The sequence below is a fragment of the Streptomyces sp. NPDC050738 genome, from assembly GCF_040654175.1.
Classification (GTDB): Bacteria; Actinomycetota; Actinomycetes; order Streptomycetales; family Streptomycetaceae; genus Streptomyces.
Map to the genome: position 1 here is coordinate 738,370 of NZ_JBFAHN010000002.1, position 57,671 is coordinate 796,040.

The 57,671-nt window shown below is 70.0% G+C and carries 46 protein-coding genes and 1 pseudogene (1 of these 47 running past the window's edge); 23 read left to right on the top strand and 24 right to left on the bottom strand.

Annotated features, from left to right (window positions below; all coding sequences use genetic code 11):
* Nucleotides 1–645 precede the first annotated feature (645 nt).
* The 5 genes and pseudogenes from AB0H78_RS07520 to AB0H78_RS07540 form a co-directional block, all read right to left on the bottom strand.
* Nucleotides 646–1,479: pseudogene (locus tag AB0H78_RS07520) on the bottom strand (aldehyde dehydrogenase family protein); the annotation flags it as partial.
* Between the two features lie 194 nt (nt 1,480–1,673).
* Nucleotides 1,674–2,975 (bottom strand): MFS transporter, encoded by a 1,302-nt coding sequence (locus AB0H78_RS07525; RefSeq protein ID WP_363233318.1) that lies wholly within the window; start codon nt 2,973–2,975, stop codon nt 1,674–1,676.
* Nucleotides 2,972–3,877, bottom strand: a complete 906-nt coding sequence (locus AB0H78_RS07530; RefSeq protein WP_363233319.1) for a TauD/TfdA family dioxygenase — start codon at nt 3,875–3,877, stop codon at nt 2,972–2,974. The genes AB0H78_RS07525 and AB0H78_RS07530 overlap by 4 nt, the downstream gene beginning before the upstream one ends.
* A gap of 193 nt (nt 3,878–4,070) precedes the next feature.
* Complete coding sequence (locus AB0H78_RS07535; protein ID WP_363233320.1) at nt 4,071–4,670, bottom strand: TetR/AcrR family transcriptional regulator; 600 nt, start codon at nt 4,668–4,670, stop codon at nt 4,071–4,073.
* Nucleotides 4,671–4,712: 42 nt separating this feature from the next.
* Nucleotides 4,713–6,233: an AMP-binding protein gene (locus AB0H78_RS07540; protein WP_363233321.1), complete on the bottom strand. Its 1,521-nt coding sequence runs from the start codon at nt 6,231–6,233 to the stop codon at nt 4,713–4,715.
* Nucleotides 6,234–6,313: 80 nt separating this feature from the next.
* On the opposite strand from AB0H78_RS07540, the gene AB0H78_RS07545 reads away from it, so the two are divergent.
* Entirely contained in the window at nt 6,314–6,922 is a 609-nt protein-coding gene (locus AB0H78_RS07545; protein WP_363233322.1) for a TetR/AcrR family transcriptional regulator, read from the top strand.
* 31 nt (nt 6,923–6,953) lie between these two features.
* Nucleotides 6,954–8,594, top strand: a complete 1,641-nt coding sequence (locus AB0H78_RS07550) for an acyl-CoA dehydrogenase family protein (protein ID WP_363233323.1) — start codon at nt 6,954–6,956, stop codon at nt 8,592–8,594.
* Between the two features lie 22 nt (nt 8,595–8,616).
* Here the strand turns inward: AB0H78_RS07550 and AB0H78_RS07555 are convergent, their stop codons facing one another.
* The gene (locus tag AB0H78_RS07555; RefSeq protein WP_363233324.1) at nt 8,617–9,627 is read right to left on the bottom strand and encodes a DUF389 domain-containing protein; all 1,011 of its coding nucleotides are present in this window, start codon (nt 9,625–9,627) and stop codon (nt 8,617–8,619) included.
* A 342-nt stretch (nt 9,628–9,969) separates the two neighbouring features.
* On the opposite strand from AB0H78_RS07555, the gene AB0H78_RS07560 reads away from it, so the two are divergent.
* Nucleotides 9,970–14,976 (top strand): DUF5979 domain-containing protein, encoded by a 5,007-nt coding sequence (locus tag AB0H78_RS07560; RefSeq protein ID WP_363233325.1) that lies wholly within the window; start codon nt 9,970–9,972, stop codon nt 14,974–14,976.
* Between the two features lie 75 nt (nt 14,977–15,051).
* Here the strand turns inward: AB0H78_RS07560 and AB0H78_RS07565 are convergent, their stop codons facing one another.
* Nucleotides 15,052–15,651 (bottom strand): TetR/AcrR family transcriptional regulator, encoded by a 600-nt coding sequence (locus AB0H78_RS07565; RefSeq protein ID WP_363233326.1) that lies wholly within the window; start codon nt 15,649–15,651, stop codon nt 15,052–15,054.
* An 86-nt stretch (nt 15,652–15,737) separates the two neighbouring features.
* Here AB0H78_RS07565 and AB0H78_RS07570 point away from each other — a divergent pair, with 86 nt between their 5' ends.
* The gene (locus tag AB0H78_RS07570; RefSeq protein ID WP_363233327.1) at nt 15,738–16,679 is read left to right on the top strand and encodes an aldo/keto reductase; all 942 of its coding nucleotides are present in this window, start codon (nt 15,738–15,740) and stop codon (nt 16,677–16,679) included.
* Nucleotides 16,680–16,751: 72 nt separating this feature from the next.
* Here AB0H78_RS07570 and AB0H78_RS07575 read toward each other — a convergent pair whose 3' ends face one another.
* The 6 genes from AB0H78_RS07575 to AB0H78_RS07600 form a co-directional block, all read right to left on the bottom strand.
* Nucleotides 16,752–18,329: a silent information regulator protein Sir2 gene (locus tag AB0H78_RS07575; protein ID WP_363233328.1), complete on the bottom strand. Its 1,578-nt coding sequence runs from the start codon at nt 18,327–18,329 to the stop codon at nt 16,752–16,754.
* A 214-nt stretch (nt 18,330–18,543) separates the two neighbouring features.
* On the bottom strand, nt 18,544–19,209 hold the full coding sequence (locus AB0H78_RS07580; protein WP_363233329.1) for a potassium-transporting ATPase subunit C: 666 nt from the start codon (nt 19,207–19,209) through the stop codon (nt 18,544–18,546).
* Between the two features lie 2 nt (nt 19,210–19,211).
* Nucleotides 19,212–21,314, bottom strand: coding sequence for a potassium-transporting ATPase subunit KdpB (gene kdpB / locus AB0H78_RS07585; RefSeq protein ID WP_363233330.1), 2,103 nt, complete (start codon nt 21,312–21,314; stop codon nt 19,212–19,214).
* Nucleotides 21,311–22,975 carry a potassium-transporting ATPase subunit KdpA gene (gene kdpA / locus AB0H78_RS07590; protein ID WP_363233331.1) on the bottom strand — a complete coding sequence of 555 codons (1,665 nt, stop codon included), beginning with the start codon at nt 22,973–22,975 and terminating at the stop codon, nt 21,311–21,313. The genes kdpB and kdpA overlap by 4 nt, the downstream gene beginning before the upstream one ends.
* Nucleotides 22,976–22,983: 8 nt before the next feature.
* Complete coding sequence (gene kdpF / locus AB0H78_RS07595) at nt 22,984–23,073, bottom strand: K(+)-transporting ATPase subunit F (RefSeq protein WP_175264873.1); 90 nt, start codon at nt 23,071–23,073, stop codon at nt 22,984–22,986.
* A gap of 262 nt (nt 23,074–23,335) precedes the next feature.
* Nucleotides 23,336–24,565: a serine hydrolase domain-containing protein gene (locus AB0H78_RS07600; RefSeq protein ID WP_363233442.1), complete on the bottom strand. Its 1,230-nt coding sequence runs from the start codon at nt 24,563–24,565 to the stop codon at nt 23,336–23,338.
* 189 nt (nt 24,566–24,754) lie between these two features.
* On the opposite strand from AB0H78_RS07600, the gene AB0H78_RS07605 reads away from it, so the two are divergent.
* Nucleotides 24,755–25,318: a hypothetical protein gene (locus AB0H78_RS07605; RefSeq protein ID WP_363233332.1), complete on the top strand. Its 564-nt coding sequence runs from the start codon at nt 24,755–24,757 to the stop codon at nt 25,316–25,318.
* Between the two features lie 106 nt (nt 25,319–25,424).
* Complete coding sequence (locus tag AB0H78_RS07610) at nt 25,425–25,676, top strand: hypothetical protein (RefSeq protein WP_363233333.1); 252 nt, start codon at nt 25,425–25,427, stop codon at nt 25,674–25,676.
* Here the strand turns inward: AB0H78_RS07610 and AB0H78_RS07615 are convergent.
* Nucleotides 25,612–26,427, bottom strand: coding sequence for a sirohydrochlorin chelatase (locus AB0H78_RS07615; RefSeq protein WP_363233334.1), 816 nt, complete (start codon nt 26,425–26,427; stop codon nt 25,612–25,614). The genes AB0H78_RS07610 and AB0H78_RS07615 overlap by 65 nt on opposite strands.
* A 223-nt stretch (nt 26,428–26,650) precedes the next feature.
* Between AB0H78_RS07615 and nirB the strand changes: the two genes are divergently transcribed.
* The 6 genes from nirB to AB0H78_RS07645 all read left to right on the top strand — a co-directional run bounded on the left by nirB (nt 26,651) and on the right by AB0H78_RS07645 (nt 35,133).
* Nucleotides 26,651–29,416 carry a nitrite reductase large subunit NirB gene (gene nirB, locus AB0H78_RS07620; RefSeq protein ID WP_363233335.1) on the top strand — a complete coding sequence of 922 codons (2,766 nt, stop codon included), beginning with the start codon at nt 26,651–26,653 and terminating at the stop codon, nt 29,414–29,416.
* A 109-nt stretch (nt 29,417–29,525) separates the two neighbouring features.
* Nucleotides 29,526–30,944 (top strand): NarK family nitrate/nitrite MFS transporter, encoded by a 1,419-nt coding sequence (locus tag AB0H78_RS07625; RefSeq protein ID WP_363233336.1) that lies wholly within the window; start codon nt 29,526–29,528, stop codon nt 30,942–30,944.
* Between the two features lie 79 nt (nt 30,945–31,023).
* The gene (locus AB0H78_RS07630) at nt 31,024–31,623 is read left to right on the top strand and encodes a chemotaxis protein CheB (protein ID WP_363233337.1); all 600 of its coding nucleotides are present in this window, start codon (nt 31,024–31,026) and stop codon (nt 31,621–31,623) included.
* Nucleotides 31,623–33,488, top strand: a complete 1,866-nt coding sequence (locus AB0H78_RS07635) for a CheR family methyltransferase (protein WP_363233338.1) — start codon at nt 31,623–31,625, stop codon at nt 33,486–33,488. The genes AB0H78_RS07630 and AB0H78_RS07635 overlap by 1 nt, the downstream gene beginning before the upstream one ends.
* A 24-nt stretch (nt 33,489–33,512) precedes the next feature.
* The gene (locus AB0H78_RS07640; RefSeq protein WP_363233339.1) at nt 33,513–34,379 is read left to right on the top strand and encodes a GAF domain-containing protein; all 867 of its coding nucleotides are present in this window, start codon (nt 33,513–33,515) and stop codon (nt 34,377–34,379) included.
* 25 nt (nt 34,380–34,404) lie between these two features.
* Complete coding sequence (locus AB0H78_RS07645; protein ID WP_363233340.1) at nt 34,405–35,133, top strand: GAF and ANTAR domain-containing protein; 729 nt, start codon at nt 34,405–34,407, stop codon at nt 35,131–35,133.
* Here the strand turns inward: AB0H78_RS07645 and AB0H78_RS07650 are convergent.
* A complete protein-coding gene (locus tag AB0H78_RS07650; protein ID WP_363233341.1) occupies nt 35,130–37,433 on the bottom strand; it encodes a LuxR C-terminal-related transcriptional regulator in 2,304 nt (767 codons plus the stop codon). The genes AB0H78_RS07645 and AB0H78_RS07650 overlap by 4 nt on opposite strands.
* A 203-nt stretch (nt 37,434–37,636) precedes the next feature.
* On the opposite strand from AB0H78_RS07650, the gene AB0H78_RS07655 reads away from it, so the two are divergent.
* Complete coding sequence (locus AB0H78_RS07655; RefSeq protein WP_363233342.1) at nt 37,637–38,719, top strand: RNA ligase; 1,083 nt, start codon at nt 37,637–37,639, stop codon at nt 38,717–38,719.
* On the top strand, nt 38,719–39,624 hold the full coding sequence (locus tag AB0H78_RS07660) for an AAA family ATPase (RefSeq protein ID WP_363233343.1): 906 nt from the start codon (nt 38,719–38,721) through the stop codon (nt 39,622–39,624). Before AB0H78_RS07655 ends, AB0H78_RS07660 begins: the two co-directional genes overlap by 1 nt.
* On the opposite strand, the gene AB0H78_RS07665 is transcribed toward AB0H78_RS07660, so the two are convergent.
* Complete coding sequence (locus AB0H78_RS07665; RefSeq protein WP_363233344.1) at nt 39,600–40,451, bottom strand: methyltransferase domain-containing protein; 852 nt, start codon at nt 40,449–40,451, stop codon at nt 39,600–39,602. The genes AB0H78_RS07660 and AB0H78_RS07665 overlap by 25 nt on opposite strands.
* Before the next feature lie 86 nt (nt 40,452–40,537).
* Here AB0H78_RS07665 and AB0H78_RS07670 point away from each other — a divergent pair, with 86 nt between their 5' ends.
* From AB0H78_RS07670 to AB0H78_RS07680, 3 genes are read left to right on the top strand one after another with little or no spacing between them, the layout of a single operon-like run.
* The gene (locus tag AB0H78_RS07670) at nt 40,538–41,110 is read left to right on the top strand and encodes a dihydrofolate reductase family protein (RefSeq protein WP_363233345.1); all 573 of its coding nucleotides are present in this window, start codon (nt 40,538–40,540) and stop codon (nt 41,108–41,110) included.
* 17 nt (nt 41,111–41,127) lie between these two features.
* A complete protein-coding gene (locus AB0H78_RS07675) occupies nt 41,128–41,736 on the top strand; it encodes a hypothetical protein (protein ID WP_363233346.1) in 609 nt (202 codons plus the stop codon).
* Between the two features lie 2 nt (nt 41,737–41,738).
* Nucleotides 41,739–42,431 (top strand): class I SAM-dependent methyltransferase, encoded by a 693-nt coding sequence (locus AB0H78_RS07680; protein ID WP_363233347.1) that lies wholly within the window; start codon nt 41,739–41,741, stop codon nt 42,429–42,431.
* Here the strand turns inward: AB0H78_RS07680 and AB0H78_RS07685 are convergent.
* Complete coding sequence (locus AB0H78_RS07685; RefSeq protein WP_363233348.1) at nt 42,389–42,778, bottom strand: signal peptidase I; 390 nt, start codon at nt 42,776–42,778, stop codon at nt 42,389–42,391. The genes AB0H78_RS07680 and AB0H78_RS07685 overlap by 43 nt on opposite strands.
* Before the next feature lie 183 nt (nt 42,779–42,961).
* Here AB0H78_RS07685 and AB0H78_RS07690 point away from each other — a divergent pair, with 183 nt between their 5' ends.
* Complete coding sequence (locus AB0H78_RS07690) at nt 42,962–43,834, top strand: RNA-binding protein (RefSeq protein WP_363233349.1); 873 nt, start codon at nt 42,962–42,964, stop codon at nt 43,832–43,834.
* Entirely contained in the window at nt 43,807–43,980 is a 174-nt protein-coding gene (locus AB0H78_RS07695) for a S1 RNA-binding domain-containing protein (RefSeq protein ID WP_363233350.1), read from the top strand. Before AB0H78_RS07690 ends, AB0H78_RS07695 begins: the two co-directional genes overlap by 28 nt.
* A gap of 3 nt (nt 43,981–43,983) precedes the next feature.
* Here the strand turns inward: AB0H78_RS07695 and AB0H78_RS07700 are convergent, their stop codons facing one another.
* The 4 genes from AB0H78_RS07700 to AB0H78_RS07715 form a co-directional block, all read right to left on the bottom strand.
* Nucleotides 43,984–45,618, bottom strand: a complete 1,635-nt coding sequence (locus AB0H78_RS07700) for an extracellular solute-binding protein (RefSeq protein WP_363233351.1) — start codon at nt 45,616–45,618, stop codon at nt 43,984–43,986.
* A gap of 56 nt (nt 45,619–45,674) precedes the next feature.
* A complete protein-coding gene (locus AB0H78_RS07705; RefSeq protein ID WP_363233352.1) occupies nt 45,675–46,622 on the bottom strand; it encodes a carbohydrate ABC transporter permease in 948 nt (315 codons plus the stop codon).
* On the bottom strand, nt 46,619–47,533 hold the full coding sequence (locus AB0H78_RS07710; RefSeq protein ID WP_363233443.1) for an ABC transporter permease subunit: 915 nt from the start codon (nt 47,531–47,533) through the stop codon (nt 46,619–46,621). The genes AB0H78_RS07705 and AB0H78_RS07710 overlap by 4 nt, the downstream gene beginning before the upstream one ends.
* Nucleotides 47,534–47,749: 216 nt before the next feature.
* Nucleotides 47,750–48,889: an ROK family protein gene (locus AB0H78_RS07715; RefSeq protein WP_363233353.1), complete on the bottom strand. Its 1,140-nt coding sequence runs from the start codon at nt 48,887–48,889 to the stop codon at nt 47,750–47,752.
* Nucleotides 48,890–48,988: 99 nt separating this feature from the next.
* Between AB0H78_RS07715 and AB0H78_RS07720 the strand changes: the two genes are divergently transcribed.
* Complete coding sequence (locus tag AB0H78_RS07720; RefSeq protein ID WP_363233354.1) at nt 48,989–51,871, top strand: glycoside hydrolase domain-containing protein; 2,883 nt, start codon at nt 48,989–48,991, stop codon at nt 51,869–51,871.
* 9 nt (nt 51,872–51,880) lie between these two features.
* Here AB0H78_RS07720 and AB0H78_RS07725 read toward each other — a convergent pair whose 3' ends face one another.
* Nucleotides 51,881–52,534, bottom strand: coding sequence for a DUF4389 domain-containing protein (locus tag AB0H78_RS07725; protein ID WP_363233355.1), 654 nt, complete (start codon nt 52,532–52,534; stop codon nt 51,881–51,883).
* Nucleotides 52,535–52,589: 55 nt separating this feature from the next.
* Between AB0H78_RS07725 and AB0H78_RS07730 the strand changes: the two genes are divergently transcribed.
* Nucleotides 52,590–53,039 (top strand): VOC family protein, encoded by a 450-nt coding sequence (locus AB0H78_RS07730; protein ID WP_363233356.1) that lies wholly within the window; start codon nt 52,590–52,592, stop codon nt 53,037–53,039.
* Here AB0H78_RS07730 and AB0H78_RS07735 read toward each other — a convergent pair.
* Nucleotides 52,976–53,710: an AraC family transcriptional regulator gene (locus AB0H78_RS07735; RefSeq protein WP_363233357.1), complete on the bottom strand. Its 735-nt coding sequence runs from the start codon at nt 53,708–53,710 to the stop codon at nt 52,976–52,978. The two genes, AB0H78_RS07730 and AB0H78_RS07735, sit on opposite strands and share 64 nt — an antisense overlap.
* A gap of 32 nt (nt 53,711–53,742) precedes the next feature.
* Nucleotides 53,743–54,912: a YihY/virulence factor BrkB family protein gene (locus AB0H78_RS07740; RefSeq protein ID WP_363233358.1), complete on the bottom strand. Its 1,170-nt coding sequence runs from the start codon at nt 54,910–54,912 to the stop codon at nt 53,743–53,745.
* Between the two features lie 17 nt (nt 54,913–54,929).
* On the opposite strand from AB0H78_RS07740, the gene AB0H78_RS07745 reads away from it, so the two are divergent.
* Both AB0H78_RS07745 and AB0H78_RS07750 read left to right on the top strand, forming a co-directional pair.
* The gene (locus AB0H78_RS07745) at nt 54,930–56,570 is read left to right on the top strand and encodes an acyl-CoA dehydrogenase family protein (RefSeq protein ID WP_363233359.1); all 1,641 of its coding nucleotides are present in this window, start codon (nt 54,930–54,932) and stop codon (nt 56,568–56,570) included.
* A gap of 225 nt (nt 56,571–56,795) precedes the next feature.
* Nucleotides 56,796–57,671, top strand: the 5' portion of a protein-coding gene (locus AB0H78_RS07750; protein ID WP_363233360.1) for a GAF domain-containing protein. It continues 396 nt past the right edge of the window; only the first 876 of its 1,272 coding nucleotides appear in the window; the start codon lies at nt 56,796–56,798; its stop codon lies off the right edge, out of view.

The window sequence follows — 57,671 nt, forward strand, 5'->3', positions numbered from 1 at the left end:
GCGCGGGGCCCCCCGGTTGGTCGGCCCCCCCCCCCCCCGGGGGGGGGGGGCCCCCCCCCCCCCCCCCACCACGGTCTTTTCGACGTCCTCCAGCATGAAGGCATTGTGCACGAAGCCGATGCCGCTGCCGATCGACTGCCGGGTGTGGCCGGGGAACGCGCCCCACGGTGTGTAGCCGAGCAGGAAGCCGAAAGCGGACCAGCAGTTGACGCCGAGGGTGCCGTAGCGCAGTGCGGCGACCGCGCCTGCGACGGCGGCGCCGTGGGTCTTCTCCGTACGCGGGTGGACGAGCAGGGTGGCCCCGAGAGTGCCGGGCAGCCTGTCGTTCGCGAACTCCGTTGCGGCCGCGAGGAATTCGGCCGGGTCGGCGCCGGGCAGGCGCACCACGCCGAGGGTGCTGGCGAACACCTCGTCGGTGACCAGGATGTCGTCCAGGCCCACCACATCGGGGACGAGCACGCGGCACGAGTCGTCGCCGCCCAGCGCCTCGGCCCCCGGGTGGGCCTCGGTGACCTTGCCGATACGGCCCTCGGCTCCCGGGTAGTAGTCGGTGCGCGGCGGCAGTTCGCGCAGCACCCGGCGGACCTCGGCGAGGAGTTTCTCCGTACCGTCCCAGTCACGGGGCACGACCAGCAGTTGCGTGGCGACGCAGTTGTGCCCGGAGTTGTTCAGCTTGCTGGTGACGATGTGCTCGGCCTGGAAGCGGAAGTCCGCGGCGCTCCACGGTCCGGGCGTCACGATGCAGGGGCTGACGCCGCCCAGTTCGCTGGTGAAGGGCTTGTCGTTGAGCGGGGTGTCCTCGCTGCGGCGCTGCTCGGCCTGCTTGTCCGTACCCCACACGATGGCGTCGTGGGTGCGCTCGCTGCCGGTGACATGGATGGTGTCGATCGCCTCGTGGCCCGTGAGGTACGCGCCTTCGGCGGCGCCTCCGTCGACGAAGCGGACCCAGCCGCGCTCGACGAACTCGGCGAACACCTTCTCGAAGTGCGGGCGGAGATAGGCGTTGACGGGGTTCATCTTGGCGACGACGACCTCGCCCTGCGCGTACAGCTTGTGGAGGATGTCGAGCGGGGTGATCGCGGCGACGTTCCCCGCGCCGAGCACCAGCGACACGGCGGACTCACCGGCGCGGCCCCGGTATTCGCCCGCCGCCCGCGCCAGGACCTGCTCGCGGGTGGTGCCGGGCAGCGTCCAGACCTGCGCGGTGAAGCCGCTGAGCAGCAGACGGTCGGAGCCGGTGGCGGGGAAGACGTCGACGACGGTGCGGCCCTCGTGGCTGCGTACGGCCTTCGGCTCCAGTGGCTCGCGTCCGGCGGCCACGCGGCGCAGCACATGGAGGTACGCGCCGACCGTCTGGGCCAGCGCCCAGGGCGCGGTGATCCAGTCCTCGGCGGCCCAGGGCGAGGTCTCCGCGTACCCCTTGGCGCGGGCCGCGTCGGCGACCATCGCGGGGGCGCCCTGCGGTATCCGGGGCAGCATCCGCTCCAGGAGCGCGATCCGTTCGGGCAGGGGTGTCGCGGTCCAGGACGGGGCGTTCTCGTGCAGCTCGCGCACCGCCTCGTCCAGGGCGGTGGTGTCGAGTGCTGTGGGGGCGCTCACGGTGAACTCCTCGGGAACGTACGGATGTTGAGGGGCATGGGGGTAGATCCAAATTCTAGGGGCGGACCGTGCGCTCAGCGAGAGAGCCGCGCGATGTCCCGCTCCGGATCGATGAGGGCGAAGGCGGCGACGGCACCGATCGCGATCAGCACCCCGGACAGCAGGACGGCGTGCTGATAGCCGGCGTCGCCCTGGGCGTCGACGAGCGAGCCGACGACGACGGGGGCCAGCAGCCCGGCCACGGTGACGATCGCGTTCATCAGGCCGAGCGCGCCGCCGCTGCGGGCGGGCGGGGCGAGTTCGGCGACGGTGGTCGCGGCGATGGTGGCGTACGAGCCCGCGAAGCCGAACCCGAGGGCGATCAGCACGGTCTGTACGACGGTCGAGCCGGTCAGCGGAACCGCCAGGCAGCAGACTGCGCCGACCGCGAGCGTGCATCCGCCGACCCATCCGCGGGCACGCCTGCTGCTGACGCCGCGGCGCATCAGCCGGCCGGTGAGGGCGGCCTGGCCGAAGAGGACGACCGCGCCGACGGCCCAGGGCGCGACGACGACGGTGCCCGCGGTGCCGGACGCATAGCCGAGGGCGTTGCGCAGATAGGACGGCAGCCAGACCAGCATCAGGGCGACGGTCCAGTAGCTGGTGAAGTAGGCCAGCGTGGTGCCGATCCAGGTGCGGGTGGCGAAGATCCTGCGGTACGGAATCTGCGGCACACCCGCGCCCTCGGACGCGGCGTCGGCGGCACCGGTGCCACGAGGGCTGTCGGCGCCGAACACCGCCCACACAACGGCCCATACGGCGCCGATGGCGGCGACCACCCACAGGGCCGAGCGCCACCCGTGGTGCTGGATGACCCAGGACAGGCCGGGGGCGGAGACGATCACGCCGAGGGTGATCCCGACGGTGATCAGCGCCCCGGGCAGATTGCGCTTCTCGTTGGGGAACCAGGACAGGGTCGCCTGCTGGGCCACGGGGAAGGCCGGACCCTCCGCCGCGCCGAGGAAGACCCGCGAGCCGACGAGCACCGCGAGTCCGCCGCCGATCGCCGCGGGAACCTGCGCCACGGACCAGAGTGCGGCCATGACCAGGAGCAGCATCTTGGGCGACACCCGGTCGGCCGCCATGCCCACGACGATCGCAGCGACGGAGAAGAGCAGGAAGAACGCGCTGTTGGCGAGCCCGAACTGGGTGGCGCTCAGATGCAGGTCCGCGCGGATCTCGTCGGCTGCCAGGCCCAGGACGGACTTGTCGGCGAAGTTGACCATCATGAAGACGACGAGCAGCCCGGTGACCGTCCAGGCCCGGACTCTGCTGCTGCGGTCGTCCCGGTCGGCGGCCCCGACAGGGCGCTGGGGAACGGTCTGTGCCGTCGTCATGAGAGCGGGACACCCGCGATGGCGATGCGCTCCATCACGCGGCGGGCCGGGAAGTAGTCGTTGACCGCGTAGTGCTGGACGGCGATGTTGTCCCAGATCGCGATCGAGTCCGGCGCCCAGTTGAAGCGGATCTGGAACTCGGGGATGCGCGCCTGGAGCACCAGGATGTCGAGCAGTTCGCGGCTCTCCTGGTCGGAGACGCCCTTGATGAAGCGCGTGAAGGGCTCGTTGACGTAGAGAGTCCTACGGCCGCTGCGCGGGTGGCGTACGGCGACCGGGTGCTCGACCTGCGGCCAGTTCGCGCGGAACGCGGCCTTCTGCTCGTCGTTCATCAGCGCGCCCCAGCTGGCTTCCCAGTCGTGGACCGCGGTGAGGTTCTCGATGCGCTCCTTGAGGTCCTCGGGAAGGTTGTCGTAGGCGGCACCCATGTCCGCCCACATCGTGTCGCCGCCGGCGGCGGGCACCTCGATCGCCCGCAGGACCGCGCCGAGGGACGGGTTGACCATGAAGGAGTGGTCGCTGTGCCAGATGTTCTTGTTGCCCGCGGCCTTGGCGTCCTTGGCCAGCCGGGACAGGCCGACGGTCCCGGTCTTCGGGAAGAACGGGTTGGGCTCCGGCGGACCCCAGATGCCCGAGAGGGCGAGGTGGTGCTCGGCGTCGAAGCCTGTCTGCCCGCGGAAGAAGATCACCTTCCACTCCAGCAGCGCCTGGCGGAGTTCCTCGGCGAGTGCGCCGTTGATCGGCTGCGTGAGGTCGACGCCGCCGAGGACCGCACCGAAGTGCGGAGTGAGCGGGCTGACCTCGATCAGCTTGTACGCGGCCTGCTCGGCGCCGGGCGCGAGGCGCTCCAGGACGCGGGTCCCGTAGTGCATGAGGGGCTTGTCCAGGATGGGGTTGGGCATGGGGGTCCTCCCGACGGCGAACGCTATTACGTAACCGGCAGTATCGATATTGATTCACGGCGGGGCAAGGGGTTGGAGCAGATTGATTTCACCGATGCGCCCCGCGCCGCCGAACCGGCTTCCGGGCACGCCAAAGACCACCCTGACCTGCAACTTGGCCGGCATGAAAGGAATATGACCAGGCGTCAGCCCACTACAGGGAAGGGGCCCCGATCGCCCGGCCGATCAGATCGACCACCGACTCGACGAGTGCCTCGTCCGGCAGCCGCTGCTCGGCGACCATACGGAAGACCATCGCCGCGGCCACGAGCGTCGCCGCATCCGCCGCCTGGACGTCCGGCCGTACGTCACCGCGCACGACGCCGCGCTCCAGCACATGCCGCGTCTCGCTCATCACCCGCGCCGAGTACGCGCTGAACGCCTCGCGCACCGCGCCCACTTCCGCCGACGCACCGATCACCCCGGCCAGGAGCCGGTCGATGCCGGGCTGCCGGTACGCCTCCATGCGCGCCATCAGCACGGCGCGCAACTCCGCCCGGAAGTCCCCCATGTCGGGCACCTCCAGCGGCCCGATCCGCGACTCGGCAGCGGCGATGACCAGATCCTGTTTGGTGGACCAGCGCCGGTACATGGCCGGTTTGCTCACCCCGGCACGCGCCGCCACGGCGTCCATGGTCAGCGCGCCCATGCCGCTCTCCGCCACCAGGTCCACGACGGCGTCGAGCACGGCCCGGGTGACATGCTCCTGGCGCGGGCGCCCCGGCCCCCTGCGTTGCGCCTGCTCATCGGCCATGTGGCGACCCTACGCGGACCACCGCCGGATCCACCGCCGGGGTCAGCCGACCAGTTCGGCGCGGAGCACATGCTTGGTGATCTTCCCCAAAGGCGTACGCGGCAGCTCCCCCCGCAGGACCAGTTCGCGCGGAACCTTGTAGCGGGCGATGCGCGCCTCCATCCACGCGCGCACCTGCCCCTGGTCGAGCGCCGCACCCTCGCGCTGCACCACCACCGCCACCACGGTCTCGCCCCACTGCGGATGCGGGCGGCCCACGACGGCGACGTCGAGGACGTCCGGGTGGCCACGCAGCACGCCCTCCACCTCCTGCGAGGAGACGTTCTCGCCACCGGTGATGATCACGTCCTTCATCCGGTCCACGATCGTCACGAAGCCGTCCTCGTCGACCCGCCCCAGGTCGCCGCTGCGGTACCAGTCCCCCGCGAACACCTCGGCGGTGGCCGCCGGATCGTCGAGATAGCCGACCATCCGGGTGTCCGAACGCAGCCAGATCTCCCCGGTCTCCCCGCTACCGGCATCCTCACCGTCCGGGCGTACGACGCGCAGATCCACCCCGGGCATGCCACCGCGCCCGATCGCCCCGGCCTTCTCGACCTGCTCGGCCGGGGAGAGGGATGCGCCGACGGGCCCCATCTCGCTCATCCCGTACACCTGGTGGAATTCCTCCGAGCCGTACGCCTTCATCAGCCGGCGCGCGGTGTCCGCGTCCAGCGGCCCGGCGCCGTAGATCCAGGCGCGTACGGAGGCGAGGTCGAAGGAGGCGAAGTCCTCGACCGCCTGCACCGGCGCGATGAGCGCGATCGGCGCCCCGAACACGGCCGTGACGCGCTCCCGTTGGACGGTCTCCAGCATTCCGCGCGGGTCGTACTCGCGCTGCAGGACGACCGTCGCGCCCAGCAGGATCGTGCCCAGCGTCCAGTTGTTCAGCGGCGACGCGTGCCAGATCGGCATGCAGATCAGGAAGCGTTCGTCACGGCGGAGGGGGACGGAAGCCGCCGTGTACGCAGCCGTCAGCGCGATGCCGCGGTGCGTGTGGACACAGCCCTTGGGATCCCCCGACGTGCCGGAGGTGTACAGAATCTGCGCGATGTCGCTGTCCGGGCCTTCCTCCCCGGCCCACGGTTCGGCGCGATCGAGGAGCGACTCGAAGGCGTCGGCGGGGCGGTCGGCCGCGCCGGAGTCCGGGTGGCTGACCAGCCACGTCACATCCGCGTCGGCCGTGGTCGCGCGCTCGCCGATCTCCGCGTCGACGACCGCGAGCCGGGCGCCGCAGTGCCTCAACTGGCGCTCCACCTCGGCCGTCTGCAGCTTGTGGTTGACCGGCACGAGCGTGGCACCCGCGTACCAGGCGCCGAACGCGGCGAAGAGGAAGGCGGGGGTGTTGTACGTCATCACGGCCAGGCGGTCGCCCGGCCGCAGCCCGGCCTCCCGCAGCACGGTCGCCGCACGGCGGGACGCGTCGGCGAGCTCACGGTAGTTCCACCGCTGCTCACGGTAGACGACCGCGTCCTTGTCGCCGGCCGAGCGAACAGCGCTGTCCAGCAGGGCACTGAGGTGCATTCACGTTCTCCAAACGAGCCGGGCCGGTCCGCGACCGACCGACCATGGCGGGAAACTCTGAATGATGGTTCACTTCTTTTATGGCCTACCGCAAGACCCCAGCCGAAATCAGTCGTCTCGAAGCTGTCCGTGACCACCTCGTCACCTGCGCCACCGCGGTGGTCGCGGAAGTGGGCTGGTCACAGGCGTCCGTGACGGCTGTCGCCGACTCGGCGGGCATCGCGGCCGGCTCGGTCTACCAGCACTTCCCGTCCAAGGCGGCGCTCGCCGTCGAGGTGTTCCGGCGCGCCGCCGGACGCGAGGTGGAGGTCCTGGGCGAGGTACTGCACGGCCCCGGAGACCCCGTCGAAAGGCTCAGCCGCGGCGTGGACGTCTTCGCGCGCCGCGCCCTGGAGAACCGCGGCCTCGCGTACGCACTGCTCGCCGCCCCCGCCGAACCGGCGGTCGGCGCCGAGCGCCTCGACTTCCGCCGCCGCTACCGCGCCCTGTTCACCGAGGTGATCCACCAGGGGATCGCGGACGGCCGACTCCCCGCCCAGAACGGCGAGATCACCGCGGCCGCCCTCACCGGCGCGATCGGAGAAGTCCTCGTCGACCCGCTCGCGACCCACGACGACAAGGCCACCGGGGAGCTCCTCGCCGAACTCACCGCGCTGGCGCTGCGCTGCGCGGGCGCCCCGACCTCCTGACACCCACTCCCGCTCCCCCGGAGGAGACCCGATGCCCAGCAACCCCACCTCCACCACGCACGAAGTGACCAACCAGGCACCGCCGTTGACCGGTCACGACAGCGCCGAGGACCCGGTGCTCCTGGAGGGCGTACTCCGCGAGGGCGCCGAGTGGTACCTCGACGATCTGCACCGCATAGGCCGCCGTGCGGCGAGCGAAGAGGTGCAGCGCTGGGCCGACGAGGCCAACCGCTTCGAGCCGGAGCTGCGCACCCACGACCGCTACGGCAACCGCATCGACGAGGTCTCCTTCCACCCCTCGTACCACGCGCTGATGGACGTGGCCGTGAGCGAGGGTCTCGCGGGCAGCGCCTGGGCCGACGAGCGCCCGGGCGCCCATGTCGCGCGCGCGGCAGGGTTCATGGTGTGGAGCAGCACCGAGGCCGGGCACGGCTGCCCGATCTCCATGACGTACGCCGTGGTCCCGGCCCTGCGCCGCTCCCCCGACCTCGCCAAGATCTACGAGCCGCTGCTCACCAGCCGCGTGTACGAGCCCGGGCTGCGCACCCCCGCCGCCAAGGCCGGTCTGCTCGCCGGGATGGGCATGACGGAGAAGCAGGGCGGCACGGACGTCCGCGCCAACACCACCTCTGCCGCCGAACAGGCCGACGGCACTTGGCGGTTGCGCGGCCACAAGTGGTTCACCAGCGCCCCGATGAACGACCTCTTCCTCGTCCTGGCCCAGGCGCCCGGCGGCCTCTCCTGCTTCCTGGTCCCCCGTGTCCTGCCCGACGGCACCCGCAACACCTTCCGTATCCAGCGGCTCAAGGACAAGCTCGGCAACCGCTCCAACGCGAGCAGCGAGCCCGAGTTCGACGACACCGTGGCCTGGCTCGTCGGGGACGAGGGCAAGGGCGTACGGACCATCATCGACATGGTGACGATGACGCGCCTCGACTGCGTCCTCGGCTCCGCCGCGGGCACCCGTGCCGCGCTCGCCCAGGCCGCGCACCACGTCCGCCACCGCGTGGTGTTCGGCGCCAAGCTCATCGACCAGCCGCTGATGCGCAACGTCCTGGGCGACCTGGCCGTGGAGTCCGAGGCCGCGACCACGCTCGCGCTGCGCCTGGCCGGCGCCGCCGACCGGGCCCAGCGCGGCGACGACGGCGAGCGGGCCTTCCTCCGTCTGGCCACGGCCGTCTCCAAGTACTGGGTGTGCAAGCGCCAGCCCGCCGCCGTCGCCGAAGCCCTGGAATGCCTCGGCGGCAACGGATATGACGAGGCATCAGGGATGCCGCGCCTCTACCGGGACGCTCCGCTGAACGGCATCTGGGAGGGCTCGGGCAACGTCAACGCGCTCGACATGCTGCGGGCCCTGGCCCGCGAGCCCGAGTCCCTGGCCGCCTTCCGTACGGAGGTCGAGGCGGCAGCGGGCGCGGACCGGCGCCTCGACACGGCCTGGAAGGAGCTCCAGGGCGAGCTCGTACTGACCGAGGACGCTCCCCTGCGCGCCCGCCGCCTCATCGAACGCGCGGCGCTCGTGCTGCAGGGTTCGCTCCTCGTACGCCACGCACCGTCCGCCGTCGCCGACGCGTTCTGCGCGTCCCGGCTCGCCGGGGACAGGGGGCTCGCCTTCGGGACGCTCCCGCCGGGGACGGACTTCGCGGCTCTGCTGGAGCGGCTGCCCGTCTGACGGCGGCCGCGCAGGTCAGGGGTCAGGTGTTCTTCACGGTGCAGGTGTCCGTGTCCGCCGGGCACCAGTGCGTGCGGCCGCCCACCAGGTGGAGCTCCAGGTCGGCGTCGCGCATGCCGCCCCGGTCGAGCGCGGCGCGCAGCGCCGTGGGCGCGGGCTGGGGCGGCAGTCCCAGGACGCCGATGACGATGACGCCGCTCTGGGCTTCGACCGAGGCGATCTGCCACTTGCCGGTGGTCGCCCATTTCTCGGCGACCGGACGGGCGTCGGCGGCCAGCGCGCGATCCCGGGCGACGGAGATCGTGCCGGTGGCGAGGGGTACGGCGATCAGGAGCACGACCGCACCCACCGCCACCAGCGTACGGCCGTGGAACTGGCCGACGCTCAGGCCCGATTGCTGGGCTGCGGCCCGGATCCCGTAGATCAGAAAGACAGCGGTGCCGGTCGCGACGATGGCTGCCACGTTGGTCGCGAACAGCAGCGCGGACTCACTGGCGTCGTGATAGCGGCCGACCGTGATGAGCAGCCCTGTCACGGCGAGCGGCGGCACGAGAGAGATGGCGATCGCGACGCCGGGCAGGGTGTCGGAGATGTCGGCGCGTACGAGGGCGAACGCGCCGACCGTCCCCGTGGCGAACGCGGCGAGCAGGTCGATGAGGCGGGGACTGATGCGCGAGGAGACCTGGCTGTTGGAGGCGAAGGCGTCCGGCGGGGCGGCGATCCAGCCGAGCAGCATGCCGACCGCGACCACGGCCAGCGCACCGCCCAGGACCAGCAGCGCGCAGCGCACCACCTGAGAGCGGTCGGCCAGCACCAGGGCCAGCGCACTGCCGAGAATCGGCGTCATCAGCGGGGCGACGATCATCGCGCCGATCACGGTCGCGGTCGAGTCGCCCACCACGCCCGCGCTCGCGATGACGGCGGCCAGGATCAGCAGCCCCCAGAACCGGGTCGAGCTCGGGCTGCGCATGTCCCGCTCGATGAAGAGCGTGTCGGTCATCCGGCCGACAGTGGCCGCATCGACAGACGCCATGATCGTTCCCCTTCCGAGGCTGCCCGTCAGAGAGGCGGCACTTCGCGTCCAGCCTTCGCCCTGTGCCGGGGCACCGCCACCGGACGGCTCCGAACGGGCCCCGCGGTACGCCAGACGATCGAAATGTCTGACAGATCATCAGCTCTACGGCGCAGGCTGCCCGGTAGACGGGACCGGCCGCCCTAGGGTCGCGAAGGATGTGCCATATGTCCGGACCTGGTGTCCCCGGAGCCGGGCGGGGCCTTCGGCGTAACTCGACGAAGGAATTGGTTGATGCTCAGATCTCGGCGACCACGTGCCCGTTTCGCGGCGAGGATCACGACAGCGCTCACTCTGCTGTTCGTGTCCCAGGCCACGGCGATGCCTCTGACCGCAGCGGCGGACGACCCCAGAAGTGCGGTCGGCATCACCAAGACCAATGACACCGGAGGGACACCGCAGAAGCCGGGTGACGAGTTCGTCTACACCCTCAATGGCCAGTGCTCAGGCCTGACCGTGGACTGTGTGCACTTCACGGTGGTCGACACCCTGCCCGCGGGTCTTGAGGTGACCAGCCTGCCGAAGTCCACCACCTCCCGTGACGTCACCTACGACGAGGCCAGCCGGAAGCTGACGGTGGTCTACAAGGAGGACCTGCAGAACCCTGCGGGCGAGACCGGGCTGCGGGCGGGCCAGGCGGGCACGATCGAGGTCGGGATGCGGGTGCCCACCGACACCCCGCTGGAGGACGGCGCGACCGTCACCAACACCGCCGAGGTCAGCGCGGACAACGCGGACCCGAAGTCCTCCGACACCGACATCAGCATCGCGATCCCGCTGGTGGTCAAGCCGGTGGTGACCAAGGACTGGTCGGACGGTTCCGCCGTCGCACTCAGCGACGAAGAATCCACCGTCACGCTGAACGTACGCAACAACTCCTCCTCGTCGGCGGACGTCACCGAGCTGTCGGTGTCGGACGACACCGCGGACACCTTCGAGTACTTCAACTTCACCTCGGCCACCGTGACGGCGTTCCCCAAAGGTGCCGACGAGGCGCACCTGGTGGTGACCATGGCCGACGGCTCGACCCGCACCGGCGCCTCCATCTCCGCGCCCGGTGAGCTGCCGCTCCCCGCCGGGACCCTCCCGGCCAACGTGGTCGGCGTCGAGGTCGTCTTCAGCAACAGCAACGGCGACCCGCTCCCGTACGACGAGACGGGCGGGACGGTCGAGATCGGTCTGAAGCTGCGCGACACCAAGCGCTCGGACGGTTCGAAGCTGGAGCCCACCGACAAGATCACCGTCAACAACTGTGCGACTCCGACGGCCCAGGAGAAGACCTCCGGTGCGGTCGACGGGGCCGACGGCTGCGACACGTACGACATCCTGCCGGACATCCTGGTGCTCGACAGCAAGAAGACGTACTACCCGGACACGGACGGCGACTTCAGCGCGGAGACCGGCGAGCACGCGGTCGTCGGGGAGAACTCCCCGGTCAGCACCAACGTGGACGTCACCAACAAGTCGCCGTTCAAGGTGAAGAGCATCACGATCACCGAGCCGGACCCGGACGCCGCCAGTGAGTTCGCGAAGCTCGACGTCGACAAGGTGCGGCTGCGCTTCCCCGAAGGTGCGACCGAGGCGACGCTGACCATCAGCTACTCCGACGGCACCAGCACCACGAACACGTACACCGAGGACACCACGGTCGACACCGACCCCAGCAAGACGGTCACCAAGATCGAGGTGACCTACATGGGTGTCGACGCGGACGGCAACCCGACCATCGCCGAGGGCGCCGACGCGGGCCTCGACCTGCACGGCACCCTCACCAGCGCCGTCACCGACGACGACCTGCCCGGCGGGTCCAGCGCCGGCGTTTCCAACTGCGCCGGCTACAAGGGCGACGCGGGCCGTACCGACGGCAGCGGCACCGCCTCCGGCGACGCCTGCGCGGTCCTGCCCGTCGAGGCGCCGGACACCTCCGCCAGCGGCGTCAAGACCACCGACCAGACCGATGTGCCGCCCGGGCAGCCCATCCCGATGCACCTGACGCTCACCAACAACGGCAACAAGCCGCTGGTCAACCCGGTCCTGACCGACCCGGCGGCCAAGCCGGACGGCACCCCGAACGGGGTGAGCCCCTTCGACGTCATGCAGATCGACTCCGTGTCGTTCTCCCCGTCGAACGCGCCGATCACCATCGAGCTGTGGGACCCGACCGCCAACGCCTGGGTGCCGTACGACAGCGCCGACACCGCCCTGCTGCACCGGGCGACCGGTATCCGCGCCTCCTACGGCGGCAACATGCCGCCCCAGACCAGCGTCACCATCAACCTCGTCGTCGAGCGTCGTCCGGGCACCGCGGACGGCGTGACGGTCAACAACTGCTACTCGATCTCCGCGGGCGGCGACTTCAAGCCGGGCGGCAACGTCTGCTCCCCGGACATGGTGACCGGGGGCGCCAGCGACGCGGCGTCCCTCAACAAGACGATCAGCCCCGGTGAGCTGCCCGAGTACGTGCCGGGCCTGCCCCGCCAGCACGCGGACGCCACACTCACCGTGCTCAACACCGGCAACATGTCGGCCAAGACCCTGCAGATGACGGACAAGGACGACGACTTCTTCGACGCCGTGGACCTGGTGTCCATCAAGTCGAACCAGATGCCCGCCGGCGCCAACCAGGTCCAGATCGACGCCTATGTCAACGGAGGCTGGGTCGACGGCACCCCCGCCGGCTCCGCCGCGCTGCCGTCCGGAGTGAACGCCGCCGACGTCGTCGGCATCCGTGCCACCTACTCCTCCACCAGCAGCTTCAACGACGGCTACACGATCACCCCGTGCTCGGCCACCAGCTGCTCGGGCATCCTGGTGCTCGACGTCAGCCCCCGTCCGGCGCTGCGCAGTACCGGCGGACCGGTCCCCAGCCACCTTGAGGACACGGTCAGCGGTGAGTTCCTCACCAAACTGCAGGCCCCGGACAGCCCCAAGGCCATCGACCCCGTCAACGCCACCCTCGACCTGGTCAAGGGCAAGCCGGTGATCGCCGTCGACAAGACCCCGGACACCGACCTCGCGCCCGGCGAGGACGCCCCCTTCTATCTGAAGGTCACCAACACCGGTACGGCCAACGTCCCGAACCTGGTCGTCAAGGACGACCTGCCGAAGGGCATCCAGTTCCTCGACACCTTCAAGGGCGACGACGGACAGCCGTACAAGATCATCAATGAGGCGGTTCCCAGCGGGACCCCGGCGGTTCCGACGCCCGTCTTCACCAAGACCATCGACGGCGACCGTATCTCGGGTCTCACCTGGGACTTCTCGAAGGACGACGCAGGCAAAGCCTGGCAGTTCGCGCCGGGTGCGACCTTCACCATCGAGATCCACGTGACCCTGGAAGCGGGCATCAACGCCGACGAGGTCGTCACCAACACCATGGGGGCCACCTCGTCCGACCCCGACCTGGCCTGCGACGGCACCTCGCAGACCGGCGGCGGCTTCGGCAGCGGGCTGTACTGCGTGGACACCGCGACGCTGAAGGCCAAGTCCGGCGCTTCGTTCACCGCCCGCAAGTGGGTGTCCGGCAACGACAGCCTGGGCTGGTACAACGCCGACACGGTCAAGATCGTCCCCGTCGGCGACTCCTCGTGCCTGATGACGACCGACTCCACCGGCCGCAAGTACACCGCCAACCCGTGCATCGCCCTGGTCAACCCGGGCGACCAGTACCACTACCTGATGCGCATCCAGAATGCCGGTACGGAGCCCGGCATGAACATGCGCATCGTCGACCGCTTCCCCGTCCAGGGCGACAAGGGCGTCCTGATCGACCAGAGCCGTGGAACCGCCTGGGACAAGCGGCCCACCCTCGCCTCCCAGCCGCAGCTCGACGGCAGCAGCCCCGGCACCATGACCACCTCGTACGAGAACACCGAGCCGCTGTGCACCGACGACCTGAACATGGGCGGCGCCGGTTCCAGCGCGGCCCAGTGCGCTTCCGGCACCTGGGACGACGCGTTCAGCGACAAGGCGGCCGGCGCCAGGATGGATCTCACCTTCAGTCCGGAGCTGGCTCCGGGCGGCACGGTGAACATCACGTACGCGATGGACTCCCCGGTCGACGTCGCCCACAACGGTGACCCGACCATCGCCTGGAACTCCTACGCGCACAACGAGACCACCGACCGCGCGGGCTCCCCGCGCGTCCTGCAGGCGAACGAGCCGATCCAGGTCGGAGTCGCCCTCGCCTACGGCAAGCTGAAGCTCGTCAAGCGGATCGGCGACCACCCGGCCGGTCTGGACGGGGCGCTGGACAAGGTGCCGTTCCCGTACCACGTCACCTGCACGATCCACCCGCAGGGCGGCCTGCCCCGGGTGGTCCTCAACAAGGACTACAAGGTCACCGTCGACAAGCCCGTCACCGTCGAGGACCTGCCCGCGGGCGCGGAGTGCAGGATCTGGGAGACCGCGGCCCACGGTGGTTCTTCGAACCACCCCGCGAGCACCCCGGTGGTGGTCACCATCAAGCCCGGCAACGACACGACCACGGCGGACACCTCCCGCATCACCAACACCTTCGAGTTCGGCTCGCTTCAGCTGATCAAGGCGATCGACGGGGACGCGGCCCAGTACGCCGCCGACCGGGTGTTCAAGGTCGGCGTCACCTGCGCGCTGCCGGACGAGGCGGGCAAGCCCACCGACCGGATCCTGAACAAGACGTACGAGGTGAGCGCGGACAAGCCCGTCACCATCAAGCCGCTGCCCGTGAACACGCAGTGCTGGGCGACGGAGGTCGACACGGGCGGCGCCGCGAAGGCGGTCGTCGACCACGGTTCGGCCGGCAACCCGGCCGTCGTGACCAAGGACGGCGCGGGCGACCCGGTGTCCATCACCGTCACCAACACCTTCCCGGCCGCCGAGCTGACGATCACCAAGCACGTGGTCAACGGCGGTGAGGGTCCGTACGACTTCGCCCTCACCTGCACCACGGGCGAAGGCGACGTCGCACTCGCCGGTGACGACAGCTCCTTCGAGCTGAAGGACGGCGAGCAGCGGCAGATCACCGTCCCGGACGGTGCCCACTGCGTGGTGACCGAGCAGAACGTTCCCACCGGCGACACCGTCACCTACACCGCCTCCGACGACGGCAAGGACGGTGACGTCGTGGTCGACGGGTCCGCTTCGGTGAACGTCACCAACACCTTCGACGTCGTACCCCCGAACCCGTCCGGCGACGAGCCCGGCCACGACAAGGGCCACCTGGCCGACACCGGGGCCCGGGACTGGACGATCCTCGGGATCACGATCGCCCTGCTCGCTCTCGGAGGTGGAACGGCCGCCTGGATGATCGCCCGCAGGCGCGTCGGCTGATCCAGCCGGCACCGCACGTACAGCGGCCCCGGGCGAATTCCTTCGCCCGGGGCCGCTGTACGTCCATGAGACACGTCAGGAGCGCACCGCGTCGACGACCAGATCGAGGAGCCGGCCTGTCTTTTCCGGGGTGTTGATCGCGGTGGTGGAGAGGAAGACGCCGAGGAGCATGACGGTGACGTCCTCGGGGTCGATGTCCGCGCGAAGCGATCCGGCGCTCGCTCCCCGGCCGATGATCTCCGCGATGGCGGCGGTGATCCGCTCGCGCGTGGCGGGTGTCGCGATGCTGCCCGAGGCCCAGCCCGCGCGCAGGATGTCGCCCATGCCGCGCTTCGTCGCCTGGAATGCCGCGTAGCGGTCCATCCACGCCCGGAGCGCGGCCTCGGGCGGGAGTTGGTCAAGGAGCGTGGTCGCGCTGGCGACGACGTCGTCGAGCTCGGCGGCGTACACCGCTTCGACGAGTGCTTCGCGGGTCGGGAAGTGGCGGTACAGCGTGCCGATGCCCACGCCGGCCTCGCGGGCGATGGCGTCGAGGGTGACGGTGTCGCGTGCCGAGGCGAAGGCCGCACCCGCGACAGCGAGGAGCTTCTCGCGGTTGCGCTGTGCGTCGGCGCGGGCGGGCCGCCCGGCCGCGCCCTTGCCCGGGCCGGGGGTCGCGGAATCCGGCGTACTCAAAGCGGAGGCCCTCCGTTTAGTGCTACGGTCGAAGTAACGGAGTCCCTCCGTTTAACTCATCGTCTCACGATCGAGGACGGACTGTCATGCCCTCCACCACCCGGTCCCCCCAGCTCACAGCCACCGGCGCCCCCCGCGCCGGAGGCGCGGGCACGCTCGCGGGCCGCACCGTCTCCCGTATCGGCTTCGGCGCGATGCAGCTCCCGCGCCTGCGGGACGACCGCGCCGCCGCCGTCGCCGTCGTGCGCCGCGCCGTCGAGCTGGGTGTCGACCACATCGACACCGCCCAGTTCTACGGCGACGGCTTCTCCAACGAGGTGATCCGCGAAGCGGTCCGGCCGCAGGACGACGTCATCGTCGTCAGCAAGGTCGGAGCCACCCCGCACCACGGCGGCCGCTTCCCCCTGCGCGCCGCACAGCGCCCCGAAGAGCTGCGGTCCAGTGTCGAGGACAACCTCAAGAGCCTGGGGCTCGACCGGATCCCTCTGGTCAATCTGCGCCGCATGGACGCCGGTTCCGGCCTGGTCGCCGAGGGCGACCAGGTGGTGGACATCGACGACCAGCTCGCGGTGATGACCGCCCTGCGCGACGAGGGGAAGATCGGCGCGATCGGCCTGAGCACCGTGACGGCGGAGCAACTGCGCCACGCGCTCCCCGTAGGCATCGCGTGTGTGCAGAACCCCTACAGCCTGGTGGCCCGCGACGACGAGGACATGGTCGCCCTCTGCCAGGACGAGGGCATCGCCTGGGTGCCGTACTTCCCGCTCGGAAGCGCGTTCCCCGGTATGCCGAAGGTGACCGACGAGCCCGCCGTCATCGCCGCCGCTGACGCGCTGGGAAGCAGCCCCGCGCAGATCGGCCTGGCCTGGCTCCTCCACCACTCCCCCCACACGCTGCTGATCGCGGGTACCGCGAACTCCGCGCACCTCGATGCGAATGTCGCCGCGGGCGCGGTCTCCCTCGACGGTGCGACGCTCGCCGCGCTGGATGCCGTACCCACGCGCGCGGGGAGCATCGTGGTCGATTAGGGGGTGTCCGGTGGGTCACGCCGTGGGCGCGCCGAGCGGCCGCCGTCGGCTTCCCGTCGGCGGCCGGTTCGGTTACGGGTTGACCACGCTGCCGCCGAGCTTCACCGCGAGCTTGCCGTCCGTGGCGAAGGACCAGGTGAGGGCGCCGTCGTAGGAGGAGCACCGCGAGCCGTTCGTACCGGACCAGAACCGGTTCGAACTGTCGGCGTCACCAATGGTCTTGTCGTTCGAGCCGCTCACTCCGAAGCGGCACGAGGTGTTGGTCCGGAACACCGACGTACCGACGTCGAACGAGAAGTTGCGCTCGGCGTTGTCGATGGAGGCGTTGTTGGAGATCGTCATCTTGCCGGGGTTGCTGTTGTACGTGAATCCGTGATGGCCGTTGCCGAAGGCGATGCTGTGCTGGACGACATGGTTGACCGCGATGTCGTCGCCGCCGAGCTTGTAGCCGTTGCGGTCGCCGTTGGAGTTCACGGTGCCGTTCGAGAGCGTGCCGTTGTTGTACGAGAGGGAGTACTCGATGGTCACCGGGCCGATCGCGCCCGTGTCGGTCTTGGTGTAGAGGTCCCAGCCGTCGTCGATGTTGTTGTGCGAGACGTCGTAGCGGAAGACATTGCCGGTGCCGGTGGTGAGCTTCGCGGCGAAACCGTCGGCGTCCTCGCCGTCGGAGTCGGCGTTGTCGTGCGACTCGGCGCTCACGATCAGGTTGTTGGACGGCCACTGGGAGGCGGGGGTGGTGGAGGCGATCCGGCCGAGCTGCAGCCCCGAGTCGCGGTTGAAGCGCGTCACCGTGCGCTCGACGATGTTGTTGCTGCCGCCGACGTAGATCCCGTTGTCGCCGGCGTGCTCGACGACGAGGCCGTAGATGTGCCAGTACGAGGCGTTCAGCTGAAGCCCGCGGTTGGTCGAACTCTCGCTCTGTGAGGCGAAGTTCAGCACCGGGGTCTCGCCCGGGTAGGCGGAGAGGGTGGTGCGGGCGCCGGAGGTTCCGTCGCTGCCGACGGGGACGGTGACCGTCGAGGAGTAGGCGTAGGTGCCGCCGCGTACGTAGATCGTCCCGCCGGGCGTGATACGGCCGATCGCGGAGGCGAGCGTCGTCGGGGCCGACTGTGTCCCGGCCGCGCTGTCGGTGCCGTTCGGCGCGACGTACAGGGCCGTGCCCGTCGGCGGCGTGGTGGTGCCGTCCGTGGCGACGTCGAGGGAGTCGATGTTGGGCAGGCCGGCCGCGGTGGTGGGGCTGAACTTGATGATGTTGCTGCCCGAACTCACGGGCACCGAGAGCGTCTTGGTGGTCCACGTCCCCCATGCGCCGGTGGTCTCGAACGACGCCGAAGCGGCCGAGGTCCCGTTCACGGTGACGCCCGCAGGCCTCGCGGTGGTGGTCCCGTTGGCGAACCGGACCGTCAGCGTCGCCGTGCCGGCGGTGGCGGCATTCACGGTGAACTGGGCGGCGGCGCCCACCGCGTTGGTGGCGTTGCAGAATCCGCTGCCGGTGTAACCGGTCCAGTCGGAGTCGATGGTCCCGGTGCAGACGGCCGGGGAGCTCTCGGCCTCGTAATGGACGGTCGCGGCCTGCGCGGTGGTGCCGGGCAGCGCGACCAGTGCGGCGGCCAGTAAGCCGGTGCATGCGATGGCGGGTTTCAGTTGCATGGTTCGCCTCCAGGTTGGTCGATGCATTCGTTCCGGTGCATGAACAGCGCACAGGAAAGCGCATCGCTTTCGGGAAGAGAAAGCCCTTTCTTTGGACGTTAAGGGGTCACCATGCGCACGTCAATGGTCATAGATGTGAACGATGTTCATACATATAAGCGTGCATGCCAGGAGGGCGGGAGCTCGTGCTCCCGCCCTCCTGGCCGTACGACGCTCACTTCTCGGTGAGGTCCTTGAGGGCGATGTTGAGCTTGAGGACATTGACCGTCGGCTCGCTCATGAAGCCGAGCAGCCGGCCGCTGGTGTTCTCGGCGACGAGCCGGTCGACCTCGCCCACCGTGAGGTGGTTGAGTGCGGCGATCCGGTGGACCTGGATCTTCGCGTACGCGGGTGAGATCGCCGGGTCGAGACCGGAGCCCGACGACGTGACGGCGTCGGCCGGGACGTCCGACGGCCGGACCGTGTAGCCGTTCACCGAGTTGTCCTTGATGACAGCGGCCTTGGCGTCGGTGACCCACTTGATCAGGTCGGCGTTGTCGCCGGAGCGGTTGGTGGCGCCGGACAGGATCAGCTTGTACCGGGTGTTGACGCTGTTGGAGCCGAGGCCGTTGGACGGGCGCGGCTGGAACCACTTGAGGTCCGGCGCGGGGGTCTCCTCGCCCTTCTTCAGCGGGAGGTTGTAGGTCTGCCCGATCAGGGACGAGCCGACGACCTTGCCGTTGTCCTTGATCTCGGAGCCGTTGGCCTTGTTGCCGAAGGCGGCCTGGGCGATACCGGTGACGACGAGCGGGTAGATGACGCCGCACACCACGGTCAGGACGAGCAGGGCGCGGAGTCCGGCCCAGAGCAGGCGGCCTGCGCCGCTTACGGAGTTGTTCATGGCTATCGGCCGATTCCGGGGATGAGGGAGACGAGCAGGTCGATGATCTTGATGCCGACGAAGGGGGCGATCAGGCCGCCGATCCCGTAGACCGTGAGATTGCGGCGGAGCATCCTGTCGGCGCTCATCGGCCTGTACCGCACGCCCTTGAGGGCCAGTGGCACCAGCGCGACGATGATCAGCGCGTTGAAGACGACGGCGGACAGGATCGCCGACTCGGGGCTGGCCAGGTGCATGATGTTGAGCTTGTCGAGGCCCGGGTAGACCACCGCGAACATCGCCGGAATGATCGCGAAGTACTTCGCGACGTCGTTGGCGATCGAGAAGGTCGTCAACGCACCCCGGGTGATGAGGAGTTGCTTGCCGATCTCGACGATCTCGATGAGCTTGGTCGGGTTCGAGTCGAGGTCGACCATGTTGCCGGCCTCCTTCGCGGCCGACGTACCCGTGTTCATCGCGACGCCGACATCCGCCTGGGCGAGCGCCGGGGCGTCGTTCGTGCCGTCGCCGGTCATCGCGACCAGCTTGCCGCCCGCCTGCTCGCGCTTGATCAGCGCCATCTTGTCCTCGGGGGTGGCCTCGGCGAGGAAGTCGTCCACGCCCGCCTCCTCCGCGATCGCCTTGGCGGTCAGCGGGTTGTCGCCCGTGATCATGACCGTCCTGATGCCCATGCGGCGCAGCTCGTCGAACCGCTCGCGCATGCCCTCCTTGACGACGTCCTTGAGGTGGATGACGCCCAGGATGCGCGCCCCCCGCTCGTCGTCGACGGCGACCAGCAGCGGGGTGCCACCCGCCTGGGAGATGGTGTCGGAGAGGGTGCCGGCGTCCTCGGACACGACGCCGCCCTGCTCCTTCACCCAGGCGATGACCGAACCGGTCGCGCCTTTACGGACCTTGCGCCCGTCGACGTTCACACCCGACATACGCGTCTGGGCGGTGAACTCGATCCACTCGGCGTGCGTCAGCTCACCCTGATGGCGCTCGCGCAGCCCGTACTTCTCCTTCGCCAGTACGACGATGGAGCGGCCCTCTGGTGTCTCGTCGGACAGCGAGGAGAGCTGGGCGGCGTCGGCGACCTCCGCCTCGGTGGTGCCCCTGACGGGTACGAACTCCGAGGCCTGGCGGTTGCCGAGGGTGATGGTGCCGGTCTTGTCCAGGAGGAGGGTGGAGACGTCGCCCGCGGCTTCAACTGCCCTGCCGGACATGGCCAGTACGTTGCGCTGGACGAGGCGGTCCATGCCGGCGATGCCGATCGCCGAGAGCAGCGCCCCGATGGTCGTGGGGATCAGGCAGACGAGCAGTGCGGTGAGCACGATCATCGACTGCTCGGCGTGGGCGTACGTCGCGAAGGGCTGGAGCGTGACGACGGCAAGCAGGAAGACGATGGTGAGCGAGGCGAGGAGGATGTTCAGCGCGATCTCGTTCGGCGTCTTCTGCCGGGCCGCGCCCTCGACCAGGGCGATCATGCGGTCGATGAAGGTCTCGCCGGGCTTCGTCGTGATCTTGACGACGATCCGGTCGGACAGCACCTTCGTACCGCCGGTGACGGCACAGCGGTCGCCGCCCGACTCCCGGATGACCGGGGCCGATTCACCGGTGATGGCCGATTCGTCGACGCTCGCGACGCCTTCGACGACGTCACCGTCGCCGGGGATGATGTCGCCCGCCTCGCAGACCACCAGGTCACCGATGGTCAGCGCGGTGCCTGCCACCTGCTCCTCGGCGCCGCCCTTCAGACGGCGGGCGACGGTCTCGGTCTTGGCCTTGCGCAGGGTGTCGGCCTGCGCCTTGCCGCGCCCTTCGGCGACCGCCTCCGCGAGGTTGGCGAAGATCGTGGTCAGCCAGAGCCAGGCGGCGATCGCCCAGCCGAATCCGTCCCCGGGGTCCTTGACCGCGAAGATCGTGGTCAGTACGGACCCGATCTCGACGACGAACATCACGGGGGATTTGACCATCACCCGCGGGTCGAGCTTCCTGACGGCTTCGGGGAAGGACGTGATCAGTTGCTTCGGGTCGAACAGACCGCCGCCGACCCGGCCGGATTCCGGTGTGTGCCCGGTGGGTGCGTCCTGGTGGGGAGCGCGGGCCGGAGTGAGGGTACTCATGACGCCAGCCCTTCAGCGAGCGGTCCCAGCGCGAGCGCGGGGAAATAGGTGAGACCGGTGATGATCAGGATCGTGCCGACGAGCAGCCCGGTGAACAGCGGCTTCTCGGTGCGCAGGGTGCCCGCGGTCGCCGGTACCGGCTGCTGCTCGGCGAGCGAGCCGGCCAGCGCGAGGACGAACACCATGGGCAGGAAGCGGCCGAGGAGCATCGCGAGACCGATGGTGGTGTTGAACCACTGGGTGTCGGCGTTCAGCCCGGCGAAGGCGGAGCCGTTGTTGTTGGCGCCCGAGGTGTAGGCGTACAGGATCTCGGAGAAGCCGTGCGCACCCGAGTTGGTCATCGAGTGGCCCGGGGTGGGCAGCGCCATCGCCGCGGCGGTGAAGCAGAGCACCAGTGCCGGGGTGATGAGGATGTAGAGGGCGGCGAACTTGATCTGGCGGGTGCCGATCTTCTTGCCCAGGTACTCGGGTGTACGGCCGACCATCAGGCCCGCGATGAACACCGCGATGATCGCCATGATCAGCATCCCGTACAGACCGGAACCCGTACCTCCGGGTGCGATCTCGCCGAGCTGCATGCCGAGCATCGTGATGCCGCCGCCGAAGCCGGTGTAGGAGGAGTGGAAGGAGTTGACCGCGCCGGTCGACGTGAGGGTCGTGGCGACCGAGAAGATCGACGATCCCGCGATGCCGAATCGATTCTCCTTGCCTTCCATGGCGCCGCCGGCGATGTCGAACGCCGGGCCGCCGTGGTGGAACTCGGTCCACATCATCAGCGCGGTGAAGCCGATCCAGATCGTCACCATCGTCGCCAGGATCGCGTAACCCTGCTTGAGGGAGCCGACCATGCGCCCGAAGGTGCGGGTCAGGGCGAAGGGGATGACGAGGATCAGGAAGATCTCGAAGAGGTTCGAGAAGCCGGTGGGGTTCTCGAAGGGGTGGGCGGAGTTGGCGTTGAAGTAGCCGCCGCCGTTGGTGCCCAGCTCCTTGATGGCCTCCTGCGAGGCGACCGCGCCGCCGTTCCACTGCTGCGAACCGCCCGAGAACTGCCCGACCTCGTGGATGCCGGAGAAGTTCTGGATGGCGCCGCACGCGACCAGCACGACGGCGGCGATCGCCGCGATCGGCAGGAGGATGCGTACGGTGCCGCGCACCAGGTCGGCCCAGAAGTTGCCGAGCTCACCGGTGCGGGAGCGGGCGAAGCCCCGTACGAGAGCGACCGCCACGGCGATCCCCACGGACGCCGAGAGGAAGTTCTGTACGGCGAGGCCGCCGGTCTGGACGACGTGGCCCATGGCCTGCTCGCCGTAGTACGACTGCCAGTTGGTGTTGGCGACGAACGAGGCCGCGGTGTTGAACGCCTGGTCCGGGTCGATCGAGGAGAAGCCGAGCGATCCGGGCAGCGCGCCCTGGACGCGCTGCAGCAGGTAGAGAAAGAGGACGCTCACCAGCGAGAAGGCGAGGACACCGCGCAGATAGGCGGGCCAGCGCATCTCGGTGGAGGGGTCGGCGCCGATGGCCTTGTAGATCCACTTCTCGACCCGGAGGTGCTTCTTCGAGGAGTAGACGCCGGCCATGTAGTCGCCGAGGGGGCGGTAGGCCAGGCCCAGCGCGACGATCAGCGCGAGCATCTGGAGGACGCCGGCAAGTACGGGAGACATGTCGGGGCTCAGAACCTCTCCGGGTACACAAGGGCGAGGACGAGGTAGCCGAGGAGGGCGACGGCCACGACGAGTCCGACGATGTTTTCGGCGGTCACAGCTTTGCCACCCCCTTGGCGATGAGTGCCACCAGCGCGAATACCGCGATCGCGGTGACGACGAAGGCCAGGTCGGCCATCGTGAGCTCCTGAAGAAGTTCGGAAGTGAACGGACTCCTTGAGGAAACGCCCTCATACGCCGCTTGAGCGTTCCGTTGACGGCCTCCTTACGGCAGGGGGCGGCGCCTTGACGCGACTCTTACGCGTGCGGCGGCCGACGCCATCCCCCGACCGCCGCACGGTGGTGCGGTGATGGCCGGAGTCAGTCCTCGACGGCCTGGTAGAGCGTGGTCCAGAAGTCGTGCATCAGCCGCACCGGGTCCGGGACCGACGCCCCGACCTGGGTGAGCAGGATGCCGGTGATCCCGTTCTGCGGGTCGGCGTACGTCGAGGTGCCGGCGCCGCCGTCCCAGCCGAACTGGCCGAGCGGGGCGTAGTCGCTGCGGTAGGTGCGCACCGCCATGCCGAGGCCCCAGCCACCGTGCTGGCCCTGGCCGAAGGAGATGTGGACGTTCTCGGTGGCCATCGCGGTCCGGGCGGCCTGCTGCCCGGGAGTGAGGCGGTTGGTGGTCATCAGCTCGACGGCGGCCCGGGACAGGATCCGTTCGCTGCCGTGCGTTCCGCCGTTGAGGAGCATCCGGAAGTAGGCGTGGTAGTCGTCGGCGGTCGAGTTCAGTCCACCGCCGCCGCCCGGGAACGCCGGAGGCGTGCTGTGGCGTCCGCCCTCGGCCTCGTCCCACACATGGAACTCGCCGGTCTCCGGGTCGGGGGCGTACAGGGGCGGCAGCCGGTCCATCTGGTCGGCGGGCACGTGGAAGCCCGTGTCCTTCATGCCCAGCGGTTCGAAGACGCGCTCGCGCAGGAACGCCTCGAACGTCTGGCCCGTGACCCGGGCGACGAGGACGCCGACCAGGTCGCTGGCGATCTGGTACTGCCAGCGCTCACCGGGCTGGTACATCAGCGGCAGCTCGCCCAGGCGGCGCATCCACTCGTCGGGGCCGGGCATCGGCACCGGGAGGTTGGGCGTGATCCCCTTCTCGAAGACCGCACCCATGATCGGGGTGCCGATCACCGTCATATCCATGCCGAGCCCGAACGTGGAGGTCAGCACGTCCCGCACGGTGATGGGCCGCAGCGCCGGGACGGTGTCGTCCAGCGGGCTGTCGATCCGCTTGAGCACCTGGCGGTCGGCGAGCTCGGGCAGCCACTCCTCCACCGTGTCGTCGAGGCGTATCCGGCATTCGTCGAGCAGGACCATCGCCGCGGCGATCGAGACCGGCTTGGACGTCGAGGCCATCCGGAAGATGGTGTCCCGGCGCATCGGCGCGCCACCGTCATGGCGCGTGGTCCCGATCGTTTCGACGTGGGTCTCGTCGCCTCTGCTGAACAGCGCGACGAGTCCGGGGATCTTCCCGGACTCGACGTGCCGCTCCAGCACGTCGTGCAGTCGGAGCAACCCCGCTTTGGAGAAACCGCCGTTGGCCGTTCCCATCATCCAACTCCTTGCGTACGGTGATCGAACGCTCGCGACAGTACGGTGCGTTCGGCCCGCTGACCAGCGTCAACTGCCTTTCATTGCACCGGATTTGCGTAAGGCGTGCGTCAGGAAAAGGCGGTGGCGCGTCAGCGGTCCGTCAAGGCGGGGCGCGTGCCGTGCCCGGGCCGCCTACCGTCCCGGTGAATGGGACACAGGAGCACGCGCATCGCGGCGGGACACAGCAGAGCGCCACGGCCTACGGCGTACGGCGCGGTGGTCCACGACGCCACCTGGGCGGGTGATGCCCGTGCGGCGGTCGGGTGTGCGGTGCTGCTGCTGGGGCTGCTCTTCGCCATCGACGCCGTGGCCGGCACGCTGAGTGTTCCGCGTGCCGGGCTGTGGACCGGCCTGGCAGTCCTGTTGTTCGCCGTGCTCTGGCCGGCCAGGGTGTCGGTGGGCCGGGGGGTGCTGGTCTCGCGCGGGCTGCTGCGCCGGACCGCCGTGCGTACCGACCGGCTGGTGTCGGTGCGCTGGTCGGACGGGGTCGCCCAGCGTCTGGTGCTGTCCGACGCGGACGGCGGGCGGGTGGAGATCGATCCGAAGGTGCTGGTCGCCAATCCCCCGCTGTGGCATGTACTCGACCGGGATGCCCGCACCGGCGCCGAGCGGGGGCTGCTCCGCTGTGGCGAGAGGGCGCTGCGGCAGATCGCGGCACGCGTCGACCGCGAGACGGCCCGGACCGTGTTCAAGGTGTCCGGGCTGGAGTAGGAGCCCCCGGGCGGGGTGTGCGCCGTATGCGAGATGCGTCACCTTCGGGACTTAAGTCCCATTCCCCCCTGCCATACGTCCCTGCCCGTGTTGTCTACTGGGCCGCATGCTTCAGCACGTCTCCGTCCTTCAGCAGATAGGCCTGGCCGTCCTCGCCCTGGCGACCGCGGCCTGGGTCGTCGGCCTGGTCCGCATCATGCGCCGGGACCGCTTCGCGGTGTCGGTCTGGCGCACCGGGCAGCCGCTGCGCCACGTCCCCGCACAGCGCGGGCACTCGGGCGAGCGGGTGGTCCTCACCCCTGCCGAGCAGGCTGCCTTCGCCGGTCTCGTCCGGCGGCTGGACGACGACCGCTCGTAACACCGTTTGCAGTTGCGGGAGTTCGCGCCCGCAGGGCCGACTCGTAGCGGGCGACCACGATCCGGGCGATCCGCGGGTGGTCGGCCACCGGATCGGCGACGGTGTCCGCGCCGGAGGATGCGAGCGCGTCCGTGAAACGGCCGGGCGCGAGCAGATGCGGGACGACGACGATCCGCTGGTGGCCGGCCCAGCGCAGCACGGTGATCGCGTCGGGCACGGTCGGCTCGGCGGCGGAGCAGTACGCGGGCACCAGGGGCACCGGCCCGCGCTCGTCGTCCAGGAGCGTCCGCAGCTGATCGGCCGCCACCTTCGCGCCGTCGTTGCCGCCGCGCCGTGACGAACCGGCCGCGGCCAGGACGATCGCGTCGGCGCGCTCCCCGGCCCGGCACTCGGCCTCGCGCAGCCGCCCGTAGAGGGCGAGCGCGACATCCTGCTCGCCGCTGAGGCCTTCGGTCAGTACGCAGTCGAGTCCGTCCCCGGCCGCTTCGACGACGGCGGGCACGTCCACGGTCCGGTGATATCCGTCCCCGAGCAGCAGCGGCACGACGACGGCGCGGGTGTGCCCGGATTCGGCGGCCCTGCCGAGTGCGGTGGCCAGCGAGGGCTCCTCGTGATCGAGGTGTCCGATGACGGGCGCGACGCCGCACAGTCCCTCGACGTTACGGGCGAGCCGTCCGACGGTGGCGGCCGCCGCGGGCGCGGCACTGCCGTGGACGGCGAGTACGAGCGCGGGGGGAACGGGAAAGAGCACAGCCGACTCCTGGGAAGCGGTGGGGCGGGCTGCGACGGGTCGTCGGGGAGCAGCCCGCACTTCGACGCTACGTGGGCGGCGGGCCCGCGGGGCTCTCCGGACGCCCCGTCCCGCAGGGCCACAGGTCCTGTCCATACAGGTCCTTCACCGGGCGGACCGGACGTCCCGTACCCCTAACGTCGGAGGTCAGGACCCTTATCGACCTGCGACGGAGCGTGCCCCCATGGTGCAGACCCTTGTGCTGATCGGCCACGGGATGGTGGGACACCGCCTCCTCGAAGCCCTGGCCGAGCGCGGCGCGCTCACCGACCCCGCCGTTCCCGACGGGCCCGGCTGGGAGGTCGTCGTCCTGGCCGAGGAGGACCGTCCCGCGTACGACCGCGTGCACCTCTCGTCCGCCTTCACCGGCGCATCCCCCGATGAACTCACCCTCGTCGCACCCGGGTTCATCGAGGCGCACGGCATCGATCTGCGCCTCGGCGACCCCGCCGAGACCGTCGACCGTGCCGCTCGCACCGTCACCACCACCTCGGGTGCCACAGTCGCCTACGACGCGCTGGTCATCGCCACCGGCTCGTACCCCTTCGTGCCGCCGGTCCCAGGCGCCGACGCCCCGGGGTGCTTCACGTACCGCACGCTGTACGACGTCGAGGCGCTGACCGCCTACGCGGCGGACGAGAGCCGTGGCACGGGCGTCGTCGTGGGCGGCGGGCTCCTCGGCCTCGAAGCCGCGGGCGCACTGCGCACGCTCGGGCTGAAGACCCACGTCGTGGAGTTCGCGCCGCGGCTGATGCCGCTGCAGGTCGACGACGGGGGCGCGGCCGCGCTGCGCGCCACCATCGAGTCGATGGGCGTCGCCGTGCACACCGGGGTCGGCGCGCAGGAGGTGGACCTCGACGACGGCGGCAGGGCCCGCGGGCTGCGGCTCAACAGCGGCGAGCACATCGAGGCCGACCTCGTCGTCTTCTCCGCGGGTGTACGGCCGCGCGACCGGCTCGCGCGCGAGTGCGGGCTCGCGGTGGGCGACCGGGGCGGTGTGGTGGTCGACGCGCACTGCCGGACCAGCGACCCGTACATCTACGCGATCGGCGAGTGCGCGCAGACCGTCGACGGCCGGGTCTACGGTCTGGTCGCTCCCGGCTACCAGATGGCCGAGACGACCGCCGAATCCCTGGCGGGCGAGGGGCAGTTGACGTTCACCGGCGCTGACACCTCCACCAAGCTGAAGCTGATGGGCGCCGACGTGGCATCGTTCGGCGATCCTTTCGCCGAGGCGGACCAGACGGCGGGCGCCGTCGCGGTCGTCTTCTCCGACGCACGCGAGGGCGTCTACAAGAAGCTGCTGCTCGGCCCGGACGGTGCGCTGCTCGGCGGGATCCTGGTCGGCGACGCGGAGGCGTACGGCTCGCTGAAGCCGCACGCCGGCCGTCAACTGCCCGCCCCCGCCGAGGCATACGTCCTGCCCGCGACCGCGGCGGAGGTGCCGGGCGCCGACGCGCTGCCCGACGACGCCGTGCTCTGCAGCTGCCACAACGTCACCAAGGGCGCGATACGTACGGCCGTCGCCGACAACGGCCTCACCGACCTCGGCGGCATCAAGCAGTGCACCAAGGCGGGCACGGGCTGCGGCGGCTGCACCGGCGCCCTGCAGGCGGTGCTCGACGCGGAGCTCACGGCCGCCGGGATCGAGAAGCCCACCGGGCTGTGCGAGCACTTCGCGCTGTCGCGGTCCGAGATATACGCCGCCGTACGCGACGAGCACATCCGCTCCTTCACCGAACTCCTGGAGAAGTACGGCACGGGCGAGGGCTGCGCCGTCTGCAAGCCGGTCGTCGGCAATGTCCTCGGCACGCTCGGCCCCGAGCTGGGCCTGGCCCACATCCTCGACGGCGAGCAGGCCACGCTCCAGGACTCCAACGACCTCTATCTCGCCAACCTCCAGAAGGACGGCACCTATTCGGTCGTCCCGCGCATCCCCGGCGGCGAGATCTCCCCCGACGCGCTCATCGTCATCGGCGAGGTGGCGCGCGACTACGGCCTCTATACGAAGATCACCGGTGGCCAGCGGATCGACCTGTTCGGCGCCCGCGCCGCCCAACTTCCGGACATCTGGCGGCGGTTGGTCGACGCGGGGATGGAGTCGGGCCATGCGTACGGCAAGTCGCTCCGTACGGTGAAGTCCTGCGTCGGCGCCAAGTTCTGCCGCTTCGGCCAGGGCGACTCGGTGCAGCTCGCCATCGACATCGAGCTGCGCTACCGCGGGCTCAGGTCCCCGCACAAGGTCAAGGGCGGTGTCTCGGGCTGTCTGCGCGAGTGCGCCGAGGCGCGCGGCAAGGACATCGGCGTCATCGCGACGGCCAACGGCTGGAACCTGTACGTGTGCGGGAACGGCGGCACCACCCCGCGCCATGCGGAGCTGCTCGCCGCCGACCTGGACGCGTCCGCGCTCTTCAGGCTGATGGACCGCTTCCTCATGTATTACGTGCGCACGGCCGAGCGCCTGGAGCGCACCTCGGCGTGGCTGGAGCGGACCGAGGGCGGCATCGAGCACCTGAAGTCCGTACTGATCGAGGACTCCCTCGGACTGTGCGCCGATCTCGAAGCGCAGATGGACCGGCACGTCGCCGCGTACCAGGACGAGTGGGCGGCCGTGCTCGCGGACCCGGAGAAACTGCGCCGCTTCGCGCCGTTCACCTCGGCACCGGACGACGGGGTCTCCTTCGTCGAGGACCTGGAGCCGGGCCGAGGCCGGGCGACAGCGCTCCCCGACGGCTCACAGGCGGCCCTCTTCAAGGACCGGGAGGGGCGTGTGTACGCGGTGAGCAACCGGGACCCGTTCTCGGGTGCCGATGTCATCGCCGACGGGATCATGGGCTCCCGGGACGGCGCCCCGGTCGTCTCCTCCCCCATGCACAAGCACGTCTTCGATCTCCGTACGGGCATCTGCCTGGACGACCCCGAAGTGGCGCTCACGGTCCACGAGGTGTGAATGGGGACCAAATCCCTGCCAGAACCCGACCAAGGCCTCTGATCCCGCCCTTATGCCCGGATCCACTCTGGAAGAGCAAGGATCTCCTCCTCACCACCGGGACGCAGCCATGAGCCCAGCCGTACAGGAAGCGACCGCCACCACGGGGCAGTCGTACGACCTCGACCAGTACAGGCCGGGCCGAACGATCTCCGACTGGGAGCCGGAGAACGAGCTCTTCTGGCAGTCCACCGGCCGCCGCGTCGCCCAGCGCAACCTGTGGATCGCGGTCCCGGCCCTCCTGGTCGCCTTCGTGGTGTGGCAGGTGTGGAGCGTCACCGCCACCAACCTCACGGACGTCGGCTTCTCCTTCTCCACCTCACAGCTCTTCTGGCTGACCGCGATCCCCGGCCTCACCGGCGGCACGGCCCGCATCTTCTACACCTTCCTCGGCCCGAAGATCGGCCAGCGCACCTTCACCGCGCTCTCCACGCTCGTGCTGATCGTCCCGCTGATCTGGCTGGGCTTCGCGATCCAGGACACCTCCACGCCGTACGCCGTGATGGCCACGATCGCCGCGCTCTGCGGCATCGGCGGCGCGAACTTCTCCTCCTCGCTCGCCAACATCGGCTTCTTCTTCCCCAAGCGCGAGAAGGGCAACGCGACCGGCATCAACGGCGGCCTCGGCAACCTCGGTGTCTCCGTCGTGCAGCTGCTCACCCCGATCGTCATCACCAGCTCGGTGATCGCCATCGGCTCGGGCCAGCACAACGCCAAGACCGGCAACGAGGTCTTCCTCCAGAACGCGGCCTTCCTGTGGGTCCCGGTCCTGATCGTCCTGGCGGTCGTCGCCTGGTTCGGCCAGAACAACCTGAAGACCGCATCGACCTCCTTCAGCCAGCAGAAGATCATCTTCAAGCGCAAGCAGACCTGGCTGATGACCTGGCTGTACGTCGGGACCTTCGGCTCCTTCATCGGCTTCGCCGCGGCCCTCCCGATGCTGATCAAGACCACCTTCCCGGACTACTCGGTCGCCACGTACGCCTGGATGGGACCTGCGCTCGGCGCACTCGCCCGCTGGGCCGGCGGCTGGATCGCGGACCGGCTGGGCGGCGCCCGGGTCACGCTCCTGTCGTTCGTCGGCATGGCGGCATCGATCATCGGCGTCATCAACTTCCTCCCCACCGGCGGCGGTTCGGGCAACTTCACCGGCTTCTTCCTCTGCTTCCTCGCGGCGTTCTTCTTCTCCGGCATCGGCAACGGCTCGACGTTCCGCCAGATCCCGGTCATCTTCCGCAACCAGCACCTCAAGGGGCTGACGGAGGGCACGCCCGAACACGCGAAGGCACTGAAGCAGACCGAGATGGAGGCCGGTGCGGTCACCGGCTTCACCGCGGCCATCGCGGCGTACGGCTTCTTCTTCATCCCCGCCCTGTTCGCCAACTTCGCGGTGACCAGCGCGATGTGGGGCTTCGTGGGGTTCTATGCCAGCTGCATGGTCGTGACCTGGTGGTTCTACGCGCGACGCGGCGCCGAGTCCCCCAGCTGACCCGCTCCCCCCCCATACGCCCGACCAGCGGCCCGACCGGCACACAGCCGGTCGGGCCGCTGGCCGATAGGCTCGAACCATGACCTCCGATCAGCGCACACAGCAGCGGTACTCCGTCCTTGCTGTCGCGTCCTCGGCCGGGGGCATCAAAGGGCTCGGGACGCTGCTCAGCGCCCTCGGCACCGAACTGCGGGTGCCGGTGCTGATCGTCCAGCACCTCGACCGCAAGCACCGGAGCTACATCGCCGAGGTCCTGGCCCGCCGTTCCCTGCTCCCCGTCAAACTGGCGCAGCACCGTGAGCCGGTGGAGGCCGGAACGGTCTATGTGGCACCGCCCGACCACCATCTGCTCGTCGGTTCCGACGGTCGCCTGTCACTGACGAGCACCGACCTCGTCCACTTCGTACGTCCCTCCGCCGACCTCCTCTTCGAGTCGGTGGCCGCCGCCTACGGAGACCAGGCCCTCGTCTGCGTACTGACCGGTACGGGCGTCGACGGCGCGAAGGGCGTGGACACCGTGAAGGCGTACGGCGGTACCGTCATCGTGCAGGATCCGCTCACAGCGGAGTTCAAGGGGATGCCGGATGCCGCGGTGGCCACCGGAGCCGCCGACTTCGTGCTACCTCTTGAAGACATCGCGGCGACGATCCGCGGGCTCGTCGACACCAAGAGGCAGTAATGAACGATCCGGCCGGCACCAGGACGGATGAGGGCCTTGAGGAGCTGCTCGGCTTCATCAGGGACGCGCGGGGCTTCGACTTCACCGGATACAAGCGCTCCACGCTGGGGCGGCGGATCCGCAAGCGGATGAGCGACGCCGGGGCGAACGGCTTCGCGGACTACCGCGACCGTCTGGAGACCGACGCGGATGAATTCCAGGCGCTCTTCAACACGATCCTGATCAACGTCACCTCCGTATTCCGCGACCCCGACGCGTGGGACCTGCTGCAGCGCGAGGCCGTGCCGCAGGTGCTGGCGGAGGCGGACCCCGAGGACGAGATCCGGATCTGGAGCGCGGGCTGCTCCAGCGGTGAGGAGGCGTTCTCGCTGGCCATCTTGTTCGCGGAAGCGCTGGGGCCCGAGGAGTTCCTGCGCCGCGTCAAGATCTACGCGACCGATGTGGACGAGGAGGCACTGCGCGACGCCCGCTCGGGGCTCTTCACGGCGAAAGCCCTGGAGCCGCTCCCCGCGGAACTGCGCGACACCTACTTCGAGCAGAGCGGCGCCAAGTTCCTCTTCCGCTCGGACCTGCGGCGCAAGGTCATCTTCGGCCGGCACGACATCACCCGTGACGCCCCCATCTCCCGGCTCGACCTGCTGGTCTGCCGCAACACGCTGATGTACTTCAACGTCGAGGCGCAGACCCACATCGTCAACCGATTCCACTTCGCCCTGCGGGAGGGCGGCTTCCTCTTCCTGGGCAAGGCGGAGATGCTGCTCAACGACGGGGACCGGTTCAAGGTCGTGAGCATCCGCCAGCGCGTCTTCAAGCGCAGGCCCGGCGCGAACGGCGGACCGCACCCCGTCCATCCCGTGAAGCTCAGGGCGGGCATGGGGACGGAGATGAAGACCGCCACGCGCAACCGCCAGTTGCACGACCTGCTCCTGGACGCGACGCCGAACGCGACGATCGCCCTGGACGCGGAGGGCATCGTGGTGATGATCAACAGCCAGGCGCGGGCCCGGTTCGGGCTCACGACGGGCGACGTCGGCCGCCCCTTCCAGGACCTGGAGATCTCCTACCGGCCCACCGAACTGCGCTCCCTGATCGACCAGGCGACCCATGAACGCCGGACGCTGCGGGTCAACGGTGTGGAGCGGCATCTGATCGAAGAGGTGCAGTACTTCGACATCCTGATCCAGCCGATCTCGCACGGCCCCGGTCTGCCGGTGGCCACGTCCGTCACCTTCACCGACGTCACCCTGGCGACACAGCTCAAGGCGGAGGTCAAACGCGTGCGGGAGGACCTGGAGACCGCGTACGAGGAACTCCAGTCCACCAATGAGGAGCTGGAGACCACCAACGAGGAACTCCAGTCCAGCATCGAGGAGTTGGAAACCACCAACGAGGAACTCCAGTCGACCAACGAGGAGCTGGAGACCACCAACGAAGAGCTCCAGTCCGGTCATGAGGAGCTCCAGACCATGAACGACGAGATGCGCCTGCGCACCGCGGATCTGGACGAGGCACGGGCCTTCCTCGAAGGCGTGGTGAGTTCGATCGCCGCCGGTGTGGTCGTGCTGTCCGCGGAGATGGCGGTCAAGAGCTGGAACCGGGGCGCGGTCGACCTGTGGGGGCTGCGTACCGAAGAGGTCCTCAACGAGCATTTCTTCGGCCTGGACTTCGGATTGCCGACCTCGGGGCTGCGGGAAATCATCCAGCAGTGCATCACGTCGGGGAAGCGGGAGGGGCCGGTCAGCGTCCCTGCGGTCAACCGCATCGGCCGGGCCATCGACTGTGCGGTGATCTGCTCGCCGTTCGACGGCCACAACGGGGGCGTGGTCCTGCTGATGGAGGATGCCTCCAACAAGGCCTCCGCCTGACGTATTGAGGAATATGCTCATTCCATGGCCACGGCGGGTGAATACGGTGAAGCACTGGGCGCGGGGCAGGCGGGCGCGGCATGGCTGCGCGTGGTGCGCGCGATGGAACGCGCCGCACAGCAGCGGGTGATCGCCGAGCGTCATGAGCGGCTGGCGGCCGAGACCGGGCGGGAGCTGCACACCTCCATGGCGGCGCTGCACCGCTCCATCGAGGAGCGCCATCGCATCGCGGGCCGGCTCCAGGAGGCGTACGCCCGCCGGCTGACCGACTGGCTGACCCATCGCGGCGCAGGCCGGCCGGTGTTCATGACCGGAGTCGCCGAGGCCTGCGGTACGCGCAGCGCCGCACTCACCCTGCTCGGTCCCGACCTCAGCCAACTCGCTGTCGCCGCATCGGATTCCTCCGCGCGTGCGGCGCAGGATCTGGAGTTCGTCCTGGGGGCGGGTCCTGCCTTGGACGCGGCACGCGGGCTGGCCACCGTCTCCGCTTCGGGAGCCGCCGTCGAGGAGCGATGGCCCGGTTACGGCACGGGGCTCGCCGCGCTGCGCCTGGCCGCGGTCGTCGCCGCACCGCTGCGGACGGCGGACGGGTGCATCGGCGCGTTGACCGTCTTCGACCCCCGGCCCGGGCTGGCGGAGGGTGGGACCCTCGTCGGCGTCGCGGCCGCGCTCGCGGACGGGGTGCTGCTCGGCGCCGACGCCGAACCGGACCTGTACGGCGGAACGGATCTGCGGGTGGTGGTGCACCAGGCCGCCGGCATGGTGTCCGAGCAGCTCCACTGCCCGGTGAACGATGCGACCGCGCTCATCAGGGCGCGCGCTTTTGCCGCGGGTGAGTCGCCGGAGGCCATTGCCCTGCTCATCGTGTCCGGAGACCTGAAGCTCAACTGACGTCAACCACCGAGGGGAAGACCCCATGTCCACGCCGGACCAACGGCTGGCCAATGCTTTCGTGGCACTGGCCGACACCCTGGAGCACGTCCGCGACCTCACCCACTTTCTCACCGTCCTCACGGAACGCAGCGTGGAGGTGCTCGGCGTCGACGCGGCGGGCGCGGTGATCGTCACCGGACATCCGCAGGTCGTGCGGGTCGCCGCGTCCGAACCACGGGTGGCACAGCTGGAGTTGGAGGCCACCGACTGGCAGGAGGGGCCCGCCTGGGACTGCCGCCGTTCCGGGGTGATTCCCGAGACGGTGATGGACGGGATGGTGGCTCGGCAACGCTGGCCGAAGTACACCGCACGGGCCCGTGCGGTGGGCTACGCCCGGGTCGTGGCGCTTCCGCTGCGGCTGCGCGAGGAGTCCGTGGGCGCGCTCGTCCTGCTGCGCAACGAGCATGAGCCGCTGGGCGCAGACTTCCTCGCGCTCGCGCAGTCGCTGGCCGATGCCGCGACCATGGCTCTGCTGCGGGAGCGCGATCTGACCGCGAGCCGGCTCCTGTCCTCCCAGCTGGAACAGGCGCTGACCAGCAGGATCGTCATCGAACAGGCGAAAGGTGTGCTCGCCAACCGTCTGACGCTCTCCATGGACCAGGCCTTCGAGCTGATGCGCGGTTACGCCCGCTCGCACCGGCGCAAGCTCGCCGAGGTGGCACTCGATGTGGTGGAGGGGCGGCTGCGGCCCGGGGAGCCGGACACCCCCTAGGCGGCGGCGCTGCCCTCTGCGAGCGCTGCGATCTGGGCGCGGGACGAGAAGCCCAGCTTGGCCAGGATGTGTTCGACGTGGGCGTCGGCCGTGCGCTTGGAGATGACGAGACGCTCGGCGATCTCGCGGTTGGTCATGCCCTGAGCGACCAGGGCGGCGACCTCGCGCTCGCGCCGGGTGAGGTTGTCGGCCGACGCCGTGTCCGAGAGCGCGGGCAGGGCGGCCGTCGGGCTGTCGGCGCCTGCGAGGGCCAGCTCCACGGCACGGTCCAGGGGCAGTTGGGCGCCCTGGGTGAAGAGGCGGTGGTACTCCTGGTCGCCCAGTTCGGTCCGTACGGCGGTCTCGATACGGGTGTGGTCGTCGGCGTACAGCGCCACGCCCACCATGGGGGAGCCGACCGTACGCCACAGCGCTCCGGCCGCCCCGAGCAGCCAGGCCGCCTCGGTCGGGCGGCCCAGATCGGCGGCGCACCAGGCCAGCAGCTCAAGGCTGTTGGCGGCGCCGAACATCTCCCGGACCTCGCGGCTGGTGGCGAGGCCCGCGCGGGTGAGGTCGATGCAGCGCGCCGCGTCTCCTCTGGTCCAGGTCGCCATGGCCTCGAAGATCATGATCTGGCCGGTGGCGATGCACTCCCCCGAGTCGGTGCCGATCAGCAGGCGCGCCTCGGCCGCTTCGTGCATCGCCGCGTCCGGCTGGCGCAGCAGGGCGTGCATGTACGCCTTCTGGTAGCGGTAGATGAGCAGGTACTTGCGGTCGCCGAGCCGGGTCAGGAGCTTCAGGGATTCGGCCATCATCGGCGCGCCCGTCGCCTCGTCGCCGAGGAGCCAGGTCACTGCTCCGACGTACGCCGACGACAGCGCGAAGTCGCCTTGTGCGCCCGCCTTCCCGGCGACCTCGCGGGTCTCCTCGAAGGAGGCGAGGGCCGGCTCCAGGTCGCCCTGGGTGAGCGCGATGAGGCCGCCCCAGAGAAGCGCCGCCGAGCGTTCCTCGCAGGCCTCCGGCTCGGCTTCGAGCCCCTTGGCCAGCCAGTAGCGGCCTTCTTTGGAGAGCCCTGCCGTGATCCACACCGGCCAGAGGCCCGCGGCCATCCACAGGGCGGGGCGGATGCCGTCGGGGCGGGAGAGGGAGTATTCGAGCGCGCTGCGCAGATCGGCGATGTCACGCGTCAACTGCCAGTACAGCGGCACCTGTTCCGCGGTGAGGATCATGATCTGGAAGTCCAGGACGCGGGCCAGGAAGTGGTCGCGGTGCAGCCGGCGGCAGCGCTCCTGCTCGCCCTCCATCGCGGCGCACTGGTCGGAGCCGTACTCGCGGATGGTGTCCAGGAGGCGGTAGTGCGAGCCGTCCTCGCTGTCGCGCAGCACCACCGATTTGTCGACGAGCCCGATGAGGTGCTCGATGATCTCGTCGCGCGGCAGGCCCTCGCCGGAGCAGACCTCCTCGACGGCCGTCAGGTCGAAGGGGCCCGCGAAGACGGAGAGCCTGGCCCAGAGCAGGCGTTCCTCGGCGGAGCAGAGTTCATGGCTCCAGTCGATGGCCGTACGGAGCGTCTGATGGCGTGGGAGGGCCGCGCTGCGGCGCCCGCCGGTGAGGACGCGGAAGCGGTGCTCCAGGCGGGCGGTCAACTGGGCGAGGGGGATGGCGCGGAGCCGTACGGTCGCGAGCTCGATGGCGAGGGGGATGCCGTCGAGGCGGCGGCAGAGCGCCAGGACGTCCGCGCGGTTGGTGTCGTCGACGGTGAAGCCGGGGACGACGGCGGCGGCGCGCTGGGCGAACAGCGCCTCGGCGTCGGACTGCTGGAGCGGCTGGATGGCGAGGGTGTGCTCGCCGGGGACGTCGAGCGGCTGACGGCTGGTGGCCAGGACGGTGACGCCTGGGGCCTCGCGGAGCAGCAGGTCGGCGAGGAGCGCGCAGGCGTCCAGGAGGTGCTCGCAGGTGTCGATGACCAGGAGGAGGCGACGCTCCTGGAGGTGCTCTATGACGATGTCGAGCAGCGGCCTGCCGGCCTGCTCGGGCAGGCCGAGGGCATGGGCGATGGTGTGCGGGAGGAGCTCGGGGTCGTGCAGGGCGGACAGCTCGGCGAGGACGACCCCGTCGACGAATTCACCCTTCAGAGCGAGTGCGGTGCGCAGCGCGAGCCGGCTCTTGCCGACTCCGCCGGGGCCCACGAGGGTGGTGAGCCGGTGGTGGACGACCAGGTCGCGTACCCGGGCGAGCTCGGTCGAGCGGCCCACGAAGCCTGTGACCTCGACGGGAAGCTCGCCGGTGCGCCTGCTGTAGCCCAGTGCGCCAAGTGCCATGTCGCTCCCCGCGGTTGGCCGCCCTACATGTCGCCTCTCCCAGCGTACGGTCTTGTGGGCTGTCAAGGTCGGTGGTCTGTAAAGCCACGTCAGTTCGGCGAGAGGACGATGGCTGCCCTGGCGGGCGGTGAAATCCTGATGCGCCGCGCGCTGACCTGCTGTCATGATCGGCGGGTCCCCTTTCGGCGCTATCAGGAGCCCCCGTGCACCCCCACCTCAATGACCTCGTCGACCCCGATCTGCTGGCGCAGTCGATCAGCGCCGGCTACGTCCGCGAGCAGGTGCACCCCTCGCTGCCCTATCGGATCCTGAATTACACCGAGAAGGCCCAGTACGAACGGGTTTGGGACACCGTGACCCGTCAGTGCCGAGGGCTGATCGTCGACGCGGACGGCCGGGTCCTGGCGCGCCCGTACGCGAAGTTCTTCAACTACGCCGAGCACCCGGCCGGTTCCTTCGCACTCGACGCCCCGGTCATGGTCACCGACAAGCTCGACGGCAGCCTCGGCATCCTCTACCCGACGCCGGACGGCCACGCGGTCGCGACCCGTGGCTCCTTCGCCTCCGACCAGGCTCAGCATGCGACGAAGCTCTGGCAGGAGCGGTACGCCCCGGCCGTGGAGCCCGCGCCCGGTGTCACGTACCTCTTCGAGATCATCTACCCGGCCAACCGGATCGTCTGCGACTACGGCGGCCTGGACGACCTGGTGATGCTCGGCGGCGTGGAGACCGCGAGCGGCACGCCGGTAGCCGCCGACGCGCTGCCGTGGAGCGGCCCGCGTGTGACCACCTTCGGTTACGGCACGCTGCGCGACGCCCTGGCCGCCGAGCCGCGCGGTGGCGCGGAGGGCCTGGTCCTGCGCTTCCCCGACGACGACCACACGATGATCAAGATCAAGCAGGACGATTACGTCGCCCTGCACCGGATCGTCACCGGCCTCAACGCCCGGGGCGTCTGGGAGCGCCTCGGCGCGGGCGAGGAGACGGCCGCGATCTGCGACGGGCTTCCCGACGAGTTCCACGACTGGGTGCGGGGTGTCGCCGCCGACCTGACGGCACGCCGCGACGCGGTCCTGGCCTCGGCGCAGGCCGAGCACCGTCGTATTCTCGGCGAGCTGGCCGAGGGGTGGGAGCGCAAGGAGTACGCGGCAGCCGCCGCCCGCTCCCCGTACCGCGCCTGGCTGTTCCTGCTCCTGGACGGTCACGACCCGTCGGCCCGGATCTGGCACACCCTGCGACCCACCGGCGACTCCCGCCCCGTCAACACCTCTGAGGACACGGCCTGATGACCACCCTGCATTTCACCCGCGGCCTGCCCGCCAGCGGCAAGTCCACGTGGGCGACCGCCTGGACCGCCGAGGACCGGGCGGGCCGTGCCCGGGTCAACCGTGACGACCTGCGCGCGATGCTCGACTCCGGCGAGCATGTGAAGGGCGTGACGGAGCAGCGCGTCATGGCCGTACGGGACGCGGCGATCCTGCGGCTGCTCGCCAAGGGCTACGACGTGGTCTGCGACGACACCAACCTGCCCCAGCGCGTCGTCCGCGACCTGGCGAAGCTCGCGGCGAAGGCGGGCGCGGGCCTGGAGGTGCACGACTTCACGGACGTGCCGCTGGAGGTGTGCATCGAGCGGGACGCGGCGCGGGAGCGCACCGTCGGCGAGGAGACGATCCGCGCGCTGCACCAGCGTTTCCTGGCGGGCCACTCGCTGCCGCTGCCGCTGCCCGACGAGGCTCCGGCGGCTTCGCCCGTACGCAAGTACGAGGCGAAGCCGGGCACCCCGAAGGCCGTCCTCGTCGACATCGACGGCACGACCGCGCTGATCACCAATCGAAGCCCCTTCGACTCGACGCGGGTGCACCAGGACCTGCCCAACCGTCCGGTGATCGAGGTGGTGCGCGCGCTGCAGGCGGCGGGCCACCGGGTCGTGTTCCTGTCCGGCCGTACGGACGACTCGCGTGCCGCGACGGAGAGTTGGCTGGCGAAGCACGTGGGCGTGGTGTACGACGGCCTCCACATGCGCGCCTCCGGCGACTCGCGGAAGGACTCCATCGTCAAGATCGAGCTCTTCGACGCGCATGTGCGCGAGGTGTACGACGTGACGTGCGTCCTGGACGACCGCAACCAGGTCGTCGAGGCATGGCGCGCGATCGGCCTGACGGTGCTTCAGGTGGCGGAGGGCGACTTCTGAGCGGGCCCTTGAGCGGGCTTGTGGGCGAGGGCTCCGAACATCGTGACGGACATGTGCAGTGCGCCGTGCGCGGCGGCTTCGGTGAGGTCGGCGTAGAGCAGGTCGCGCCGCTTCTCGTCGATCAGTCCTCTGCGCACGGCCGACTCGGCGAGCATCCGGATCAGCGGCCAGGCAACGGAGTTGTGGTCCTGCAGAAGCGCCTGGGAGCCGCGGTCGTCGACGACCAGACCTGCGGCCGACAGCTGGCCGGTCAGCTTGCGCCCGGCGTACGGGTTCGCTGCCGCCGTCAGCGTGGCGGAGGTGAGCACGGCGACGGTCTCGGGGTCCCCGGGGTGCAGGATGGTCGTCGCCCAGTCCGTGTCCAGCAGGACGGCGCGGCCGCCGGGCCTGAGCACCCGGGCGATCTCCGCCACGGCCTGCTCGGGATCGGACAGATGCTGCAGGACGCGCTCGCACCACACCACGTCCACGGAGGCATCGGCCAGCGGCAGGGCCGACGCCTCCCCTGCCGCGAACCGGCCCGTGCTGCCCGCCTCGGCGGCACGCCGCTCGGCGAGCGCGCGCAGACCGGGGTTCGGCTCGATGCCGAGCGCGCTGCCCTTGTCGGTGACGGCGGCGGCAAGGTCCCTGACCACCGTCCCCGTACCGGAGCCGATGTCGACCGCCGCCTCGCCCGGGCGGGCGTCCAGCGCCGCGTGGGCCCAGGCGCGCAGGCGCCGTACACCGTCGGCGGAATCCTGCGCGTCGAGGGCCGCTGCCAGCCGGTCCACGTCGGCGGTGGTGACGTTCTGGGCGTTGAACTCCGAGGTGGGCCGCGTTTTTCCCATGCCTGGCAGATTAGACCGATGACTTTCGCCGCGCACCGCGGTCAGAGATCATGACAGCAGCGACACAAGATCCCAAGGAGCTTCACATGCGCACTCTCATCACCACGGCTTTCGTCTCTCTCGACGGTGTCGTGGAGGCCCCGGGCGGCGAGCCCGGCTACCGGAACTCCGGGTGGACCTTCAAGGACATGGAGTTCCTCCCCGAGGCGTTCGAGATCAAGGGCCGGGAGCAGCAGGAAGCGGCCGCGATGCTGATGGGACGGGTCAGTTACGAGGCGTTCAGCCCGGTGTGGCCCGCCATGGAGGACTTCGCCGACTACAAGGCGATGCCGAAGTACGTCGTCTCCACCACCCTCGACGAGAAGGATCTGGTGTCGAACTGGGGCGAGACCACGATCCTGCGCTCGCTCGACGACATCGCGGCGCTGAAGGAGACGGAGGGCGGCCCGATCATCGTGCACGGCAGCGCCTCCCTGAACCAGAGCCTCTCGGACGCGGGCCTCATCGACCGGTACCACCTGCTCGTCTTCCCGCTGCTGCTCGGCGCGGGCAAGCGCCTGTTCAGCGGCACGGACAAGGACACCCAGAAGCTGAAGCTGGTCGAGCACGAGGCGTACGCCAACGGCCTGCAGAAGAATGTCTTCGACGTCGTCCGCTGAGCAGGCATGATCGTGGCATGTCACCTCGCCGCATACTCTCCCTCACCCTGGCTGTCGCCGCCTCGGCCGCGCTCCTGACAGCCTGCGGAGCGCGGGCCGAACCCACGGCGCACGACGGCCCCCTGACACCGTCCGCCGTCGTGTCCTCGCCGTCGTACGCGCCGAGGCCCGAATGTGCCAAGGGCCGCGCCTCCGGCAGCACGCCTTCGTCGTCACCGTCGCGGTCCGCGACGACGGCTTCGGGCGGCGGCGCGAGCCCGAAGAATCCGCACTATGACGAGAACCACGCGTATCGCATGGCGGGGGGACTCAGCGCCGATGCGCGGGCTGCCGGAGAGGCCACCGTGCGCCTGATCCGTCCCGCTCTGGAGTCGATACGCAAAGACAAGCGGTACTCCGAGAAGGACGTACGGACCGTCCTGGCCACGTGGGGCTGCGGCGAGGACAACGGCCTTTCCGTCAGCTCCGGTTGGCCGCAGTACGAGCGGGTGTTGTTCTCCTTCCACAACGGCCACGCCTGCATCTCCGCCGAGATCACGCCGAAGGGCGTGGCGACCCAGGTCCACGGCGCCTATGCCGAGCCCGACCCGGCCGGCCCCTGCGTGGAGAACAGAGGCGGGCACTGAGCATGGGCAGCCTGAACGGCCCTGCGCCGGAGCCCGGCAGCGCTCCTGATGTCGTACGGAGCTGGGACGCGCGCGCCGACCTCTACCTCCGCCTCTTCCGGCACGAATGGGACAGCAAACCCTTCGACCAGGCGGTCCTGGCGGAGTTCGCCGGGCGGGTCGGCGCCGGCGGCAGAGTCTGCGACGCCGGCTGCGGCCCCTGCGGCCAGGTGACGGCGATGCTGGCCGGGCACGGGCTCGACGTGCTGGGCATCGATCTGTCGCCGCGCTGCGTCGAGTTGGCCCGCCGCGAGAAGCCGGGTTGCCGGTTCGAGGTGAGGGACCAGCAGGATGTCGGGCGGGCCGCCGCGCCGGGGGTTCTGCTCGACGGGCTGGTCTCGTACTACTCGCTCCACGACCGGCCCAAGAGCGAACTCCCCGCCACGCTGGCCGCCTGGTCCGCGGCGATCCGCCCGGGAGGCCAACTCCTGATCGTGGCGAAGGAAGGCACCGGCGACGGCGTGGTGGACGATCCGCTGGGCACCGAACTCCGTGTCTACTGGGCCGAGTTCACCGAGTGGGAGCTCCATAGCGCGGCCGAGGACGCAGCCTTCCGAGTCGACGACATCACCGTCCGCGAGGCGTACGCCGACGAGATCCGTACCCGGCGGATCTACCTCTCGGCGACGCGGCTCCCTGACTCCGGCACCGCATAGCCGGGAACGGAGGGCCACCGCACCGTCAGCACCACCGACTCCTCCTCGGCGAACCAGGAGTGATCGACGCCGTGGCCCCAGACCACGTAATCGCCCTGCTGCTCCAACAGCACACTGCGGCCAGGGATTTCGACGCGGAACCGCCCGCTGATGAGTACGAGAAGAGCGGTCCGCTCCTCACCGCGGACCCATTGCGCCCGCTCGTCGCCGACCGGGTGGACACCCCACTTGATCTCCACGTCCTCGCTGTGGCGGGGATCGCCGGAGTCCTTGAAGTGCCCGAGGATCCACCCCCGGTCCAGTGCCGCATCCTTGCCCGCATTGCCCACATACACCCTGTCGTTCACACCTGCGGACGCTAGCAGCCGTCCGGGGGCGGCTTCACACGTACTCTCGTCGGCATGAGCGATCATGTCGGCGGGGCGCCTGCGCTCCCGTACGTCTACCAGGTCGCCAAGTAGGATCCGGCCGACCGCGACGGGCACGGGGCGTACACCGGTACCGAGGACTCGGTCAGCGATCACGGGCCGGTGGAGGCCGCCTATCTGCAGGCCGTGGCAGCGCTCGCCACCGCGACCGGTGTCAGCAGCCTGACCGTGCGCGAACCGGGCGTGGCCGGCTTCGTCCACTTCGGCCTGGAGCCCGCCGTCGAGGGGTACGGCTCCGCGTTCTGCGTATTGGAGGCAGAGGGCCTCTTCGACGTCCATGTCGGGTGGGACCAGTACGTGTACGTCAGCAGTACCCGGCCCAGTACGGAAGCGCTGGACGAGATCCGCGCCCTGGGTCTGTTTCCCGAACGGATCGACGCCTCGCCGTACGACACGGAGGACGACGACGACGGCGAACAGCGGCCCGCCGATGACGACTTCTGGGCGCGGGTCCGGTATCTCTGCGCAGGCCGCGCTCTCCTCCTCGAAGAGGGATACGTCAGCAACGCGTCACGCTGGCACCGCCTGACGCACGACAGCATCGACGCCGTACGCGCCCAACTGGCACCCCGCGCCCGGCTCACCGTCTGGCCGGACCTCTCCCCCGATGTTCCGGCCGTGCTCGACAGCCTCCCGCCCGACGACCTCGTCGAATTCGTCTGGGAGGACGAGAACGGGCACATCGGCGGCGTGGTCGTCGACGACACCCAGTACGCGGAGCTGACCGCTGTGATCTCCGGCGCGCGCGCCGCAGCCGTGATGTCCATGAATGTCGATGACCGCCCCCCCTCCTCACCGCGGTCCTGCCCGACAACGACGGTGTGCTGCGCGCCCGTTGGAGGACAGAACCCGCCCAGAGCGACCGGGACTGGGCCTTCATCAAGACCTTGCGCCGGGGGCAGATCCGCACGGGCACGGTGGTGGCGATCGGAACTAGCGTCACGCTCGTGGACATCGGCGGATTCACCGCGATGATCAATCTTCCCGAACTGTCTTGGCAGCACGTCGACTTCCCGACCGACATCGTTGCCGTCGGTCAGGAAGTCACGGCCCAGATCCTCGACGTCGACATGTCCAGAGAACGCGTATCCCTCACGCTGAGAACGGGTGGCGCCGCGTGAAGGTCAGGAGCCCGCGGCGATGGCCTTCTCGTACTCGTGGCGCATCTGGTCCAGGCCCTTGGACTTCCAGTCCGACCAGAAGGACTTCCACTCGCTGATGTTCTTGCGGCCGGCGACGATGTCGTTGACCAGGTCGTTGGCGTCGGTCGACATCTTCGGATAGTGCTCGGTGTAGCCGTCCGAGTAGAAGCCGACGGTCGGGTTCAGGGCGATCATCGGGACGAGCTTCTGCTCCACCGCGTAGATGTCACGGACGTCCTGGGCCTGCGCCTCTCCCTGGAAGTCCGAGGCGATGAGCGCTGCCGGTGCGGTGGTCGCGGTGGCGAGGCCGCTGTGCAGGCCCTCCACTTCCGCCTTGCCGGTCTTCGTGTACTTCGGGTAGCCGTTGGCGTCGTAGGTGAAGTCCTCGTCCTTGGCGCCGAATTGGAGGAATTCACGCTCCTTCGTGCCGAAGGGCGCCGCCAGGTAGTTCAGTACCTCCAGGAGCATCTTCACGCGCTCCGGGCTGCCCTTCTTGACCGCCGTGTACCCGATGGTTCCGAGGTGGCGGGCGTGCTTCGGGGCCTTGCCGCCCGCACTGAACGGGATGAGTATCTCGATCGCGAGTTCCGGGTCGATGGCCCGGATATCGGCACGCGCACCCTTGGGATTCGCATGCACGCAGGCGCCGATGGTCCCCTGGGCCATCTTGATGTACGCGTCCGCCATCTCCGGGTCGCCCGGGTAGAACACTCCGGCCTTCTTCAGCTTGATGGCGAAGTTGAGCGCCTCCGCGTACTCGTCCGTCTCCATCCAGAAGGTCAGCGAACCGTCCTTGTTCTGCAGCCACCTGTTCGGGGCGCCGAAGCACTGGCTCAGTACGCTCACCGCGTTGACGTAGATCGGCTCCAGCGCCCAGGTCTTGCCGCCCGTCACCTCCTTGCACTTGGACAGGAACTCCTCCGGGCTCGTCGCCGAGAAGCCGTCCGCCTTCCCCCAGACCCGCGGATTCCCGCCGTAGACCTGGCCGAAGGCCGGGTACGGGCTCGGGGCGCCCCAGATCTTGCCGTTCACCACGGCCGTCTTCCAGTGCGCCGGCTGCATGTTGGCGAGGTTGGGGTACGCCTTGACCGCGTCGCCCGACAGCAGCTCCGTGAGGTCCGCGCACTTGGCTTCCAGGAGCTGAGCCACGTGCTGGATGCCCTGGTTCGGCGGGATCCACATCAGGTCGGGCAGGTCGTTGGCGGCGATCGTGGCGGAGAACTTGTCGGGGTAGCCGGGGTCCGAGCCGAGGATCGCGTTGAGCTCGATGCCCATCTCCTTGCTGAGCGCGTCCCAGTACGCGTTGGAGCCCTTCGGCTTGGGCGGGGCCGTCCACATCTCGGTGAGGACGGTGACCTTCGAGCCGTCGCCCGGCTTCTTCGCGACGCTCTGCACCAGGCTCTTGGGGTACGTGAGGAAGCCCGCCGACAAACCCTGCGCGTTGGGCGCCAGGTCCGGCTTGACCTTGTCGAAGGGGACGTACGTCGGGAGCTTGACCTTCGAGGACGCGGCCTCGGTCTTCTGGTTCGCCTTGCTGCCGCAGGCGGTCAGCAGCGGGGTGGCGACCGCGCCGGCCGCCACAGCGGTCGACAGGTTCAGGAAGGAGCGTCGGGACATTCCAGGCATCGGAGGACTCCACGGGGAGGGAGGGGAGGCAGGAGGAAAGGGAGGGGTCAGCCCTTGATGGCGCCGGTGAGCACGCCCTTGGTGAAGTACTTCTGGAGGAAGGGGTACAGCGCGAGGATCGGCAGCAGCGCGAGCATGACGACCGCCATCGAGATCGACTGCTGGGGCGGCATGTGCGCGATGCCCAGCTGGTCGGCGTTGAGCTGCTTGCTCTGCACCACGTACGTACGGAGCACGAGCTGGATCGGCCACTTGCCGGTGTCGTTGAGATAGAGCATCGCGTTGAAGAAGGCGTTCCAGTACGTGACCGCGTAGAAGAGGCCGACCACCGCGATGACGCCCTTGGAGAGCGGCAGCACGATCCGGGTGAGGATGCGCCAGTCGCCCGCGCCGTCGATGCGGGCGGCCTGGTAGAGCTCCTCGGGGATGTTCATGAAGAACGCCCGCATGACGACCAGATTGAAGGCGTTGACCAGGCCCGGGAGGATCAACGCCCAGTAGGAGTCGAGCAGTCCGAGCTCCTTGACCAGCACGTACATCGGGATCATGCCGGGTGCGAAGAGCAGGGTGAAGAGCACCATCAGCAGGATCGGCTTGCTGCCGGGGACCCCGCGTTTGCTCAGTGCGTACGCGAGGGTGATCGTCGTGAGGAGCGAGAGCAGCGTGCCGGTGATGGTGATCGCCAGGCTGACGAGTACGGCGCGGGTGACGATGCCGCCGGAGAGGATCGTCGAGTACGCCTGGAAGGTGGGCTCCGTCGGGAAGAGGACGAAGCCGCCTGCCGCGTTGATCTCCTTGCGGGAGGCCAGCGAGGTGGAGAGGACCGTGACGAAGGGGAGCATCATCACGATGACGAGGACCGTGATGACGACCGCCTTGGCGCCGGAGCCGAGCCTGCTGGGGGGTTCTTCCCAGGCCGGGCGCTGATCCTTGGCGCTGCTGCGGCGGCCGCGTTGGACCGTGAGGCTCGCGCGGGGGCGGGTGATGAGGCTCATTTGCTGTAGACCCCCTGCTCTCCGAAGGCGTGGGCGAGGCGGTTGGCGCCCCAGATCATCAGCGCGCCGATGACGCCCTTGATCAGGCCGGCGGCGGCGCCGATGCTCCAGTCGCCGTACACGACTCCGTGGTAGTAGACGTAGGTGTCGAGGACTTCGGCGGCCCGGGGGCCGACCGCGTCGCGCTGGAGCAGGAACTGCTCGAAGCCGACCGAGAGGACGTCGCCGAGGCGCAGCACCAGGAGCATGATCGTGACGCTGCGGACGGCGGGCAGCGTCACGTGCCACATCCGGCGCCAGCGGTTGGCACCGTCGACGGCCGCCGCCTCGTACAGGGACTGGTCGACATTGGCGAGCGCCGCCAGGTAGATGATCATGCCCCAGCCGATGTCCTTCCAGATCACCTGGGCGGTGATGAGGAGGGGGAAGGCGTGCGGGTTGGTCATGATGTCGAGCGGGTCCATGCCGTGGGCGCGCAGGAAGTTGTTGAGCAGTCCCGCGCCGCCCAGGACCTGCTGGAAGAGCGCGACCACCAGCACCCAGGAGATGAAGTGCGGGAGGTAGACGATGCTCTGGACGAACCGTCTGACCTTGCTCCCGACCAGGCTGTTGACCAGCAGGGCGAGGGCGAGCGGGGCGGGGAAGTACAGGACCAGCTGGAGGGCCGCGAAGAGGAGGGTGTTGCGTACGGCCTCCCAGAACGCCGCGTCGGCGAAGAGCTCCTGGAAGTTGGCGAAGCCGACCAGCGCGCTGTCCTTGAAGCCGATGAACGGCTGGTAGTCCTCGAACGCGACGATGTTGCCGAGCATCGGCACGTAGAAGAACACCAGGAAGAACAGCACGCCCGGGGCCATCAGGGCGAGCATCACCCAGTTGTTGCGCAGTCTGCGGCCCAGCGGGGCGCGGACGATGAGGGCCCGGCCGTTCCGGTCCTGTGTGCGGGCCGTGGGCCTGCGGTTCTCGCTCGCGGCGGGCGTGGATTCCGGGCGCCGCTCGGTTTTGAGGGATATCAAGCGCTGCTCCTGGACCGTGGCACGGGAGATTAGAAAAGCAACTTCCCTAATTAGGTGGCCACATCATGGGCGCAGCGACAGAACCCGTCAACCCCCGGTCCACGGCGGGCGAGTTCAGGCGTGAGCGGTCTGTTCCAAGTACTCCAGTGCCATCCGAACCGCCCCGGTTACGGTCGATTCCTCGCCGAGCGTGGAGGTACGTACCTCGGGCGGGCGACGGCAGTTGGCGTCCAGCTGTGTGGCCAGTGGCTCGCGCAGCACCCCTCCCGCGCGGGAGACCCCGCCGCCCAGGACGACCAACTCGGGATCGAGGACGGCGACATGGGTGAGCAGGCAGTCCGCGAGCCCTTCGGCGAAGGCCCGCAGCGCGTACCGCGCACCGCCGTCGCCCGCATCGGCTGCCGCGACGACGGCGCGCACCGCGCTGTCACGGGTCGGCGCCTCCGCGCCCTGGTGACCCGCCGACCAGTCCATCAACCGCTGGTAGGCGTCGGCCCACGGCTTGAAGGGCAGCAGCTCGCCCGCCGCGGCGTGATGACCCCGGTGCAGCTGGCCGCGGAGCCAGAGACCGATTCCCGGGCGATTGCCCACGTAGAGGTAGATGCCGTCGCGGACACCGGTCGCCGCTCCCCCGGTGAATTCGGCGAGCGTCGCCAACTGGATGTCGTTGCCCACGAGTACGGGCCCCGGGGCGCATCCGGCCAGCTCCCGGGTCAGGTCGAGCCCGGTCCAGCCGGGGAGCACCGTGGAGAGGGTGACCCGCCCGGAGGGGTCCACCATGCCGGACGTCCCGATGCCCATGGCCAGCGGCCTCGCGTCCGGCGACCGCTCCAGGCAGGCCGCCACCGCGTCCCGTACGGCGCGCAGCCTGCGGGCCGCGGTCAGGTCCGGTGTGACCACCACCCGGTGCGCGGCAACCGTCCTGCCGCGCAGGTCGGCGACGTGCACGAGCACCTTGTGCGCACCGATGTCCACGCCGACCACATGTCCCGCCTCGGCATGGAAGCGGAAGCGCCGGGCAGGCCTTCCGGCGCCGGCCCGCGGTCCCTCGCCTCCGGAGCGGAGTTCCACCACCCGCCCCTGTCCCAGGAGTTGGAGCAGCACGTCGTGCGCGGTGGGTCTGGAGACTCCGATCATGGCGGCGAGTTCGGGTGCGGTGAGTTCCTCGTGTTCGCGCAGCACACCCAGTGCGGCAGCCGTGTTGAGCCTGCGCAGCAGCGACGGGTCGCCGCTCAGCGTCCGCTTCTGATCCATGTGCACCCCTTGACAGTCGTCCGGGGCCCACCGGAGGGTGAGCCGGAGCGATTGCGAAACTTACCTAATAAATAGCGCCCTTGAGGGAGCGGACAACACATGGGTGAGACCGGCCACCCCGAACTCGACTGCGGGATCGCAGCCTGGGACAACGACGTCTACGGAAACCATCGCATTCTCGTACGGGTCATCGCCGCCGCCCCCGCGGTGGCGGCCGAACTGCCCTGGAGACGCCACGACCCCCACCCCGAAGCGGTCGACCTGGTCGTCCTCGCCCCCTCGGGCCGCCGGATACGCAATGTCGTACGCACCGAAGCGACCGCAGACCGTGGCCGCATCGTCTTCGAACCCGTGGAGGGGCCGGGCGCATACGCCGTGCACTATCTGCCGTACGCGCACACCGGCAACCCGCACTACCCGCAGTCCGAGTACCGCCGCCCCACGTCCACCGCCCACCCCGCCTGGGTGCAGCGCTGCGGCCTGCGCGCCCCCGAAGCCTGGCAGGCGCTGCCCCGGGCGGAGGCCTTCCGCTACGAGGCGGCGAGCGCCGTCGACTCCTTCGCCCCGCTCGGCTTCGCCGCCACCGCCGCCGAGACGGCCGCCCTCACCGCCGCCCACCACGGCGAGCCCTTCCTGCTCTTCGCCGAGGACCGCGCCCATCCGCTGGCCCCGGCCGCGTACATCCCCGCACGCTGGGCGCTCACCGGCCCGTTCGCACCCTTCAAGGGGACCGCCTGCCGCGGGGAGTTCTACGCCCTGCAGACCGGGGTCCACGCCGTACGCCCGCTGACCGGGGTGCGTGCCGAGATCCGCGGGCTGCCGTTCCCGGTCCGCGTCCTCACCCAGGGCGGCACCGACGCCCGCGGCGAGATCTTCGAGAAGGACATCGCGATCCCCGAGGGGCGGCTGCGCTCGCTCTGGTTCGGAATCGACGTCCCGACGGACGCCGTTCCCGGGGCGTACGAGGGCGAGATCGCGGTCCGGGCCGACGGCGCGCCGGAGCGGACCCTGCCGGTGCTGATCAGTGTCGGCGAGGACGCCGTCGAGGAGCACGGCGCGGGCGATCCGGCGCGTCTGGCCCGGCTGCGCTGGCTGGATTCCACGCTGGGCCAGGACGACGAGGTCGTACCGCCGTTCACTCCGGTCGAGGTCCGCGGCCGTCAACTCGCCATCCTGGGACGGACGGTGGAGCTCGGCGCCGACGGCCTGCCCGCCGGCATCACCTCCGCCTTCACCTCCGGCGTGACCCGTGCCGACGGCCCGCCCCGCCCGCTGCTCGCCTCCCCCGTCACCTTCACCGTGGGCCGTCCGCTCGCCTACGGCCCGCTCACCGTCGACCTCGCAGGGCCGGCCCGCGCCCGCTGGCACACCGAGGCCACCGGGGACGGCCTGCGGCTGCGTACCGAGGGCGAGTTGGAGGCCGACGGCTTCCTGCGGATCCGCACCACCGTGGAGGCACCGGCCGACACCGAGCTCGACGTGACCCTGGACGTCCCGGTCCGCGCCGAAGCCACGCCCTTCGCGATGGGGCTCGGCCTGCGCGGCCAGGTCTGCCCCGAGAGCTACGACTGGAGCTGGCGGACCGCCGTCCACAACCAGGACGCGCTGTGGCTCGGCGGGCCGTCCGCCGGCGTACAGCTCTCGCTGCGCGACGAGCACTACGCGCGCCCGCTCAACACCAACTACTACCGCGAGAAACCCCTGCTCACCCCGCGCTCCTGGGCGGGCGACGGCGACGGCGGGATCCGGCTGCGCACGGCGGACGGGGCCCGCACCCTCACCGCGTACAGCGGCACGCTCCACCTGGCGGCCGGCGAGAGCCGCTGCTTCGAACTGCGCCTGCTGCTCACCCCGTTCAAGCCCATCGAGCCGGGCCGCCAGCTCGCCGAGCGCTATTTCCACGCGTACGCCGACCCGGCCGAGATCGCCGCGTACGGCGCCAATGTCGTCAATCTGCACCATGCGACGCCGCCGAACCCGTACATCAACGACCCCCTCCTGGCGGCGGACGCGCTCCGCGCCTACACCGAGGACGCCCACCGTGAGGGCATCCGCGTGAAGGTCTACGACACGGTGCGCGAACTGACCCGCCGGACACCGGAGTTGCCGGTCCTCGCCTCGCTCGGCGACGAGGTGATCGCACCGGGCCCCGGCGGCGGCCACGCCTGGCTGCGCGAGCACCTCGGGGACGGCTATGTGCCCGGCTGGGTGGCGCCCGACATCGGCGACGTCGCCGTCGTCACCTCGGGCGACTCGCGCTGGCACAACTCCTATGTGTGCGCGGTCGGCCGGCTGCGCCGCCACGTGGGGGTCGACGGCCTCTACCTCGACGACGTGGCTTTCGACCGTACGACGATGAAGCGCGTCCGGAAGGTCCTCGCCGCAGCGGGCGACACGGCGCCTCTGATCGACCTGCACTCCTGCAACCAGTACCGGGAGGCCGACGGCTTCGCCTCCAGCGCCAACCTCTACGCCGAGCTGATGCCGTACACCGACCGGCTCTGGCTGGGCGAGCTCTTCGACTACGAGGGCACGGACCCGGCGTACTGGCTGGTGGAGATCTCCGGCATCCCCTTCGGCCTGATGGGCGAGATGCTGGAGGGCGGCGGCAACCCGTGGCGCGGGCTGGTCTTCGGGATGACGGCGCGCGCCCCGATGACCGATGTGCGCCCGCTCTGGCAGGCGTTCGACCAGCTGGGCCTGGTCCAGGCCGAGATGACGGGCTGGTGGGCGGAGGACCTGCCGGTCCGTACCGGCCGCGACGATGTGCTCGCGACCAGCTGGCGGGGTCCGGGCCTGGCGGTCACCGCGATCGCCTCGTGGGCGGAGGGGCCCACCGAGGCCGTGCTGACGGACGGTTCGGGCGACCCGGTCGCCGCGTACGCACCGGAGATCGCGGGCTTCCAGCCGGAGCGGCACTTCGCCGCGGGCGAGCCGGTCCCGGTGGAGCCCGGGCGCGGCTGGCTGCTCAGGGTGGAGTGAAGGGAACGGTCAGCTTTCGCTCTCCCCCTGGTCCAGGCGGAAGGGCGGATAGGTGTCCGTCATCAGGAAGGCGTACGCGGCGACCCGTGCCGCCCACCGGTGCACGCCGATGTTCAGGTCGTACATCCCGCGCGGGTAGCGGCCCGTGAAGAGCAGGGAGATGCCGGCGAAGAAGGTCAGGGCGGCGGCGAGGCCGCCCGAGCCGGACAGGTAGGAGCCGCCCGCGAGCATCGAGACCAGGATGTACTGCGGGATGGCCAGCAGCCACCACTTCACGAGGACCAGGCCCCGGGAGAGCGGCTGTTCGGGGTAGGCGATCTCCAGGTGGGCCGGGTAGTCGGGTACGTCGGCCAGTGTGAAGGGCGGATAGCGGTCGGTGCCCAGGGTGCCGTAGGAGTAGTAGGAGACCCGCCAGCCCCAGCGGAGCACGCCGACGTTGAAGTCGAAGAGGGCGCGCGGGTAGCGGGTGGTGAACAGGATCGCGAAGAAGGCCACCACCGTCACGAGGAAGAAGGCGATGCCCAGGAGAGCCATCACGATGTAGTGCGGAATCGCCAGGAGCCACTTCACCAGCCAGAGCCAGCGGGAAAGCGCGTGCTCGCTGCGGGCTTCGAGCCTGACGGGGCTCTCGGGGCGCTCGGTGGGTGCTGATACGGACGTCATGCCGATCATCTCCTTGCCGGTTCGGGGAACCGGCCCACCCTTCTCTCTAGGGGCGATGTCCGTTTCGTACAAGACCGGGCGGCGACGTTCCCCTTACGTTTCCGGCATGACTCCACAACTTGACGCCATCGGCATCGTGACCAGCGACATGGCTGCCTCGCTCGCCTTCTACCGGCGGCTCGGGATCGACATCCCGGCCGATTCGGACGCACAGCCCCACGTCGAGGCGACTCTGCCGAACGGGCTGCGCGTGCTCTGGGACACCGAGGAGACGCTGCGCTCCTTCGACCCCGCGTGGCAGCCGCCGGCGACCGGGGCGGGACGGGTCGGTCTTGCCTTCCTCTGCGGCAGCCCACGTGAGGTGGACGAGGTGTACGAGGCCCTGGTCGGGGCGGGTTATCGCGGTCACCTCAAGCCGTGGGACGCCGTCTGGGGACAGCGCTATGCGACGGTTGCCGACCCTGACGGCGGCGAGGTGTCGCTGTTCGCGGCCAGTGCGGCATAGCCGCTGAGGGTCATGCCGGCCAGGTCCCGCATCTCGCGCGCGAGGTGCGCCTGGTCGGTGCACCCCGCCGCGAGAGCGACCTCGGCGTACGGCATGCCGTCGGCGGCGAGGGCCAGCGCGCGCTGGAGGCGCAGGATGCGGGCGAGGGTCTTGGGTCCGTACCCGAACGCGTGCAGCGCGCGCCGGTGCAGCTGACGGGGCCCGAGTCCGACGGCATCGGCGGTGGCATTCACCGGACGTCCCGCGGAGAGGTGCGCGACGACCGCCCGCAGCAGCGGCTCCGGAGGGCCGGCTTCCGCGGCCCGGCGCAGGGCCACGGCCTCCAGGGCGGCGGCGGGGTCCGGGGAGGCGTCGACGCGCTCGGTGAGGCGGCGGGTGTGGGCGGCGGGCCAGAGCTCGGCCAATGCGACGCGCCGGTCGCGGAGTTCATACGCGGGCACGCCCAGGAAGCCGGGTCCCGTGCCGGGCGCGAAGCGCACTCCGGCGATCCGGCCCGGGATGCCGCTCGGTGCGTGGGCCCGGGTGTCGGGGCCCGCGACGAAGAGCCTGCCCTCGGTCCAGAGCAGATCCATACAGCCGTCGGGCAGCACGGGATACTCCGGGCCCGCGCGGCCCGGCGTCCGGGACCAGAGGACGGCCCCGTCCAGATGCGAGGGGCGCTCGCTGTACATGCCTGCGAGCGTACGCGAACCCGCTGACAGCCCTACGGCTTCTGTTCCTTGTCGCGCCCGGTTCCCCGCAGCCGCGACGTCAGATCGGTGGGCGGCAGGAACCGCGACCAGCGCTCCGGGAACTCCGACGGCATGTCCGCGCTGCCGTCGTCGTCCTCGTCATCGCCGCCGTCCTCGTCGACGCCCGCGACGGGGTAGCGCCTGGGGTCGACCGGGAAGCGTGCCACCAGCGCCGCCGCCTCCGCCGCCCGCAGTCGTTCGTTCACGGCGCGTGCCGCCGACGTGGCCGCCGCCGGCCAGACGCGGTCGATCGCCGCGTTCACCGCCGCGCCCACCAGGACCGCGAACGCCGAGATGCCGATCCACAGGAGCACGGCGATGGGCGCCGCCAGGGAGCCGTAGATGGTCGGGCCCTCGACCTGGCTCGTGAGGTAGACGCGCAGCAGCAGGCTGCCCACGAGCCACATGCCCAGCGCCACCAGCGCGCCCGGCACGTCCTCGATCCATGGGGAGCGTACGGGGACGGACACGTGGTAGAGCGTCGTCAGGAAGGCGATCGAGAGCAGGATCATCAGCGGCCAGTACAGGACCGAGATGACCTCCGTGCCCCAGGGCAGGAGTTGCACCACCCGGTCGGGGCCCACCACCGCGAGGGGCAGCAGGACGGCGCCGATCAGCAGGGCGACGACGTACAGCAGGATCGACAGGAGGCGGGTCATGACGATGCCGCGCTTGCCGTCCAGGCCGTACATGACCGTGATCGTGTCGATGAAGACGTTCACCGCGCGGGAGCCCGACCAGAGGGCGAACGCGAAGCTGATCGAGACGAGGTCGGGGCGTTTGCCGTGCGTGACGTCTTCGAGGAGCGGCTTGGCGAAGTCGTGGACACCGCGGTCGGAGAGGACCGTGGACGCCGCGTGCAGGATGTTCGTCTCGATGCTGGCGACGGTGTCGGTGTTGGTCCAGCCGTCGACATAGCCGAGCAGCGCGATCAGGGAGAGCAGCAGCGGCGGCAGCGAGAGCAGCGTGAAGAACGCCGCCTCCGCCGCGAGCCCGAGGATGCGGTACTCCATGCACGAGTTGACGATGTCCTTGAGAAGGAGCCAGGCCGTCTGTCGCTTGGAGACGTTGTTGTAGAGAACGCGCGCCCGGTGGAGTCGGCTGCCTGGTTGCCGCTCACCTGTTTCCTTTGCTGCCTGCACCTCCTTACCGTAGCGGCATGGCAGCCACCACCCACACCGTGACCAATCAGCCTCCGCCCCTGGTCGGGTACGACGTCTTCTCATCCGACCTCGCTCTCACCGAGGCCGTCGACCGGCACACCGCCCCTGAACTCCTGGACGGGGCACGGGAGGAGCTGGCCGCACTCGGCCGCACGGCGGGGTCCGCGCAGGCCAGGGAATGGGGGTTCCAGGCCAATGAGAATCCTCCGAAACTCAAGACCCATGACCGGTACGGCCACCGGATCGACGAGGTCGAATTCCATCCGTCCTGGCACCGATTGCTCGGAAAGGCCGTTTCGTCCGGTCTGACGGACGCCTGGGGGCGGCCCGGCGGGCATGTGCGCCGGGCGGCCGGATTCCTGGTGTGGACGCAGGCGGAGGCGGGGCACGGGTGTCCGGTGTCGATGACGCATGCGGCGGTGCCCGCGCTGCGGACCGACCCGGTGCTCGCCGCCGAGTGGGAGCCCCGGCTGACGTCGCATCTCTACGAACAGGAGCTGCGGCCCGCGTCGCTCAAGCCGGGGGCGCTGTTCGGGATGGGGATGACGGAGAAGCAGGGCGGGAGCGACGTCCGGGCCAATACGACGAGCGCGGTGCCGCTGGCCGCGGACGGTGAGTATCTGCTCACCGGGCACAAGTGGTTCTGTTCGGCGCCGATGTGCGACGGCTTTCTCGTTCTCGCGCAGGCTCCTGGCGGGCTGACCTGTTTTCTGGTGGAGCGGGTGCTGCCGGACGGGACGCGGAACGTCTTCGCCATCCAGCGGCTCAAGGACAAGCTGGGCAACCGGTCCAACGCGTCGAGCGAGGTCGAGTTCGACGGGACGCTGGCGAGGCGCGTGGGCGAGGAGGGGCGGGGGGTGCGCACCATCATCGAAATGGTCGCCGCCACCCGGCTCGACTGCACGATCGGGGCGGCCTCGCTGATGCGCCAGGCCGTCGCCCAGGCCACCCACCATGCCGCCCACCGCTCGGCCTTCGGCGGGGAGCTGATCGACAAGCCGCTGATGCGCAACGTTCTGGCGGACCTGGCCCTGGAGTCGGAGGCCGCGACGACCCTGGCGCTCCGGCTCGCCTCCGCGTACGACACGGACACGGACGAGGAGCGGGCTTTTCTGCGGCTCGCGGTGCCCGCGGCAAAGTACTGGACCACCAAGCGCTGTACGCCCGTTGCGGCGGAGGCCCTGGAGTGCCTGGGCGGCAACGGCTACGTCGAGGAGTCGGGGATGCCGCGGCTGCTGCGCGAGTCGCCCCTCAACTCGATCTGGGAGGGCTCGGGGAACGTACAGGCCCTGGACGTGCTGCGGGCGCTGCAGCGCGAGCCGCAGGCGCTGAACGCCTTCCTCCAGGAGGTCGGCAAGGCGCGCGGCGCCGACCACCGTCTGGACGGGGCGATCAAGGGCCTGCTGACCGAACTGGCGGATCTGGACGGCATCGAGGCGCGGGCCAGGCGGCTGGTGGAGCGCATGGCGCTGGTGTTGCAGGGGTCGCTCCTCGTGCGGTGGGCGCCGCCGGCCGTCGCGGACGCGTTCTGCGCGTCGCGGCTCGGCGGGGACAGGGGTGCGGCCTTCGGCACGCTGCCGCACACCCTGGATCTGGGCGGGATCGTGGACCGGGCCAGGGTGCGTATCGACACGTGAGTGCGCGGCCGTGAAAACGAAAAACAGCCGGGGTGGGTGCTGCGCCGACACGGCACCACCCCCGGCTGATGCCCTCACTTTCGTACAACCGCACGCCTTGTCGCGAGGGTTGCAGAAGGTTGCAGAGGTTCTGTGGACTCCCGGACACCGGGGTCCCGGGAGATGCACCATGTGGATTGACGGCGTCACAGCCGGTGCACAGCCATAGTTTTTCCGGGAGTTCCAGTGAAGACGAGACCCCTAGACCTCGGTCGTCTCAACGCACAGCACAGCGCCGAAACTGCCCGCCTACTGCACGCCCTGCACGAAGCCGCCCTCTCCGGGGTGACGACCGGTGCCGCCTCGCCGCGGCCCGTCATCGACGCGTCCTGGCAGCGGATGATCCGCATCGGGCTGAGCCCCGACCAGTCCACCAGCAGCGTGCTCCTGCAGACGGCCGAGCTCGAGCACCGTCGCAGAGCCACCGTGCTCGGGGAGCTGATGCCCTCCCTGAGCGAAGGGCTCGTCTCGATCGCGGACGCCTCCATGCAGGTCATGGTGGTGACCGACGAGGAGGGCCGGGTGCTCTGGCGCGACGGCAATCAGGCCGTGATCCGCCGGGCCAACGGCATCTGCCTTGAGGAGGGCGCCGCCTGGAGCGAGGGCACCACGGGGACCAATGCGATCGGCACGGCCCTGGCGGCCGCACGGCCCGTGCAGGTCCACTCCGCCGAGCACTTCGTCCGTACGCTCCACAACTGGACCTGCGCGGCCGCCCCCGTCCACGATCCGCGCGACGGCCGGCTCCTGGGCATCATCGACATCAGCGGCCCCGACTCCACCTTCCACCCCGCCACCCTCGCGCTGGTCGACTCGGTGGCGCAGCTGGCCGTCTCCGAACTCCGCAACCGCCATCACGTCTCCATCGAGCGGCTGCGGTCGGTGGCCGCCCCGGTGCTCTGCGGGGTGGGCGGGCGTGCGCTGGCCGTCGATACGCACGGGTGGCTCGCGGCCGTGACCGGGATGGCGCCGCCCGACCGGCTTCCGCTCCCCAAGTCCTTTGCGGCAGGCCGCAGATGGCTGCCGTCGCTGGGCATGTGCGCGGTGGAGCCGCTGCCGGGC

Excerpts from the sequence above, each read along its gene's own strand:
- AB0H78_RS07745 (WP_363233359.1), top strand. The coding sequence starts at position 54,930 with ATGGCAGCCACCACCCACACCGTGACCAATCAGCCTCCGCCCCTGGTC.
- AB0H78_RS07545 (WP_363233322.1), top strand. The coding sequence starts at position 6,314 with ATGGCCTACCGCAAGACCCCAGCCGAAATCAGTCGTCTCGAAGCTGTC.
- AB0H78_RS07580 (WP_363233329.1), bottom strand. The coding sequence starts at position 19,209 with ATGAACAACTCCGTAAGCGGCGCAGGCCGCCTGCTCTGGGCCGGACTC.
- AB0H78_RS07605 (WP_363233332.1), top strand. The coding sequence starts at position 24,755 with ATGGGACACAGGAGCACGCGCATCGCGGCGGGACACAGCAGAGCGCCA.
- AB0H78_RS07660 (WP_363233343.1), top strand. The coding sequence starts at position 38,719 with ATGACCACCCTGCATTTCACCCGCGGCCTGCCCGCCAGCGGCAAGTCC.
- AB0H78_RS07665 (WP_363233344.1), bottom strand. The coding sequence starts at position 40,451 with ATGGGAAAAACGCGGCCCACCTCGGAGTTCAACGCCCAGAACGTCACC.
- AB0H78_RS07680 (WP_363233347.1), top strand. The coding sequence starts at position 41,739 with ATGGGCAGCCTGAACGGCCCTGCGCCGGAGCCCGGCAGCGCTCCTGAT.
- AB0H78_RS07720 (WP_363233354.1), top strand. The coding sequence starts at position 48,989 with ATGGGTGAGACCGGCCACCCCGAACTCGACTGCGGGATCGCAGCCTGG.
- AB0H78_RS07635 (WP_363233338.1), top strand. The coding sequence starts at position 31,623 with ATGAACGATCCGGCCGGCACCAGGACGGATGAGGGCCTTGAGGAGCTG.
- AB0H78_RS07650 (WP_363233341.1), bottom strand. The coding sequence starts at position 37,433 with ATGGCACTTGGCGCACTGGGCTACAGCAGGCGCACCGGCGAGCTTCCC.
- AB0H78_RS07700 (WP_363233351.1), bottom strand. The coding sequence starts at position 45,618 with ATGTCCCGACGCTCCTTCCTGAACCTGTCGACCGCTGTGGCGGCCGGC.
- AB0H78_RS07540 (WP_363233321.1), bottom strand. The coding sequence starts at position 6,233 with ATGCACCTCAGTGCCCTGCTGGACAGCGCTGTTCGCTCGGCCGGCGAC.
- AB0H78_RS07600 (WP_363233442.1), bottom strand. The coding sequence starts at position 24,565 with ATGGGAACGGCCAACGGCGGTTTCTCCAAAGCGGGGTTGCTCCGACTG.
- AB0H78_RS07675 (WP_363233346.1), top strand. The coding sequence starts at position 41,128 with ATGTCACCTCGCCGCATACTCTCCCTCACCCTGGCTGTCGCCGCCTCG.
- AB0H78_RS07550 (WP_363233323.1), top strand. The coding sequence starts at position 6,954 with ATGCCCAGCAACCCCACCTCCACCACGCACGAAGTGACCAACCAGGCA.
- AB0H78_RS07555 (WP_363233324.1), bottom strand. The coding sequence starts at position 9,627 with ATGGCGTCTGTCGATGCGGCCACTGTCGGCCGGATGACCGACACGCTC.
- AB0H78_RS07535 (WP_363233320.1), bottom strand. The coding sequence starts at position 4,670 with ATGGCCGATGAGCAGGCGCAACGCAGGGGGCCGGGGCGCCCGCGCCAG.
- AB0H78_RS07715 (WP_363233353.1), bottom strand. The coding sequence starts at position 48,889 with ATGGATCAGAAGCGGACGCTGAGCGGCGACCCGTCGCTGCTGCGCAGG.
- kdpB (WP_363233330.1), bottom strand. The coding sequence starts at position 21,314 with ATGAGTACCCTCACTCCGGCCCGCGCTCCCCACCAGGACGCACCCACC.
- AB0H78_RS07625 (WP_363233336.1), top strand. The coding sequence starts at position 29,526 with ATGAGCCCAGCCGTACAGGAAGCGACCGCCACCACGGGGCAGTCGTAC.
- AB0H78_RS07735 (WP_363233357.1), bottom strand. The coding sequence starts at position 53,710 with ATGTACAGCGAGCGCCCCTCGCATCTGGACGGGGCCGTCCTCTGGTCC.
- AB0H78_RS07610 (WP_363233333.1), top strand. The coding sequence starts at position 25,425 with ATGCTTCAGCACGTCTCCGTCCTTCAGCAGATAGGCCTGGCCGTCCTC.
- AB0H78_RS07705 (WP_363233352.1), bottom strand. The coding sequence starts at position 46,622 with ATGAGCCTCATCACCCGCCCCCGCGCGAGCCTCACGGTCCAACGCGGC.
- AB0H78_RS07570 (WP_363233327.1), top strand. The coding sequence starts at position 15,738 with ATGCCCTCCACCACCCGGTCCCCCCAGCTCACAGCCACCGGCGCCCCC.
- AB0H78_RS07730 (WP_363233356.1), top strand. The coding sequence starts at position 52,590 with ATGTCCGTTTCGTACAAGACCGGGCGGCGACGTTCCCCTTACGTTTCC.
- AB0H78_RS07575 (WP_363233328.1), bottom strand. The coding sequence starts at position 18,329 with ATGCAACTGAAACCCGCCATCGCATGCACCGGCTTACTGGCCGCCGCA.
- AB0H78_RS07670 (WP_363233345.1), top strand. The coding sequence starts at position 40,538 with ATGCGCACTCTCATCACCACGGCTTTCGTCTCTCTCGACGGTGTCGTG.
- nirB (WP_363233335.1), top strand. The coding sequence starts at position 26,651 with ATGGTGCAGACCCTTGTGCTGATCGGCCACGGGATGGTGGGACACCGC.
- AB0H78_RS07530 (WP_363233319.1), bottom strand. The coding sequence starts at position 3,877 with ATGCCCAACCCCATCCTGGACAAGCCCCTCATGCACTACGGGACCCGC.
- AB0H78_RS07525 (WP_363233318.1), bottom strand. The coding sequence starts at position 2,975 with ATGACGACGGCACAGACCGTTCCCCAGCGCCCTGTCGGGGCCGCCGAC.
- kdpA (WP_363233331.1), bottom strand. The coding sequence starts at position 22,975 with ATGTCTCCCGTACTTGCCGGCGTCCTCCAGATGCTCGCGCTGATCGTC.
- AB0H78_RS07645 (WP_363233340.1), top strand. The coding sequence starts at position 34,405 with ATGTCCACGCCGGACCAACGGCTGGCCAATGCTTTCGTGGCACTGGCC.
- AB0H78_RS07630 (WP_363233337.1), top strand. The coding sequence starts at position 31,024 with ATGACCTCCGATCAGCGCACACAGCAGCGGTACTCCGTCCTTGCTGTC.
- AB0H78_RS07725 (WP_363233355.1), bottom strand. The coding sequence starts at position 52,534 with ATGACGTCCGTATCAGCACCCACCGAGCGCCCCGAGAGCCCCGTCAGG.
- AB0H78_RS07640 (WP_363233339.1), top strand. The coding sequence starts at position 33,513 with ATGGCCACGGCGGGTGAATACGGTGAAGCACTGGGCGCGGGGCAGGCG.